Raw genomic sequence first — 53,435 nt, 5'->3', positions numbered from 1 at the left:
GGGCGGCCTCCATCTTGTCGAAAATCGCTTGGATCACCTTCAGGTCGCTGTCCGAGCCCAGACGCGCGGCGCGTTCGGCCGCCAAACCTTCCATGTCGCGCCGGAAGGAAAGGTAATCGAACACGGCCTCGTCATGGCTGCTGAACAGACGGATCAGCGCCGGAGAAAAGGCCGAGCCCAGAACCTCGGCCACATAGATGCCCGACCCGGCCTTGGCAGACAGCAGGCCCTGATCCTGCAGTTGCGAGATCGCCTCGCGCAGCGACGGGCGCGATACGCCCAGTCGGTCGGCCAGTTCGCGCTCGGGCGGCAGGCGTTCACCGGGGCGCAGGATCCCGCGCAGGATCAGCAGCTCGATCTGTTTGACGACGGCCAGGGACAGTTTCTCGGTCTGGACTTTCTGAAAGGGCATCGGAACATCGCTGGAAATTGGTCAAATCATATGACCACACAAGCCCGGCCTGCGCAAGAACGGGCCGCGATCACATTGCCTGAAACAATAGGTCAGTATTATTGACTTTAAGCGCGGAGGTCATAGCGTCGGTCCGACCCAGCGGAGGAGGCTCGGCCCATGCATCAGCTATTTGCCACGCGCGCCGCGCGAATGAAGGCGTCTGAAATCCGAGAGCTGCTGAAACTGCTGGATCAACCCGGCATCATTTCTTTTGCCGGCGGTATCCCCGACCCGGCGCTGTTTCCGGCCGAGGCCTTTGCCCAGGCATTCCAACAGGCGTTTAGGGCCGACAGCCGGGCGCAGGCGCTGCAGTATTCCGTGTCCGAAGGGTACCTGCCGTTGCGGGAATGGATCGCCGACCACATGCGTCAGATCTGCATCGACTGCGGCCCCGATGATGTTCTGATCACCTCGGGCTCGCAACAGGCGCTGGACTATCTGGGCAAGCTGTTCCTGTCGCCCGGCGACACGGCGCTGGTCGGATGGCCGACATATCTGGGAGCCTTGGCGGCCTTTAACGCCTATGAGCCTCGCTTTGACCGGTTGCGCGCAGGCGGCAACGCGGGCGCGGCGCAATATCGGGCCGCGGCGGGGCCGGGGGCGATCAAATACGCCTATCTGTCGCCCGACTTTGCCAACCCGACCGGCGAGACCGTCGATCGGCTGGGGCGTGAGGCCCTTTTGGATTTGGCCGAGGAGTTGGACTGCGCCCTGATCGAGGACGGCGCCTATCAGGCCCTGCGCTATGACGGGCAGGCGATTCCGCCGATCCTTGCGCTGGAACTGGCGCGAAAGGGCGATCTGCAAGCGTGCCGAACCATCTATTGCGGCAGTTTTTCCAAGACTCTGTCGCCCGGGTTGCGAGTTGGCTGGGTCGTGGCGGCGCGGCCCGTCATCTCGCAGCTTGTGTTGATGAAACAGGCCGCCGACCTGCATTCGGCCACCATCAACCAGATGGCCGTGCACCAAGTTGCCCAAACCTGTTTCGACAGCCACATCCCGAAAGTGCGCGCAACCTACCGCGCGCGCCGCGACGCGATGCTGGCGGCGTTGGAACGGCACATGCCCGAAGGCGTGCAATGGACCCGGCCCGAGGGTGGCATGTTCATCTGGCTGACCCTGCCGCCCGGCTCGGATGGCGCACAGCTACTGGCCCGCGCGCTTGAGACGGTCAAGGTCGCCTTTGTGCCCGGACAGGCCTTTCACCCAGATGGCAGCGGCGCCAATACGATCCGGCTGAGTTTCTCCAACTCGGACGAGGCCAGGATTGCCGAGGGCATTGCCCGGTTGGGCACGGTCATGCGCGGGTAAGTTCGGGAAAGCTTTCGTTAACCATTTTGCCGCAAAGCTGCGGCATGATCCGGTTCCTCGCCTTGCTGTTGCTGGCCGGCTGCTCGGCCGGCACGCCCCATTTCCGCGACCTGCCCGCAACCCGCGTGGCCATAAACGGCAGCGTGTTCGACGTGCGCCGGCGCGGAGACCTCGCCGAGGCGGTCCGCGTCAACAGCCAATATGCCCCGTGGCTGGGGTCGATCCGGGATCGGGCCGCGTTGGCCATGGCGCAGGTCTCGGGCTGTCCGGTCGCCGACGTGCTCGGCGATGCGGCAGTGACCGTGGGCATTCTCGCCTGTGACCGCAGGGCGTCGAACCGGCTGTTGCTGGCTGCGGTCACGCCGACCAACTATGAATGCATCGACTTCGGCACCCATGACAGCGGATCGGACACCGGATACCAGGTGTTCGAGTGTTCGCCTTATTGACTCCGCGCAATTCCGCCCAAATCAGCAAGATATTGTGGATAACTTGGCCCAATATCCCATATCCTGCGCAACTTCGTTGACTCACGGCCATTCCCTTGTCCAGACTTTGAAGGAACGGGAATCATGGAAACCGGCCTTTGCGCTTTACCAAACTCAAACTCACCGGCTTCAAAAGCTTTGTCGATCCGACCGATCTGATCATCGCCGACGGGTTGACCGGTGTTGTGGGGCCCAACGGCTGCGGCAAGTCCAACCTGCTCGAGGCGCTGCGTTGGGTGATGGGCGAGAACCGCCCCAAATCGATGCGCGGCGGTGCGATGGAGGACGTGATCTTTGCCGGTGCCGCCACCCGTCCGGCGCGCAACTTCGCCGAGGTCGTCCTGACCATGGACAACTCGGAACGTCTGGCTCCGGCCGGGTTCAACGACAGCGATCAGATCGAAATCGTGCGCCGCATCACCCGCGACGTGGGCAGCGCCTACAAGGCCAACGGCAAAGACGTGCGCGCCCGCGACGTGCAGATGCTGTTCGCCGATGCTTCGACCGGCGCGCATTCGCCCGCGCTGGTGGGGCAGAACCGGATCGCCGAGCTGATCAACGCCAAACCCCGCGCTCGCCGCCGCATTCTGGAAGAGGCCGCCGGTATCTCGGGCCTATACCAGCGCCGGCATGAGGCCGAACTGAAGCTCAAGGGCACCGAGGCCAACCTGACCCGCGTCGATGACGTTCTGGAACAGTTGGGCACGCAGCTGGCGCAGCTGGCGCGCCAGGCCCGTCAGGCCGCGCGGTATCGCGAGATCGGCGAGCAATTGCGCCAAGCCGAAGGTATGTTGCTGTATCGCCGTTGGAAAGAGGCCGACATGGCCCGCCAGCAGGCCGAAGAGCGTCTGCGTGACCGCATCACCGAAGCCGCGCGCGCCGAGGCCGAGGCCCGCGCCGCCAGCGCGAAACGCGCCGAGATCGAAGAAACCCTGCCGCCGCTGCGCGAGGAGGAGGCCATCGCCGCCGCCGTCCTGCAGCGCCAGCAGGTGCAGCGCGATCAGCTGTCCGATCAGGAAACCCGCGCGCGCCAGACCATCGAAACCCTGACTGCCCGCATCCAGCAACTGGGCCGCGACATTGAGCGTGAAACCGGTTTGAACCGCGACGCCGGCGAGATGATCGAACGGCTGGAATGGGAAGCCCGCGAACTGGCCAAGGCCGCCGAGGGCCATGACGACAAGCTGGCCGAAGCCGCCGAAATTGCCCGAGAGGCCGCCGCGGTTCTGCAGGAGCGCGAGGATCTGCTGGCGCAGGAGACCGAGGACACCGCTCGTCTGGTCGCGCGTCACCAATCGGCGCAGCGCCTGGTCGAGGACAGCCGCAAGACGCTGGCACGCTCAGAGGCCGAAGAGGAAAAGGCCCGCGCGGCCGTTGCCGAGGCCCGCGCCGCGCTGACCCGCGCCGACGAAGCGTTCGAGGCCGCGCAAGCCGCTGAGGAAGAGGCGCGCGAGGCCGCCGAAGCCGCCGAAGAAGCGCTGGCCGCCGCCGACGAACTGCGCGGCGAGACCCAGGCGCGCGAGGCCGAGGCCCGCGCCCAACGGTCTGAGGCCGAGGGCGAGCTGGGGGCGATCCGGGCCGAGACCACTGCGCTGGCCAAGCTGGTCGAGCGCGACACCGCCGAGGGCGGACAGGTGCTGGACTTGCTTCGGGTCGAGCCGGGCTTTGAAAAGGCGCTGGGGGCCGCGCTGGCGGATGACCTCCGCGCCCCGCTGGTCGAAGGCGATGGGCCGTCGGGTTGGGTGCAGGTGCCGGGCTATGACGCCGATCAGCCTTTGCCGGACGGGGCCGTGCCTCTGGCGCTGCACGTATCGGGGCCGGACCGTCTCAGCCGTCGCATCGCACAGATCGGCCTGATCGACGCGGATCAGGGCGCGCGGCTGCAACCTTTGTTGAAACCCGGCCAGCGGCTGGTGTCGCGCTCGGGCGATCTATGGCGCTGGGACGGGTTCCGCGCCTGGGCCGAGGATGCCCCCAGCGCCGCGGCGCTGCGGCTGGAGCAGCTCAACAAGCTCGAGGTGCTGAAACAGCAGCTGGCGCAGGTCGAAGCGCAGGCCGACGGTGCCCGCGCCGCGCACGAGGCCCTGTCGCGACAACTGGCCGAGGTGACAGAGGCCGACCGCCGCGCACGCGAGGCCCGCCGCGCCGCCGACCAACGCATGGCCGAAGCGGCCCGCGCGCTCAGCCGGGCCGAGGCCGACCGCAACCTGGCGCAGGGCAAACTGGAGAACCTGACGCTTGCGGTCGACCGTCACAAGCAGGATGCGATGGCGGCCCGCGCCCAGCTGCGCGAGGCCGAGGCCGCGCTGGCCGCGCTGGGCGATCTGGACACTGCCCGCGCACGGGTCGAGGATATCAAGCAGACGGTCGAGGCCGCGCGGATCACCATGCTGACGCACCGCTCGACCCATGACGAGCTGCGCCGCGAAGGCGAGGCCCGCACCCGCCGCGCGCAGGAGGTGGCCAAGGACCTGAGCGGCTGGAAACACCGCTTGGAAACCGCCGAGAAGCGCATCGCCGAGCTGGCCGAGCGCAAAACCAGCTCGGAAGAAGAACTGACCGAGGCGATGGCCGCGCCCGCCGAGATCGCCGAGGCGCGCGAAGAGCTGAACGAGATGATCGAGGCCGCCGAGGCCCGCCGCGCCGAGGCCACAGACAAGCTGGTCCAGGCCGAAACCCTGCAACGCGAGGCCGTGCTGGCTGAGCGCGAGGCCGAGCGCAAGGCCTCGGAGGCGCGCGAAGCCCGCGCCGCGGCCGAGGCGCGGTTCGAGGCGGCCAAGGAAAGTGTCGCCGCCGCCGCCGAGCGCATCGCCGAGGATCAACAACTGACACCGAACCAGCTGTTGAACCAGCTGGACGTGAACCCTGAGGACATGCCCGCCGCCGATGCCCTGGAAGCAGAGGTGAACCGCCACAAGCGCCAGCGCGACGCGATGGGTGCGGTGAACCTGCGCGCCGAGGAGGATGCCAAGGAGGTTCAGGAGGAGTTCGACACGCTCAACAGCGAGAAATCCGATCTTGAAGAAGCGATCAAGGCGCTGCGCAGCGGTATCGCCAGCCTCAACCGTGAGGGCCGCGAGCGCCTGCTGACCGCATTCGAGCAGGTCAACGCGAACTTCGCCATGCTGTTCAAGCATCTGTTCGGTGGCGGCGAGGCCAACCTAGTGATGGTCGAGAGCGACGACCCGCTGGATGCGGGGCTCGAGATCATGTGCCAACCGCCCGGCAAGAAGCTGTCGACGCTCAGCCTGCTGTCGGGCGGGGAACAGACCCTGACCGCCACCGCACTGATCTTCGGGGTGTTTCTGGCCAACCCGGCGCCGATCTGCGTGCTGGACGAGGTCGACGCGCCGCTGGACGATGCCAACGTGACCCGGTTCTGCGATCTGCTGGACGAGATGTGCCGCCAGACCGACACGCGGTTCCTAATCATCACCCACCACGCGGTGACCATGGCCAGGATGGACCGTCTCTTCGGCGTGACCATGCAGGAACAGGGCGTCAGCCAGCTGGTCTCGGTCGATCTGAAGAAGGCCGAGCAGATGGTCGCCTGACCGCTCACCGCAACGTTATTCCGCGATCGTGCCGGGCCGGGCTAGGCTGGCCGCATGAAACATCTGTTGCTGATCGGCGCGGCTTGCGCCGCCTCGCCTCTCTGGGCTGCCGAATGGGCCACCCGCCCCGGCGACGTCCCCTTAAGCCCCGCTGAACTGGATGCGTTGGCAGGCCGCACGCTGACCTTCCATGACGACGGTCAGTCGAAATACTCGGCCGGTGGGTCTTATTCCTATACCTATTCAGCGGCCAATGGCGGCGGAACGGCCTTCGGGACCTACAGCATCGCCGCTGATGGCAGCATCTGTGTGCAGTATCGAAATGGGTTCGACCGCTGCGATCTGTATGTGCGCAACAAAGACCGGCTGATCCTGATCACCGAAAAAGGCGAACGATTTCCGGTGCGGCCTTGATGTCATGGCATTCAGATCCATCGGGCTCGGCCCCGATGCGTGGAGCCTGGCAGTGCATGGCTTTGGCCGGATGCTAGCGGCACAGCGCCCCATTGCGGCGCTGTGCCGTGTCGAAGTGGAAGTGATCACGGTGGTACTTGTCCGCCGCCGGGCCGAGCACGGTACCGAACAGCCCGCAGGCTTCGCGATGTAGGCGGCGTAGAATGGGGCCGAATTCCAGTGTATTCCACCCATCCCGCACGGACACGATCGTGCCATCCCTGAGTTGAAACGCCGAAACGTCGACGGCCCGACCGCGCGCATGTTCGGACAAAGGCGCATAGCGGTGGTTGTTCTGCGTCCGGCAGGAATAGTGTCCGACAAGCCGGACCTCGTCCAATCCGCCGCCCAGATCTGCAAAGGCCGGTTTGGCCATGGTCTCGATCCATGTATTGAGGGTGATTGCCGTTCGGCAATCCATCAACGCCTTCTGGCTCAGTCGGATGTCCGACATGCTGTGGACCTGAACCGGGCGACCGATGCCGCAGCCCCGGTACGTTCCGGCGAAGCGTCTCCGAGGTTCGCCAACGATGGTCCAGTCATCGCACAAGGCGCCACGTTCGCGCATGCGCTGGCGGCCCTCTCCGATCTTGGAAAACTTGCACGGTCGTAAGGCAGGGCGGGGCGAGACGGCGACGGGCGTGCGGACAATGTCAGCGGGTACAACGACTGCTGCAGGCTGCGCGGTGTCGCCGGGATCAGGCGGCGCGGGAATGTCAAATCCTTGCAAGTTGGGTACCGGACTCTCGGCGCAGTTGGGGGCGGCAAATGCCGGCCCGACACCGAGACACAGCAGAACACTCAGAACACGGATCACACCAACCTCCAGACAGCCGGGCAGGGTGCTTGCCCGATTGCAGCCGGACCGCACCGGGCGCGGATCGCCGCGTCCGCCCCTGCGATCCGGCCCGGGAAACTTTTCACCTCTGGAAGTTAAGCGGATGCCGCGCCGTCGGATCAACCGTTTTCTGCCGTCGGTCATCGGGCCGCCGGTTCGAGCGGTTGGCTTCGCACTGGCCTTTCCTGTGCCGCGCCCGCTCAGAGCTGGTTCAGCAGATCCACCGTTGGCCAAGCATCTGCGGGCAGGCCCAGCCGGGCCTGCTCGGCCTGAACTGCGGCCCGCGTACCGGCGCCAAGAATACCGTCGATCTTGCCTACGTCGTGCCCGCGCGCCTGCAGCTTGGCCTGCAGCTGCTTCATCTGAGCGCCGGTCAGGCCCGGTTCGGGGTTGCCCGCAGCATAGACTTGTGCGCCCTCGAGACGCGTTCCGAAATAGGCCGCGGTCAGGACATAGACAAAGCTCTGGTTCCACTCGAAATAGACATCGAAATTTGGATAGGCCAGAAAGGCCGGCCCCTTGCGCCCCTGCGGCAGGATCAGCGAGGCCGGCAGGTTGGCCAGCGACCCGCTACGCGCCTGCACACCCACCGCCTGCCAGTCCGAGACCGGGCGCGGTTTGCCCGGCCCGCTTAGCGACCAGTCCATCTGCGCAGGCACGGTGACCTCCTGCAGCCAGGGCTGACCCGGCTGCCAACCCAGATGCGACAACATCTTGCCCCCGGACATCAGCGCGTCGGGGGCCGACGTTTTCAACCGCACATGCCCGTCGCCATCACCGTCCACGCCGTTTTCCAGAATGTCACGGGGCAGCATCTGCACCATGCCGATCTCGCCCGCCCAGGCGCCGGTGGTGCGGTTCGGGTCGAAATCGCCGTTCCGGAACAGCTCGATCGCGGCGAAGATCTGCGGCCGGAACAGCTCGGGGCGGCGGCAATCATGGGCCAGCGTCACCAACGCATTGCGGGTGTTGAAATCGCCCTGGAAGGCGCCGTAATCCGTCTCGAACGCCCAGAAGGCCAGCAGGACCCCACGCGACACGCCGTATTCGGCCTCGATCCGGTCGAACACGGCGTCGTATTTCTGCGCCATCGCCTGGCCGCGCCTGATCCGGTCCTGCGAGATCAGGCGGCGCGAGAATTCGATGAACGGTTTCTGGAACACGCCCTGTGCCCGGTCGGCCTTCAGCACCTTGGGGTCCTGTTGCACACCGTTGAAGAACGCATCGACCGTGGCCGTATCGAACCCCTGCTGCACCGCTTCGGCCTTCAGCCCGCGAACGAAGGCGCTGAAGCCGCCGCCGCATTGTGCAAGGGCCGGGGCAGCGAACAGGCAAGCGGCCACAAGGCCCGAGACAATGCGCATGACGAAAACCATCCTCAGAAAACCGTGTTCAGAACAACCCACACCGTCAGCCCCGCCAACGCAAGCCCCCAAACCTGCCAAAGCATTCCGCATGCGCGGAAAACCTCCGTTGCGCCGATTGAGCGCCGGGCTTCGCCGTTGACCCAGGCCAGATCGCGCATCTGCCCGTCATAGCTGCGCGGCCCGGCCAGTGCCACGTCCAGCGCGCGGGCCATTGCGGCCTCTGGCCAGCCGGCATTGGGCGAGATGTGGCGCCGCGCGTCCGCCAAGATGGCCCGCCATTGGCGCCACTGCCCCGACAGGGCCACGATCATCAGGCAAGTCAGCCGCGCCGGGATCAGGTTCAGCAGATCGTCCAGCCGGGCGGCGGCCCAGCCGAAGTCTCGGTACGTGTCGTTGCGGTACCCGATCATGCTGTCGGCGGTGTTCACCGCCTTGTAGACCAGCAACCCCGGCAGGCCGCCCAGCAAGAACCAGAAGGCGGGGGCGATCACCCCATCACCCAGGTTCTCGGCGGCGCTTTCGATGGCCGAGCGCGCCACCTGTGCCTCGGTCATCTGCGAGGTGTCGCGCGACACGATCATCGCAACCGTGGCGCGGCCCTCGGGCAGGGACTGCCGCAGTGCGACGCCCACGGCGCGGACATGCGCCACCAGAGAGTTCTGCGCCAACAGGATCGCACAGACCACGACCTCGACCACCCAGCCAAGCCACGTCAGCGCCGCACCGACCACCCAGCCGCTCAAGAGCAGCAGAAGGGCGACGAACACGCCCTTGGCCCGTCGATGCGTGCCGTGATTCAGGCGGCGGTCCAACCAGCCGATGGCGTTGCCCATCAGCACCGCCGGGTGCCGCAGACGCGACCACAGCCAATCGGGTTCGCCCAATGCGGCGTCCAGCAGCATCGCCAGGGCCAGCGTCAGAGCGGTGCTCACAGCGCCGCCTCGAGCCGCGACCAGCCATGATCGGGCGGCAGGCCCAGCCGCAGGAATCGATCGGAATAGGGAAAGATGCGGCTCCAGATATGGGCCTGTGCCAGCCGGTCCTGCCAGGCGGCGGCATCGTCCACGTCATACAGGCGGAACAGGGTCGTGCCGCCGACCAAATGCGCGCCCTTACCGGTCATCAGCGTATCTAGCCGATCCGCATCACGGACCAGCCGGGCGCGTGTGGCCTCGGCCCAGGCCGTGTCATTCAAGGCCTGCCCGCCGATACGCAGGGCCGGGCCGGACACCGCCCAGGGGCCGGTCAGAGCGTTCAGACGCGCGATCAGGTTGGGGTCCCCGATGGCAAAGCCCAGTCGCAGGCCCGCTAGACCCCAGAACTTGCCAAAGCTTTTCAGAACGATCACGCCGGAGCGTTTCGACAGGCGGATCAGAGATGCCTCGGGCGTCACGTCGCAAAAGCTTTCGTCGATCACGGTCAGTGGCGCGTCGGCATCCTCGGCTTGCCAAATCCTGCCGTCGGGATTGTTGGGATGCACGATCACCCGTGCCGGCGCCGGACCGTCAGGCTGCACCCTCCAGCCCTGCGCGGCAAAGGCGGCAGCATGTTCGTTGTAGGTAGGCGTGGTGATCTGGACCGCACCAACGGGGGCCAGCGCCGGGATCCGCGCGATCAGGGCCGAGGCGCCCGGAGCGGGCAGGATTGCCGCGCCCTCCGGCACGCCCCAGAAGCGACGGGCCGCATCGCTGAGCCGGGCAAAGGCCCCGTGATCCGGTAGGGCGGTCCAGTCTTCAGGCATGAGGTCCGCCATAGGATAAGGATGCGGGTTGATCCCGGTCGACAGGTCGATCCATTCCGCTCGCGCGCCGCCATGGCTAGCGATGGCTTGGTCCAGGCCGCCGCCATGGTCGCGCTGGTTGCGCGGGTTCAAATCCTGGATGCTGTCCGTCATGCGTTTTCTTGCCTGTTCGCGCGATTTACCCAGGTTCAAGCGGATTCACGCCGAATTTACAAGGGAATCCGCCCGTTCTGGAAATGTGGAAGTGGCCGTTAACACTTTGTTAACGAAATCGCGGGATCAGGGGCGTAGGGGATGGCACTTCGGACTGTATCAAGTGCCAAGGTTGTTGCAAATGAAAGTTTTGATTGTTGAGAGTAACCCTGACCTCGGTCGGGTGTGGCAGCGGCACCTGGAGCGCCAGGGTGCCGAGGTAACGCTGGTTGACAGCCAGGAGACCGCGATCCTGGCGCTGTATGCGACGCCGTTCGAAGTCATCATTCTGGATTTGGTGCTGGAGTCCGGCAGCGCGCTAGCCGTGGCGGATTTTGCCAACTATCGCCGGCCGGACGCGCGGGTGATCTTTGTCACCAATACCACCTTCTTCTCGGACGGGTCGATCTTTGCGCACAGTTCGAACGCCTGTGCCTATGTCCAGAGCAACACGCCGCCCGAGGATCTGGCGGCCATGGTCGAACACTACGCAGCGGGGCGCTGATCGCGTCCGTGCGGCTGCCAATAGTCCAGAACCGGGTTGATCGGGATGATCCGGTGCGGATTGATGCTGTCGTGGCTGTAGTGATAGTGCCGCACGATGTGATGCAGGTTCACTGTGCTTTCCACCCCCGGCCACTGATACAGCTCGCGCGTGTAGGCCCACAGGTTGGGATAGTCGATCAGCCGTCTGCGGTTGCATTTGAAATGCAGGTGATAGACCGGGTCAAACCGGATCAGGGTCGTGAACAGGCGCCAGTCGGCCTCGGTCAGGCGATCCCCCATCAGATAACGGTTCGTGGACAGCCGGTCCTCCAGCCAGTCCAGCGTGTCGAACAGGGGGTGCACGGCCGTGTCATAGGCCTCTTGCGTGGTTGCAAAGCCCGACTTGTAGACACCGTTGTTCACGTTTGAATAGACCCGCGCGTTGACCTCTTCGATCGCGTCGCGCATTTCGGCGGGCCAGTAGTCGTCGGTGTTGCCGGTGATTTCGTCGAAGGCCGCATTGAACATGCGGATGATCTCGGAGCTTTCGTTCGACACGATGGTCTGTTGCGCCTTGTCCCAAAGGATCGGTACCGTCACCCGGCCCGAATACTGCGGATCGGCGCGGGTATAGACCTGATAGGCATAGTCCAGGCCATAGAGCGTGTCTCCGGTGGCGCCGTGGTCGTCCGTCTGGAAGGTCCAGCCGTGCTCCAGCATATCGGGATGAACGACCGATACTGTGATCAGGTCCTGCAGCCCCTTAAGCTGACGAAAGATCAGCGTGCGATGCGCCCAGGGGCAGGCCAGACTGACATAAAGGTGATACCGGTCGGCTTCGGCCTTGAACCCGCCCTTGCCCGACGGGCCGGGGCGGCCGTCGGCTGTGATCCAGTTGCGGAACTGGGCGGCCGAGCGTTTGAAGGCCCCACCGGTGGATTTTGTGTCATACCATTTGTCGTGCCACACGCCGTCGATCAAAAGGCCCATCCCGGCTCCTCCACTTTGCGTCTGGCCACAATGATAAGACGCATAGTCCTTCGTTCCTATGAGGTTCAGCGCGCAAGGTCCCTGCGCGGATGCACAACGCCGCCCGCGCTCATGCGACCAAGTTCACTGGATTTTTACGAAAATGAGGTCAGAATGGAATCGGCAACCGGGGGAGTTTTTCATGAGTACCTATGTTTCCAAGGAAATCAGCGCGGAATTGGACGCCGCCCGAATCGCCGCCCTGAAGAAGGCCAGCCGTTTGCGGGTGGAAGTGGGCGACAAAACCTACAGAGTCCTCAGATTGTGGAAGGACGGGTTCACGGTCGAATCTGATACCACGCCGCGCCTGCGCGGGCTGGTCGACATCTATGACGGAGCGCGGCATCTGTATCAGTGCCTGATCATTGCGGCAGATACCGAAGGCCCGGAAATGCGGTATGAGTTCAAACGCAGCACGGCCCATGTCGACACTGCGCCACTGGACTATGCGCGTGACCCCGACGCCCCGATTGCCCTGCTCGGGCCGGCGGAGTAGGCCTGCCAAGTCTACTGCAAATCGCTGAAGGCCGCCTTCAACCGCGTGCAGGCCTCTTCGACCCGCGTGCGTTGGGTGGCCAGGTTGAAGCGTTCGAACGTCTCGCCCCCAGTGCCAAAACCTGGCCCGGGTGAGGTGGCGATTCGTGCGTCCTGCCGCAGACGTCGCACGAATTCGGCATGGTCCATTCCGGTGCCCGAGAAATCGACCCAGGCCAAGTAGGTCGCCTGCAGGGGCATCGACCACAGGCCGGGGATCTCGGAAATCGTCTCATCGAACAGCGCACGGTTGCCCTTCAGATGGTCGATCTGGGCATCCACCCATTCGGCGCCTTCCGGCGTGTAGGCCGCGGTGATCATGGCCACGCCAAGTGCGCTGGGGTCATAGTCCAAAGTGTTCAGCCGGTGGCGCATCTGCGCCCTCAGCGTGTCGTCTGGAATGATCATGTTGCCGGTGCGCTGGCCTGCGATGTTGAAGGTCTTGGACGCCGCTGTCAGCGTCACCGTCCAGGGCCGCGCATCCGGCGCGGCCACGTCCATCGGCACGAATTTGTGGCCCGGATAGACCAGATCGTGATGGATCTCGTCCGAGATCAGGATCAGCCCGTTGCGTTCGGCAAAGGCCGCCACCGCACGCAGCTCTTCCACTGTCCAAACCCGCCCGGACGGGTTCTGCGGCGAACACCAGATCAACATCCGTTCGGACCCGTCCAGCCGCGACTGTGCGTCGTCCAGGTCGATCTCATAGGTATCGCCGGCCCGCACCAGCGGGCATTCCACCACCCGGCGGCCGGTCTTGTTCACCTTGTGCGCAAACTCGTGGTAGACCGGCGTGAAGATCACCACTCCGTCCCCCGGTTCGCTCCACACATCGAGGCTCAGCGCGATGGCGTTGCCCAGACCCTGTGTTGTCAGAACCCAATCGGTCTCGATCGCCCAGTCGTGGCGGTTCTGCATCCACCACTGCACCGCCTGCAGATAGGCCGGGTGCTGCCAGGAATAGCCGAACACCCCGTGATCGGCCGCGCGGCGCACCGCGTCGATCACGCAGGGCGCGGTGGCATAGTCGGAATCGGCGGTCCACATGGCCAGCCCGTCCTCGGGCGAGACGCCGAACAGCTGCTCCATCTTGTCCCATTTCGAGCTGAAGGTGCCCCGGCGGTCGATCAGGTCGTTGAAAGTCATGTCTGCTCCATTTGTTGGCTTGAAAGCTATCGGGAAATTCGCCCGGTGCAAGGGGGGCGTTGCGGCCGCGCCCGCGATGACCTAAATCAGCCCCATGAAACGCAACATCCTGATCCATCCCGATCCCCGCCTGAAAAAGGTCTGTGCGCCCGTGGACGACCTGTCGGACGAGCTGCGCGCGCTGGCCGACGACATGCTGGAAACCATGTATGACGCGCCGGGCATTGGGCTGGCCGCGCCCCAGATCGGCGTGCTGGAACGGTTGATCGTGCTGGATTGCGTCAAGGAGGAAGGCGCCACCCCCCGCCCGCTGGTGATGTTCAATCCCGAGATCATCTCGGCCTCGGACGAAACCAGCGTCTACGAGGAAGGCTGCCTGTCGATCCCCGATCAGTTCGCCGAGGTTACCCGCCCGGCCGAGGTTGAGGTCGCCTGGATGGACCAGAACGGCAAGGCGCAGCGGGAAACCTTCGACGGGCTCTGGGCCACCTGCGTGCAGCACGAGATCGACCACCTGAACGGCAAGTTGTTCATCGACTATCTGAAGCCGCTGAAACGGCAGATGATCACGCGCAAGATGGTCAAGCTCAAGCGTGAGCTGGCCCGCGCATGAGCGTCCGTCCCTGCCTGCCATGGCCCGACAAGCGCCTGCGCACCAAGGCCGAACCGGTGACTGAAATCACCGACGAGATCCGCGCCATCTGGGACGACATGATCGACACGATGGAGGCGATGCCCGGCGTCGGCCTGGCGGCGCCCCAGATCGGCGTGATGCTGCGGCTTGCGGTCGTGGACGGCTCGGCCGAGCGTGGCCGCGCGGTGCGCCTGGCCAACCCCGAAATTCTGCACAGCTCGGTCGAGCTGCGCGAGCATGACGAGGCCAGCCCGAACCTGCCGGGCGTGTCGGCCAAAATCAAACGTCCGCGTGCGGTGACAGTCCGATTCCTCAATGAAAACGGCGAGATCGACCAGCGCGAGTTCGTCGGCATCGAAGCCACCAGCGTGCAGCACCAGATCGACCATCTGAACGGTCGGATGTATTTCGACCGTCTCAGCAAGGTCAAACGCGACATGCTGCTGCGCAAGGCGAAAAAGGCGGGGTAGGTCGGCATGCGCGTCATCTTCATGGGAACGCCCGAGTTTTCAGTGCCGGTGCTGGACGCGCTGGTGCGGGCCGGGCACGAGATCGCCGCCGTCTATTGCCAGCCGCCGCGCCCGGCCGGTCGCGGCAAGAAGGACCGACCCACGCCGGTGCATGCCCGCGCCGAGGCGCTGGGCCTGCCGGTGCGCCATCCCACCTCGCTGAAATCGCCCGAGGAACAGGCCGCCTTAGCCGCGCTGAAGGCCGATGTGGCGGTGGTCGTGGCCTATGGGCTGATCCTGCCGCAGCCGATTCTGGACGCGCCCCGGCATGGCTGCCTGAACATCCACGCCAGCCTGCTGCCCCGCTGGCGCGGGGCCGCGCCGATCCACCGGGCGATCATGGCGGGGGATGCCGAGACCGGCATCTGCATCATGCAGATGGAGGCCGGTCTGGACACCGGCCCCGTCCTGCTGCGTCAGGCCACCCCGATCGGGGCCGAGGAAACCACCGCCCAGTTGCATGACCGCCTGTCGGCGATGGGCGCCGATCTGATCGTGCAGGCTCTGGACCGCCTGCCCGAGCTGACCCCCGAACCGCAGCCCGAGGTCGGTGTGACCTATGCCGCCAAGATCGACAAGGCTGAGGCCCGCGTGGACTGGTCGCGCCCCGCCGTCGAGGTCGATCGCCAGATCCGCGGCCTGTCGCCCTTTCCCGGTGCCTGGACTCAGATCGAGGGCGAGCGCGTCAAGCTCCTCGCCTCGCGCCTGTCGGACGGGCAGGGCCGGCCGGGCGAGGTGCTGGACGACGCGCTGCGCGTGGCCTGCGGTACCGGTGCGGTCGAACTGCTGCGCTTGCAACGGGCGGGCAAGGCGGCGCAGGATAGGGAAACCTTCCTGCGGGGCTGGCCGATCCCGGCCGGAACCCGCCTCGGCTCGGAGACGTCCTGATGTTCATGGTGATGATGGGTACCGTCGTGATTGCCGGCATCGTCGGCTATCTGTCCGAAGTGACGGGCTTTACGCACAACGGGTATCTGCAATCCATCATCATCTGCGTGGGCGGAGCGTTCCTGTTCTATTTCATCCGCATCATGTTCGGCATCAGCTTTGGACCGCCGGGGCTGGATGCGGTGATCTCGTCGGTGGGGGCCTTGATCATCGTGCCCACGCATTGGAGGAAATGAGATGCCCGTCCTTGCCCTGATCGTCATTGGCGCCGCGGCCGGATTTCTGGCCACCCGCCTGATGCGGATCGAGGCGGACATCCCCACCACCCTGCTGATCGGTATCGCCGGGGCAGTGGTGGGCGGGCTGATCATGCGTGCCTTGCTGACGGTCATGGGTTGGATGCCCGGATTCGTCGGCGCGGTGCTGGGCGCGCTGCTGCTGATCTGGATCTGGAAGACCTATTTCCGGCGCTGACCCGAGGCCCTAGCGCGCGTCATAGATGTCCGCGGATCCAAGGCGCTGAACGGGCTGGGTTGTCATGTCGAACCGGTTCGCTTCGCCCGCAGTCATCCAGTGCATGTCCTCAGCCGAAGCCGCATCCAGAGTGAACCAGTAGAAATCCTCGTCCACGTCGATATCGCGGAAATAGTCCAGATACCTGTCATGCTCGGGGTGATCTTCCGGCAGCTCTGCGGCTTTGAACCCACCGCCCGCCCAGCTGTGGACCCCGACACAGGCGCCCGGTTGCAGGGTCCTTCGATTGCCCGCCAGAAACAGATCGGTTCCGCCCGATGCCACCAGACCGTTTGACGGAGCGACGGTATCGAACCCTTCGGCCCGTACGACGCGGCCGAAGATCACGTTGGCGTCGTCATCCACCGACCCTTCGATGTTCTGCAACACCAGCGTCCTGCAACCCCGGATTATGGGCGATGACCTCCTCGAAGGCGCTGAGCGAGGTGTGGTCGATCGTTCCCGTCACAATGATCTTGTCCCCGCGCTCAACGAAACTCAGCGGCGTGTAGTCCTCGGCGCATCCAGCCAGCAGGGGCAGGCAGATCAGCAACCGTGTCATCGGATGAATCCTTGCGCCTTTTGCCCTTGTCCGGCGGGCGGTTATTGCCGCGGCGGGCGTGCCTTGTAGACCGGCAACTGCCAGCCGAACAGCAGCGATCCGGCCCGCAACGCCCAGCAGGACAGCGCGCACAGGCCCAGCGCCGGCAGTGTCTCCAGCCCCAGACGGGTGGCCACCACGGCCACCAGCGCCCCCGTGAAGGCGCACGAGACATAAAGCTCGCCCTGTTTCAGCACCAGCGGCACCTCGTTGCAGACCACGTCGCGCATCAGCCCGCCCAGGCACCCGGTGGTCACTCCCATCAGCACCACGATCACGCCCGACTGACCCAGCGCCAGCGCCGCGCCCGTTCCTGCCGCCACGGCGATCGACAGTGCGAAACTGTCCAGCCAGACCAGCCAGTTGTAGCGGCTTTCGACCAGGTGCGCGGTGAAGAACACGACCACCGCCGCCGCCACCGCGATCAGGATATAGTCAGGTTGGCCCACCCAGAAGACCGGGTGCCTATCCAGCAGCAGATCGCGCACCGTCCCGCCGCCTACCGCCGTCAGGCAGGCGATGAAGGCGAACCCCACAAGGTCCAGCTGCGCCCGGCTGGCCACCAGCGCCCCGGTCAGCGCAAAGACCAGAACCGAGGCATAGTCCAGCAGGGCCAGACCGGTCATGTGCGGGCCTTTTTCGGCTTGAACGGGGCCATGCCCGCGCGCGCCAATTCGTCGGCGCGTTCGTTTTCGGGGTGGCCGGCATGGCCCTTGACCCATTCCCAGGTCACGTCATGGCGCTGTTGGGCTTCGTCCAACCGCTGCCACAGGTCCACGTTCTTGACGGGCTTCTTGCTGGCGGTCTTCCAGCCGTTGCGCTTCCAACCGTGGATCCAGCCCGTCACCCCGTTTTTCACATAGGCGCTGTCGGTCACGATGGTAATTTTCGAGGGCCGCTCCAGTGTTTCGAGCGCGCTGATCGCGGCCAGCAGCTCCATCCGGTTGTTGGTGGTCTCGGCCTCGCCGCCGTTCAACTCGCGCTCTTTCAAGACGGTTTCTCCATCCATCGCCCGCAGCAGCACGCCCCAGCCCCCCGGGCCGGGATTGCCCGAACAGGCACCATCGGTATAGGCAAACAGATCAGGCATGGGCCAGCACCAGAATGAAACCGTCATACGATCCGGACAGCCCCTTTCCCATACCGGTTGTGACACGGTCAATGACGAACCCCGCCTCGACCAACGCGGTCTCGATCTCGGGGCGCGTGAAATAGGTGTAGTAGCGGTCCAGTTCGTCGCGATGCTCTCCGGTGCCCAGTTTGAGGCCCAGACAGAACACACCGCCCGGCTTCAGGGCCCGGTGGATGGCGGCCAGGTGTCGCGGGAAATCGGCGCGCGGGGCGTGCAGCAGGGAAAAGCTGGCATAGACCCCATCGTATTCGGCCGTTTCAGTCACGTCATCGAACGTGCCCAGATGCGCGTCCACGCCATTTGCGCGGGCGTGTTCGACAAAGGCCGGTGTGGCGTCCAGCGCCCGAACCCGCAGCCCCTGGCGCAGAAAGAAACCGCTGTCCAAACCCGGGCCCGACCCCAGATCCAGCACCAGCCCGTCGCCGACCGCCTGCGCAAATGCTGCGCGCGATTCGATCTGTTCGGGTGGCAGCGGCACTGCCAGATAGTCGTCCACACGGGTTGTGTAGGCATCGATGGTTCGTTTGTCGCTCACAGGAATACTCCAACGGCCAGGCAGGCCAGTACGATGGCGCTCAGCAGCAGCCGCAGTTTCATCCACCAGCGCGGGGTCAGGCCCCAGGACCAGAACAATGCGTCCAGCACCAGCAGCCCGGCAAAGCCGATCATCAGGTTGGTGCCCGCGTCGACCGGCCCGCCGCCGGTGGTGAAGAACGCCCACAGCGCCGGCAGGACCGACAGTACATAGCACAGCGCCGCCCGACTGCCCGAGGTCTTGGTGGCAAAACCCCACAGAACGCCGGACATGAAGCTGAGGATCACAGCGCCATAGAACAGCTGCACATAGGGCCCCACGAACCGGGGGCCCAGCGCGCGGCTGCCCCAATCATTCAGGTCTCCGCTCAGGTAGGTCAGCGCGCCCCATACAAAGGGGATCAGACCGGCCAGGCCCAGAACTAACGGTGCGCGGGGGATGCCGCTCATGCGGGCACGCGCAGAATGCGAGGCACCTTGAACTCGACATTCTCGGTGGCGGTTTCGACGGTTTCGACGGTCACGTCATAGCGGTCGCGGAAGGCGTCGATCACCTCGTTCACAAGGACTTCGGGCGCCGAGGCGCCGGCGGTGATGGCGATGCTGGAAATCCCTTCCAGCGCGCGCCAGTCGATGTCGGTGGCCCGCTGCACCAACTGGGCATAGGTGCAGCCCGCTTTGGACGCCACTTCGACCAGACGGCGCGAGTTTGAGGAGTTGGGCGCACCCACCACCAGCAGCGCATCCGACTTGGGTGCGACGGTCTTCACCGCCTCCTGACGGTTGGTGGTGGCATAGCAGATGTCTTCCTTGTGCGGGCCGACGATGGCCGGGAAGCGGTCCTGCAGCGCGGCCACGATGTCGCGCGTGTCGTCCACCGAGAGGGTAGTCTGGGTGACAAAGGCCAGTTTTTCGGGGTCGCGGACCTGCACCTTGGCCACATCGTCAACCGTTTCCACCAGCAGAACCTCGCCCTCGGGCAGCTGGCCCATGGTGCCGACGGTTTCGGGGTGGCCCTTGTGCCCGATCATGATCATCTGCAACCCGGCCTCGGCGTGGCGCTGGGCCTCGATATGGACCTTGGATACCAGCGGGCAGGTGGCGTCGACAAAAAGCATCTCGCGCGCGGCTGCGGCGGCGGGCACCGACTTGGGCACGCCATGGGCGGAAAAGATCACCGGCCGGTCATCGGGGCATTCGTCCAGCTCTTCGACAAAGACGGCACCCTTGGCGCGCAAGCCGTCCACGACGAACTTGTTGTGCACGATCTCGTGCCGGACATAGACCGGGGCGCCCCATTTCTGCAGGGCCATTTCCACGATCTTGATCGCGCGGTCCACACCAGCGCAGAACCCGCGCGGGGCGGCCAGATACAGGGTCAGGGGGGGCTTGGTCATGCGTCTGTCTCCTTGACAGGGACAGGTAAGGCTTTTCCGCCCTCGGGTCCAGACGGGACGGGTGTCATTTCGCTGACACAAACACATGCCAAGGTGCCGGTGTTTGAGCACAGGTTCTTTTTTGAAGACGCGCGGCTGGGGCTTTCCGTCCCGGCCGCGCCATTGATCCGCAGGAGTGGGCCGTGGGAGACGTTACTTCCCGGCCACCGCCACATTGCGCGGCTCGTCCGACGCCTCGCGCGGCGGGCGCCCGATCACGTCGCGCAGATCGTCCAGTTCGATGAAGTTGTCGGCCTGGCGCCGCAGTTCGTCCGAGATCATCGGCGGCTGGCTGCGGATGGTCGAAACCACCGACACGCGCACGCCCTGACGTTGCAGGCTGGCAATCAGCGGGCGGAAATCCCCATCGCCCGAGAACAGCACGATATGATCCACCCGTGGCGCCAGTTCCATGGCATCGACTGTCAGTTCGATATCCATGTTCCCCTTGACCTTACGGCGCCCCATGCTGTCGGTGTATTCCTTGGCCGGTTTGGTCACCATGGTGAAACCGTTGTAGTTCAGCCAGTCGACCAAGGGGCGGATCGGCGAATATTCGTCGTTTTCCAGCAGCGCTGTGTAGTAAAAGGCCCTCAGAAGCTTGCCGCGACGCATGAACTCCTGACGCAGCAACTTGTAATCAATATCAAATCCCAGGGCTTTCGCGGCGGCGTACAGATTCGAGCCGTCGATGAACAGCGCCAGCCGTTCGTCCTTGTAAAACATAAAATCGTCCTTCCGGTATTGACCAGCGCGCGGTGGTGTAAGTGAGTGAGTGATGAGAAATCACGCGCCGGTCGCTTTAAAATAAGAGATTCCGCATGTATCGCAAGTGCGCTCAGGTCTGAACATAGGGTTATTTATGGTCAACTCCACGTCAAAAGCGGTCATCGCGCTGGGGGCAAATCTCAAACTGAGATCATATGAACCCAAGGTGACAGTTCGCAGGGCTGTCGACGCATTGGCCGGTGAGGGCTTGGTGATTCGCGCTGTCAGCCGGTTCTTTTCGACCCCGTGTTTTCCGGCGGGCGCCGGACCAGATTATGTCAATGCCGCCGCGCTGGTCGAGACCGAGGCGGCCCCGCAGGAGGTTCTGACCCTTCTGCACAGGGTCGAGGCCGATTTCGGCCGTGCCCGCCAGCAGCGCTGGGGGATGCGCACACTTGACCTGGACCTCGTCTGCTGGGGCGATCGCGTTCTGCCCGATGCTGCCGCGTTCGACCATTGGCTGAACCTGCCGCTCGACCGGCAGCGAGAGGCGGCTCCCGAGCAGTTGATCCTACCGCATCCGCGCCTGCAGGACCGCGCCTTCGTTCTGGTTCCGATGGCGGAGGTGGCGCCGGGCTGGCGGCACCCGGTGCTGGGCCTGACGGTTAATGAAATGATCGAACGCCTGCCGCCGGACGATGTCGCCGCGGTCACGCCGCTGGATGCCACGTGAAAAAGGGCATTTCCCGCTTGTCATGGCGGGGATTCGCGCTTAGATAAGCGTCTTCCTGACATGGATTCATTAGTGGAGAGCGCCTCATGGCCCGCGTGACGGTCGAAGATTGCGTAGACAAGGTTCCGAACCGGTTCGAACTGGTGATGCTCGCTGCCCACCGCGCGCGCGAAATTTCCGCCGGCGCGCCGATCACGATCGACCGCGACAACGACAAAAACCCGGTCGTAGCCCTGCGCGAGATTGCCGAGGAAACCCAGACCTCGGACGAACTGCGCGAGCGTCTGATAGAGGCCAACCAGACCCAGATCGAGGTCGACGAGCCTGAAGAGGATCAGATGGCGTTGCTGATGGGGGCCGAATCGGACAAGCCCGCAGATGACGACATGTCGGAAGAAAAACTCCTGCGCGCCCTGATGGAGGCTCAGGGCCAGGGGTAAGCCCTGAACACGAAGGTGCGGACCGGATGATTTCAGCTGAAGACCTGGTTGCGCTGGTCCGCAACTACAACCCCAAGACAAATGCCGATCGCATCATCCGGGCCTACGAGTTTGGCAAGAAGATGCACGAAGGCCAGTTCCGGCACTCGGGCGAGCCCTATTTCTCGCACCCAGTCGCGGTGGCGGCCATTCTGACCGAACAGCGTCTGGACGATGCGACCATCATCACGGCGCTGCTGCACGACACGATCGAGGACACCAAGGCGAGCTACTCCAAGATCGCCGAGTTGTTCGGTGACGAGGTGGCGATGCTGGTCGACGGTGTCACCAAGCTGACCAATCTCCAGCTTTCCAGCCGCGAAACCAAGCAGGCCGAGAATTTTCGCAAGCTGTTCATGGCCATGTCCAAGGACCTGCGGGTCATTCTGGTCAAGCTGGCCGACCGTCTGCACAATATGCGCACGATCAAGGCGATGCGCCCTGAAAAGCAGGTGCAGAAAGCGCGCGAGACGATGGACATCTTCGCGCCTCTGGCCGGCCGGATGGGCATGCAGTGGATGCGTGAAGAGCTTGAGGATCTGGCCTTCCGTGTCCTCAACCCCGAAGGCCGCCAGTCGATCATCCGTCGTTTCATCACGCTGCAGCGCGAAACCGGTGACGTGATCCACCGCATCACCGGGGACATGCGGCACGAGTTGGAGAAAGCGGGGATCGAGGCCGAGGTGTTCGGCCGCGCCAAGAAACCCTATTCGATCTGGCGCAAGATGCAGGAAAAGGATCAGGGCTTCTCGCGCCTGTCCGACATCTATGGCTTCCGCATCATCACCCAGACCGAGGAAGACTGCTATCGCGCGCTGGGCGCGATCCATCAACGCTGGCGTGCGGTGCCGGGGCGGTTCAAGGATTACATCAGTCAGCCCAAATCGAACGGCTATCGCTCGATCCACACGACCGTTTCCGGGCGTGACGGCAAGCGGGTCGAGGTGCAGATCCGAACCCGGCAGATGCACGATGTTGCCGAGTCCGGTGTGGCGGCGCATTGGTCCTACCGGGACGGGGTGCGGACCGAGAACCCCTTTGCGGTGGACCCTGCCAAGTGGATCGCGAGCCTGACCGAACAGTTCAACGCCGAGGAAGACCACGAGGATTTTCTCGAAGCGGTCAAGCTCGAGATGTATTCCGACCAGGTGTTCTGCTTCACGCCCAAGGGCGATGTGGTCAAGTTGCCGCGTGGGGCAACGCCGATCGATTTCGCCTATGCGATCCACACCCGCATCGGCCATGCCTGCGTGGGGGCCAAGGTCGACGGCATCCGGGTGCCGCTGTGGACCCGGCTCAAGAACGGCCAATCGGTCGACATCATCACCGCAGACGGCCAGACGCCGCAGGTGACATGGCTTGAGATTGCCGTGACCGGCAAGGCCCGCACCGCCATCCGCCGCGCCCTGCGCGAGGTCGACCGCGAAAGATTCATCAAGCTGGGCCGCGAATTGGTGCGCGCGGGGTTCGAGCACGTGGGCCGCAAGGCGACCGACAAGGCGCTGGAGACCGCTGCCAAGCAACTGCGGATCAAGGACAGCGACGAGTTGCTGGCCCGGGTCGGCAGTGCCGAACTGACAGCCCATGACGTGGTCGCCGTGGTCTATCCCGAGCTGACCAAGGATGAGGGCGAGGCGATCCCGCTGCGCCGCGCGGTGATTGGCCTGGAACCGGGCCAGAAATTCGAGCGTGCGCCCTGTTGTCAGCCGCTTCCGGGGGAAAGGATCGTGGGCATCACTTCGCGCGGGAAAGGTGTAGTGGTGCATGCCATCGACTGCGGTCGCCTGACCGAATTCGAAGACCAACCGCAGCGCTGGGTTGATCTGCACTGGCATTCGGGTACGCACCCGGCGGCGTACGGCGCCACGCTGGATCTGACCATCGGCAACGATGCCGGGGTGCTGGGGCGTATTTGCACATTGATCGGCGAGAAAAAGGCCAATATCTCGAACTTGGAATTCGTGGACCGCAAACCGGATTTTTACCGCCTTTTACTCAGCGTCGAGGTGCGCGACCTGCAACAGCTGCATTCGCTGATGCTGATGCTCGAGGCCGAAAGCGATGTCGCGGCGGTCGAACGGTATCGAAACACGCGGGACGCTGCGGTCGCAGCAAGCTGAGAGGGGACACGCAGGAGTGGTATTCAAGCGCCGTGATCGCCGCTCTGCTCTTCAGGCCGCCTCGGAGTTCGTTTATCCGCGCGGCGGTTGGACCCGGGCCTTTCACTATGTCAAACACCGCGTCCGGCGTCTGCCCGATACGCCCGAGCGTATCGCGCGCGGCATTGGCGCCGGAGTGTTCGCCTCGTTCACGCCGTTCTACGGGTTGCATTTCGTGGTGGCTGCGGTGCTGGCCCGGCTGATCAACGGCAACATTCTGGCCGCGCTCAGCGGCACGTTTTTCGGCAACCCGCTGACCTATGTGCCGATCGGGGTGATCTGCCTGCAGACCGGGCATTTCCTGCTGGGCACAAAATATGATGAGGGCGACACCCAGGGGCTGATGCGCAAATTCGCCGATGCGCTTGGGGATCTGAAGAACAATTTCGTGGCTCTGTTCACCGACCGCGTCGCCGACTGGCATGGCTGGGCGCAGTTCTATGACGGCGTATTCTACCCTTACATGATCGGCGGTATCATCCCGGGTATCGTGGCCGGAGTGATCTGCGGCTATATCAGCCTGCCGCTGATCCGCACCTATCAACAGCGCCGCCGGGCCAAGATCAAAGCCAAGTTCGAGGAAATCAAACGCCGCGCCGAAGCAGCCCCTGCCGTTTCGCAAACAAACCCTCTAGGCTCGGCGCGGGCGACCAGAAAGGAATCGAAAGATGTCTGACACTCACCTGCGTCTGGGCGTGAACATCGACCACGTGGCCACCGTGCGCAACGCGCGCGGCGGGGCATATCCCGACCCGCTGCGCGCGGCCAAACTGGCCGAAGAGGCCGGTGCCGATGGCATCACCGCGCATCTGCGCGAAGACCGCCGCCACATTTCCGACGCTGACATCGAAGGCTTGATGCAGGTGCTGTCTGTGCCGCTGAACTTTGAAATGGCTGCCACCCCCGAGATGCAGGCGATTGCCCTGCGCCACAAGCCGCACGCGGTCTGCATCGTCCCCGAAAAGCGCGAGGAGCGCACCACAGAGGGCGGGTTGGAAGTCGCGCGCGAGGAAAATCGCCTTGCCCATTTCATCGCGCCACTGCGTGACGCGGGCTGCCGCGTATCGATCTTCATCGCCGCCGACCGCAAGCAGATCGAGGCCGCCCACCGCATCGGCGCGCAGGTGATCGAGCTGCACACTGGCGCCTATTGCGACGCCCATGCCGAAGGCCGGATGGACGACGCGCGACGAGAACTGGACGCGTTGCGTGAGATGTCCTCCTTTGCTCATGCGCTGGGGCTCGAAGTACACGCCGGCCACGGTCTGACCTATGACACGGTGCAGCCCGTGGCAGCCTTCCCCGAACTGCGCGAACTCAACATCGGCCATTTCCTGATCGGTGAGGCCATCTTCCGCGGTCTGGGTCCGGCCATCCATGAAATGCGCCGCCTGATTGACGAGGCGCGAGCGCCGTCGCATTCAGGAAAGGTCGACGCCTGACATGATCCTCGGCATCGGCACCGATCTGGCGAATATCGACCGTATCCAGGGCACGCTTGACCGGTTCGGCGACCGGTTCCGCAATCGTGTCTTCACCGAGACCGAGCAGCGCAAGGCCGAGCGGCGCGCCGACACCGCCGGCACCTATGCCAAGCGCTGGGCCGCGAAAGAGGCCTGCTCCAAGGCGCTGGGCACCGGCTTGCGCATGGGCATCGCCTGGAAGGACATGGCCGTGACCAACCTGCACACCGGGCAACCCGTGATGCACGTCACCGGCTGGGCGGCTGAGCGGCTGCGCGAGATGACGCCCGATGGGCACGAGGCCATCATCCACGTCACCCTGACTGATGACCACCCCTGGGCCCAGGCTTTCGTTGTGATCGAGGCCCGCCCCGTGGCCGATTCGGACGTGGCCTTGACTTGGCCTCGATCGCCCCGCATGTAGCCCCAACGACGCAAGGACTGGAGAGCAGTATGGCCGAGCAAGCCAAATCCGGAAACGCCATCTGGGAGACGATCAAGACCATCGTCTATGCCCTGCTGATCGCGGGCGTTTTCCGCACTCTGTTCTTTCAGCCTTTCTGGATTCCGTCGGGATCGATGAAACCCACGCTGCTGATCGGCGACTTCCTGTTCGTCAACAAGATGGCCTATGGCTACTCCTACGCCTCGTGCCCCAGCCTGATCATCCCCAGTGTCGGACTCAACATCGATGCCGAAGACATCTGCGGCTGGATGGGTGGAGACAACACCCGTCTGCTGGGCGGAGAGCCGGAACGCGGCGATGTGATCGTGTTCCGCCACCCGGTCACCGGCCGCGACTACATCAAACGGCTGATCGGCCTGCCGGGCGACCGCATCCAGGTGCGCGGTGGGGTGGTCTACATCAACGGGGTCGAGGTCAAGCAGACCCCCGACGGCACCTTCACCGAGATCGCCGAGCCGCAAGGCCCGCAGCGCCTGCGCCCGCGCTGCGAAAACGGCCCGGTCGGTGTCGGCGGCACCTGCGAGAAGTCACGCTTCATCGAAACCCTGCCCAACGGCGTTCAGCACGAAATCCTGAACATCGGCAACCAGGGATCGGACAACACCGGTATCTACCTCGTACCCGAGGGCCACTATTTCTTCATGGGTGACAACCGCGACAACTCGGCCGACTCGCGCCTGCCGCAATCGGCTGGCGGGGTCGGTTACGTGCCTTATGAAAACCTGATCGGTCGCGCCGATCGCATCATGTTCTCGTCTGCGGGCCGGTCGATGCTGTTCTTCTGGACCTGGCGGGGCGACAGGTTCTTCAAGGCAATCCATTGAAGCTGTCGGCTGACATGAAGGCGTTCCAGAAACGCCTCGGGCACCAGTTCGCCAATCCCGAACTGCTGGTGCGGGCGCTGACGCACGGGTCGGTCTCTTCGGCCACACGGCCTGACAACCAGCGGCTCGAATTCCTCGGTGACCGGGTGTTAGGCCTGGTGATGGCCAGCGCACTGCTCGAGGCCGACAAGACCGCCACCGAAGGCCAGTTGGCGCCGCGGTTCAACGCGCTTGTGCGCAAGGAGACCTGTGCCGAGGTCGCCCGTCAGATCGACCTGGGCGCAGTGCTGAAGCTGGGGCGGTCCGAGATGATGTCGGGCGGCCGCCGCAAACAGGCGTTGCTGGGCGACGCGATGGAGGCGGTGATTGCCGCCGTCTATCGCGATGCCGGGTTCGAGGCTGCACGTGACGTGATCCTCAAGCTCTGGGGAGATCGGATCCATACGGTCAAGGCTGATGCCCGCGACGCCAAGACCGCGCTTCAGGAATGGGCCCAGGCCCGCGGTCAGAAACCGCCCAGCTATGTCGAGCTGTCGCGCACAGGGCCTGATCACGCTCCGGTCTTCACCATCGCCGCCCGGCTGGAATCCGGCCCCGAGGCTCAGGCCACTGCGCCCTCCAAGCGTCAGGCCGAACAGGCCGCCGCACGTGCCTTGCTGGACAGTCTGCCCAAGTAATCGGCCCGCCTTCATCTGGCTGAAAATATCCCGGGGGGCCCGGGGGCTGGCCTCCCGGCTCACGACGCAGTCCAGGGCTGGCCCCCGACGCCGTTCTGCGGTAGGGAAACAGACTTGCAACCAGGACCAACGACACCATGACGACACGCGCCGGATTCATCGCCCTGATCGGAGAGCCCAACGCAGGCAAATCCACCCTTCTGAACCGCATGGTCGGGGCCAAGGTCTCTATCGTGACGCACAAGGTGCAGACCACGCGCGCCCGTATCCGCGGCGTTGCGATGGAGGGTGATGCGCAACTGGTCTTCGTCGACACGCCGGGTCTGTTCAAACCCCGCCGCCGACTTGACCGCGCGATGGTCGCGGCGGCCTGGGGCGGGGCGGCCGATGCTGACATCATCGTTCTGATGGTCGAGGCGCATCGCGGTATCACCGAAGGCGTTGAGCGTATCCTGGATGGCCTGTCCGAGATCGCGCAAGGCCGCAAGGTGGCGCTGGCGATCAACAAGATCGACCGGGTCGAGGCCCCCGCGCTGCTGTCACTGACCCGCGAACTGAATGACCGCTTCCCCTTTGCCGAAACCTTCATGATTTCGGCTGAAAAAGGCCACGGCGTCGATGACCTGCGCAAATGGCTGGCGCAGCAATTGCCCGAAGGCCCCTGGCTCTACCCTGAAGACCAGATCGCCGATCTGCCGCTGCGCATGATCGCGGCCGAAATTACGCGCGAGAAGCTGACCCTGCGCCTGCATCAGGAATTGCCCTATCAGCTGACTGTCGAGACCGAGAACTGGGAAGAACGCAAGGATGGTTCGGCCAGGATCGACCAGGTGATCTATGTTGTGCGCGACGGCCACAAGGGCATCGTGCTGGGCAAGCGCGGCGAGACGATCAAGGCCATCAGCCAGACTGCTCGGGCCGAGTTGGAGGATTTCCTTGATCGCAAAGTCCACCTGTTCCTGCAGGTGAAGGTCCGGCCCAACTGGCTGGAAGAGGCCGAGCGCTACTCGGAGATGGGTCTGGATTTCAAAGACGGCAACACATGACCCGCCTGACGGCCGAGTTCTGGGTCCACGCCTACCTGGCCCGGCTGCGCCTGCACGAGATCCCCGCCTTTGTCGTAGCCCATGGCGACGACACTGCCGGCGCGGTTCTGGTCAAGCTCAACACGCTCGACGGCAAGGCCACCGCCTTTCAGCGCAGCTTTGACCTGCTCAGCGGCGCACGAAAATGGATCGAGCTGGCCAAAGGTCCCGAGGCTGAGGTGGACGAGGCGATCGCCCGCCAGCGCAGCTTTGACCCCGACCTCTGGGTAATCGAGGTCGAAGACCGGCAAAGCCGGCATCTTTTGAACGAGGAAGGGCTGGACTGAGACCTGGACCTTTCAGGTCAGCCGATACAGCGCGTTGCGCCCGAATTTACCGCGTAATTCATATCCGTTTTGCTCCAAAAGACCCGCAATATCGACCGACCAGAAGCGTTCGTGCTGGAGTTCGAAGAAGATCGATTTGGGTTTCTGGGTGGCCGAAGCTTCGGTGATCAGCGGGGCAAGCACCCGGTCTTCCTGGCCCTCGACATCCACCTTGACTAGGTCGATCGGCGTATCCGGGTCGGATGGCAGAAACTCGGTCAGCGTCCGCACCTGAACCGATATGCCGTTGGCGCCGCGCATCGGTTCGCCCAGTCTGGCCAGCCCCAGGTTTCCCTGCGCCGGCACAAACAGCTCCATCTCGCCGCTATTGTCCGAAATCGCGCAATCATGGACCCGGATGCAGTCAAATGCGTTCAGGTGGATGTTTTCTTCCAGCCGCGCCCGCATGACAGGGTTGGGTTCGAATGCATGGATCACTGATCCGGGTGCCGCGACCGCTGCCAGGCGCAGGGTGTGAGCCCCGGCATTGGCGCCAACGTCATAGGCCACGATCGGGCGGTCTTTGGGCAGGTCTTTCAGAATATGCCGCAAAGCACGTTCTTCCTGGGTGCGCCCCATGCGCCAGATCTGAAATTCCGTGTTGTTGTCGGCGGGATGAATGCGCATTCGGCACCCGCGATAGTCGACCTCGGTGGGTTTCAATTCGCGGCGGATGCGTTTTCTGATCTTGTTGGGGGTGTCCGGGTCATTGAAGATGTCGCGTAGAAGGTCATTCGGCCAGTCCATGGCGGTAGATCCCGTTTTAGTTCCCCGTTCCGAGTGCTTTCTATCAGTGGGATCTGCGCTGAAAAACACTTATTCCTGATCGGGCCTTTCCGCGCCCGTCAGGATGCTCCGGGCACCCACAGGGGCGACAGTGCCAGCCAGACGCCCGCGAACATGGCGACCCCGCCCAGGTTCACCCAGACGTGCCAGATCGCATAGCGGTAGGGCAGCGTCTTGCGGGCATAGAACGCGGTTCCGACTACATAGCAGCCCGACCCGGCCAGAATGCACCAAAGTGTCGCTACGGGTACGCTCCGCAGGTCGGGCAGGGCCAGCAGCCCCAGCGCTCCCAGTCCTAGGTAGGACGCGGTCGACCAGCGCGATTTCACGGTTTCATTGGTTGTCTTGTTCCAGACCGCCACCGCCGTCAGAGCCCAGGACACCACCAGCAGACCCATCGTCCAAGGCGTGCCAGCCAGAACGAAGAACGGCGTGAAGGTGCCGGCGATGCTGGGATAGATCGCCGCGTGGTCGATGCGCCGCAGCAGCGTCCGCCGCTCGTGCAGCGGCAGAAAGTGATAGGCCCAGGACGCCATGTTCGACGCCAGCGCGCACGCCACATAGACCAAGACCGCAGCCACCAGCGCACCTTGCAGATGGGCCATCGCTTTTGACAGCAGCGTGCCGCCCGCGCCCAAGATCAACGCCAGCCCCAGCGCATGCACCGCCATGTCCGCGCGGCGGAAGGCGGGGGAAATGCTGGGAAAGGTTGCGTCGGTCATGTCTGGCCTCGTGGCTGCCCGTTCCGGGTAATGCCGCTGCGAATTCAAGTCCACAATTCCGGCGCGTCAGTTGGAGTTCTTCGATTGAATTTGCTTCTTTTTGCGCCGCGCCGTACCGTCACGGTTCGACGCGACCTCAAGGCAAACCAAAGGCCCCGCATGGACTGGCGCGACCATGGCATTCTTCTGACCACCCGCCGCCACGGCGAAACTGCGGCCATCATCGAGGTGTTCACCGAAACCCATGGCCGCCATGCGGGCGTGGTGCGCGGGGGTGCCAGCCGCAAGATTGCGCCCATCCTGCAACCCGGCGCGCAGTTGGACGTGCTATGGCGGGCGCGATTGCAGGAACATATCGGCACCTTCCAGGTCGAGCCGCTGCGCTCGCGCGCGGCGGCGGCGTTTTCGGGGCGGTTGGCGTTGTCAGGGCTGAACGTGGTCGTGGCGCTGCTGTCCTTCTGCCTGCCCGAACGCGAACCACACCCCGGCCTCTACCGGCAGACGGAACAGCTGATGGATCTGCTGGGCCAGGATGAGATCTGGCCGCTGGCCTATCTGCGCTGGGAACTGGCCTTGCTTGAAGAGTTGGGCTTTGGGCTGGACCTGACACGCTGCGCCGTGACCGGCACGACCGAGGGGCTGGCCTATGTCTCGCCCAAGACAGGTCGGGCGGTCAGTGCCGAAGGCGCCGGGGATTGGGCCGAACGGCTGTTGCCTCTGCCGCCGGTGTTGCGCGGGCAGGGGGCCGCCCCGGATGACGAGGTCGCCGCCGGGCTGCGCACAACCGGCTATTTTCTGGCGCATCGCGTGGCGCCATCGCTGGGTCACACGCCGTTGCCCGAAGCCCGCGCCCGCTTTGTCGATCAGTTCACTCGGCGGCTTTGAACACCATCTCGTGCCCGTCCTCGTTGCGCAGGATCAGCACGTCGCCCGATACCTCGGACTGCGTCATCGCCAGCAGCGCGGCGAAATAGAACCCTTCGGCCTCAAGTCCGGCGCAAGCGGCGCGGGTGGCGGTCAGGTCGGCGATTTCGAACCACGGATAGGGCGCGCTCAATGTGCCCGAGTAGCTGTTGCAGGGCGCGTTGCCGGCAATCTTGCCTTCTTCGGGAAAGCGCAGCAAGGCGCTCGCGTCATAGGACTGGCCGTTAACTTCCTGCAGCACCCAGGTGCGGTCGGCCGCGCCATAGGCGGCGACGCTTTCGTCGCGATCACATTGCAACAGGGCAAGGGCGGGCAGGATCAGGCTCAGGCGCAGCATGAGGGCTTTCTATCCCGACTTGGCGTCATTGCGCCAGCAGTTCGGTGCGCACCTCCATCCGTGGACGCCAGTTGTAGCGCGTGTCCTCGCGCACCGGCGCCCAGAACAGGTCACCCCCGTTGCGCCAACCGTCCAGCACGATCGCGTCATAGGGCCCGCCGCCCTTGGCGCTGATCGCGGCGGAGTGGTGGATGATGCGGAACGAGGTCGGCGGCGAGGTGATCCAGTGCAGGTCCAGCGTGCGGAAGTTCTCTTGCCGCAGCCGCTTCAGGATATCCTCGGCCCAGTCATTGCACAGCCCGCGTTCGCGAAAACCGTTGATGACCTTGGCGTTGTGAATGATCGCCGGATCGGTGACCCGATACTCGGCCCTCAGCTGCAGCGCATAGTCATGAGCGATTTGTGCCGCGCGGGCGGCTTCCTGCGGATGGACATCGGGGCCGAGGTTCTGAATGGCGCGGGTCAGACCGGCAACATCGCCCGAGGGTGTGCCGGACGGCGTGCTGCATCCCGCAAGCAGGAAGCCAAGAACAAGGATCAGAAGGCGCGCCATGGTCACTCCGCAAAGATCAGGTCGGCATCTGCGTAGCCGCGGCGCAGCATGATGCGGTTCGATAGCTACTTAGCTGAAACCTGTACCGGGGCCCAAGCGGGAATTTAGCGCGCCATCGTGTCTGGTGGGTCGAGTTGGGTGAATTGAATACGGCAGATCTGGTCATTCGGCACTACTGGATTGCCGCAAAAGAAAAGACCCGGCACCGGTCCGGGTCAAGTTGGGGAATCCGCGACGTACTGGCGCTCAGGCCAGCAGACGCCGCGCGATGACTTGCGCCTGGATCTCGGCGGCGCCTTCAAAGATGTTCAGAATGCGGGCATCGCACAGAACGCGGCTGATCTTATATTCCAGCGCGAAACCGTTGCCGCCGTGGATCTGCAACCCGTTGTCGGCCGCCGCCCAGGCAACACGCGCGCCCAGCAGCTTGGCCATCCCGGCCTCCAGGTCGCAGCGGTGGCCGTTGTCCTTCTCCCAGGCGCTGAAATAGGTCAGCTGACGGGCGATCATGATCTCGACCGCCATCATCGCCAGCTTGCCCGACACGCGCGGGAAGTTGATCAGGGCCTTGCCGAACTGCTTGCGCTCCTGCGCGTATTGCATGGCGATGTCCAGCGCGCTTTGGGCCACGCCGATGGCGCGGGCGGCGGTTTGGATGCGCGCGGATTCGAAGGTTTCCATGAGCTGCTTGAAGCCCTTGCCTTCCTCGCCGCCCAGCAGGTTCTCGCCCTTGACGTGGAAGCCGTCGAAGGCCAGCTCGTATTCCTTCATGCCGCGATAGCCCAGCACCTCGATCTCGCCGCCGGTCATACCGGGGGTCGGGAATGGGTTGTCGTCGGTGCCGGGCGTCTTTTCGGCCAGGAACATCGACAATCCGCGATGGTCGGTGGTTTCGGGATCGGTGCGTGCCAGCAGCGTCATCACATGGGTGCGCGCGGCATGGGTGATCCAGGTCTTGTTGCCGGTGATCTTGTAGTCGCCGTTCTCGTCCTTGACCGCGCGGGTGCGCAGGCTGCCGAGGTCCGAGCCGGTGTTCGGTTCGGTGAAGACGGCGGTGGGCAGGATCTCCGCGCTCGCGATCTTGGGCAGCCATTGGGCCTTTTGTGCATCGGTGCCGCCCGCCAGGATCAGTTCGGCCGCGATCTCGGACCGGGTGCCCAAGCTGCCGACGCCGATGTACCCGCGGGACAGTTCCTCGGAAACCACGCACATCGACGCTTTGGACAGGCCGAACCCGCCATATTCCTCGGGGATGGTCAGGCCAAAGACGCCCATCTCGGCCAGTTCCTCGATGATTTCCATCGGGATCAGTTCGTCCTTCAGGTGCCACTCGTGCGCGTTGGGCTCGACCCGATCCAGCGCATAGCGGCGGAACTGCTCGCGGATCATCTCAAGCTCTTCATCCAGGCCCGAGGCGCCGAACATCGTGGCCCCGGACTGGTCTTGCATCAGCTGAACCAGACGGCTGCGCGCGGCCTGGCTGTTGGCCTGTGCCATCAGCGTCTGCACCTCGGCGCATTGGAAGCCCGACAGCGCATCCCAGCCCAGCCCCAGATCCTGCAGGCGCACGACCTCGCCCTGGTTCATCGGGATGCCGCCGGCGACTTGGTGCAGGTATTCACCAAACGCGATTTGGTGCAGCAACTGCTCCATCTCGCCAAACTTGCCCTGGGCGTCCAGCGCCTCGGCCCATTTCTGCATCTGCTGCAGCGACTGGTTGTAGGTGGCCAGCCAGGCCAGCCCATGCGCGGCGGTCTGGTTCGCTTCGACCAAGGCGCCCGAGACGCGACCCTCGGCCGTGACCATCTCGCGCACTGCATCGCGCGCCCGGTCAAAGACGGACTGAACCGCCGGCAGCGCGGCCCCCGTCAGGGTCAGAAGATCGGGCAGAACCGGCTGAGAAGTCATGTTCGTCATATCTTGTCCGTCATGGGCCATGAATCACGTCCTTTGCTGGGTTGTCTGGTCATATCATGCTGCAAGTGCAGCGCAACAAAAATTCACAAAATGCGTCGAAAAGGTCCAAAAATTACGCAACGATTTTTGCGATGCAGAAGAAATGCAGGGTGTTATTTAAGGGCATGACACTGTTTTCGATGCTGAGTTGGCCCGAGCTCTGCCTTGCCTTCGCGGTGGCCTTTCTGGCCGGTGCGGTCAAAGGCATGGTCGGGTTTGCCATGCCGATGGTTCTTGTTTCGGGGCTGAGCATGATGCTGCCGCCGCAACTGGCCCTGGCCGGGCTCATCCTGCCCACGTTGGTCACGAACGGGTTTCAGGCCCTGCGCGAAGGGCGTGCGGCGGCGGTGTCGGCCATTCGGCAGTTCCGGGTGTTCCTGATGGTGGGGCTGGTGTTCCTGCTTGCCAGCGCGCAGTTGGTCAGCCTTGTGCCGGCGCGGGCGTTCTTGTTGCTGGTCGGTCTTCCCGTCACGTTTTTTGCCGCGATGCAGTTGCTGGGGTTCGGGCTGAGCCTGTCCCGGCCTTCGGCGCGGATCGAAGCTGCGATTGGCGCGATGGCCGGGTTCGTCGGGGGCATTTCCGGGGTTTGGGGGCCGCCAACCGTGGCTTATCTGACCGCGCTGAACACGCCCAAGTCCGAGCAGCTGCGGATACAGGGGGTGATTTACGGATTGGGTGCCGTGGCGCTGGCCGTGGCGCATGTGGGATCGGGGGTGCTGCGCGCCGATACGGTGCCGTTTTCCATGGCGCTGACAGTTCCCGCGGTGGCAGGCATGTGGTTGGGGCTGCGCTTGCACGACCGGATCGATCAGGCCACATTTCGCAAGGCAACGCTGCTGGTGCTGATGGTCGCCGGTGCAAACCTGTTGCGGCGCGGTCTGGTCGGGTGATCGGTCAGGTCTGGCGGTCGACTACGCGAAAGGCGAAATACAAGCCGAACATCAAAAACAGCAGCCCTGACATGTCACCAATAAGAAACGCAACATATTCCGAGGTCGAACTGCCGAAGGCCAAGTTGGTCAAGATGGACACCAGAATCGATGTGATCACACCGACCCCCATAATGCAGGCCCAGCACGGGCTGCGGCCAGGGGCGGGAAACAGATCCCACCCCGCCCATTTCAGCAGGTAGAACACCGCCGGTGCCGTCGTGACCGCGATGGCAATCGCCAGCAGTCGGTTTGCCAGAAACACATCCGCGCCGCCCAGCAGTGCGAATACGATGAACACTCCGGGAAACAGCGCCGGAATGGCCCGCCATCCAAGCAGCCAGGCCGCCAGAACCCGCACGCCATGTGGCAGAAACAGCAGGCTGGCGCGGCTTGGGTATTCCGGGAAGAAAACGTTCTGCAGAGGCATCAGAACCGAAAACGTCAGAAATGACGCTCCGACATATGCCAGCGAGGCGAAAAACGTGTCAGTGATCCACGATCGCATGAGGTTCAGCTGAACGAGCGCAGCAGCAGGTCAACGCGGCGCATTGACGATATAGCGGCCCCTGTTTGCGTTTCCGCTGTGCGCCAGATAGCCTTTCTGCACCAGCGATTTCAGTGCGCGGAAAAAAGTCGGTCTGGATATGCTTTGCACCAGGGTGTGTTCGATCAATCCATAGGTGCGGATCTCGGAACCGTTCTTGGACAATTCTTCGGCCGCATAATAAATGTCGCGTTCAACCGGAGATAGTTCCTCGAGACCCAGTGTACGCTCCATGCTGTGTACCAGTTTGCGCAATTCGGCCAGTTTCGAGATTTCGGTCATGTTCATTCCTGATATTCTTGCTGCCAACATAACGCCCCGTTTGGGTGGAACAGTTTCGGTGGAACACTTGGCGCGCCCCGAAGCGGCATTCCGCTGTCACGTTGACACTAGCCCCCTACTAGTCCACTATACTCTTGATTAGACGGTCTGTTCTTGTGGTGAGTGAACAGATGCAGGTCGCCCTCAAGGTATTTTCAGTGTGTCTTCAGTCCCGGCCCGGTGCGCAAGCGCCGGGCTATTTGCGAGTTGAGAAGTTTCTCTATCGCAAGTTCGCATGCCAAGCAACGCATTTGTATGCGCAACATCGGAACTGCAACCATAGGGATAGTGAGGTTCCGTTGGGTTCCGCCACACGAAGAACGGGGGCCGCGTGGCCCCCGTCTGCTGAAGTGGTCTGCGCGGTATCAGCCGATCGCCACGGCCCGGATATCTTCGTCGATGAAAGGCAAGTACTGCTCGAAATTCTCAGCGAACATCTGCACCAGCTTTTCGGCCTGTTTGTCGAAGGCGGCCTGATCATCCCATGTCCGGCGCGGATCCAGCAGCACTTCGGGGACGCCCGGTACCGCCACCGGTACATCAAAACCGAAATTGGCATCCTTGCGGTATTCCGCGTCGGCCAGCGAGCCGTCCAGAGCTGCGGTCAGCAGGGCGCGGGTGGCCTTGATCGGCATCCGGCTGCCTACACCGTAGGCGCCGCCGGTCCAGCCGGTGTTCACCAGCCAGCAGGTGGCGCCGTGCTGGGCGATCTTGTCGCGAAGCAACTTACCGTATTCCTCGGGGCGGCGCGGCATGAACGGGGCGCCGAAGCAGGTCGAGAAGGTGGGTTGCGGCTCGGTCACGCCGCGCTCGGTTCCGGCGACCTTCGAGGTGAAGCCCGACAGGAAGTGGTACATTGCCTGCGCCGGGGTCAGCCGCGCGATGGGAGGCAGCACGCCGAAGGCATCGCAGGTCAGCATGATAATGTTCTTCGGATGGCCGCCCAAAGCGGTTTTCGACGCGTTCGAGATGTATTCCAGCGGATAGGCGCAGCGCATGTTCGCGGTCAGGCTGTCATCGTCGAAATCAAGTTCCCGGGTCTCGGGGTCAAAAACCATGTTCTCGACCACGGTGCCGAATTTCGAGGTGGTCGCGTAGATCTCGGGTTCGGCCTCGGGGTTTAGGTTGATGGTCTTGGCATAGCAGCCGCCTTCGAAGTTGAAGGTGCCGCGGTCGGACCAGCCGTGTTCGTCATCACCGATCAGAACGCGCGCCGGGTCCGCCGACAAAGTGGTCTTTCCGGTGCCCGACAAGCCAAAGAACACGGCTGTGTCGACCGGGTTGCCGACAGCGTGGTTGGCCGAGCAGTGCATCGGCATCACACCTTTTTCCGGCAGCAGGTAGTTGAGCAGCGTGAACACGGATTTCTTGTTCTCGCCGGCGTATTCGGTGCCGCCGATCAGAATCAGTTTGCGGTCGAAGTTCAACGCGATCACGGTTTCGCTGCGGCAGTCGTGCCGGGCCGGATCCGCCTTGAAGCTGGGGCAATTGATGACGGTGAAATCGGCGACGAACTCATCCAGGTCCTCGCGGTCGGGGCGGCGCAGCATGTGGCGGATGAACAGGCTGTGCCAGGCCAGCTCGGTGACCATGCGCACGTTGATCGCATAGGTGGGATCGGCCCCACCGACCAGATCCTGCACGAAGTAATCCTTGCCCCGCATGTGCGCCAGCATGTCGTCGTAAAGGGCGTCAAAGCCCTCGGAGCTCATGGCGGCGTTGTTTTCCCACCAGATGCTGTCGGCCACGCTGTCGGTCTTGACCACATGCTTGTCCTTTGGTGAGCGGCCGGTGAACTTGCCGGTCGAGACCAGGAAGGCCCCGCCGTTGCCCAGCGTGCCTTCGCCCCGTTTGAGGGCCTCTTCGATCAGCGCCGGTTCGATGAAGTTGTAATAGACATTGCCCAGACCCCCGATGCCCTGATCTTCGAGGCGAAATTGCGGGTTAACCCGTCCAGATGTCATGCGTGTCTTCTCCTGTGGCGGCGCCGGAAAAATCCTTCAGCGCACTTTGGGCATTTTTGCCGGGAAACCGGCGGATGCTCGTGTCTTAACATGGGCGCCAAAGGCATGAACAGGACGGTTTGGCACAGTTAGCGCCATCACATCCAAGTTTAGCGCAACCACGAATTTCCTGTCGGAAAGCGCGACCACTTTCGGCCATCCGTTACGACCTTTTTGTCTCAGCTTCGTGAACAATGTGGCGCGATTCGTACATCCGGATTGATTCGCGGCCTTAAAAAAGCCAAGAATGCCCTACAAAAGCACAAGATAACTTCAGTGAGCAGGTAGAGGGCAGCCCTATGTCTAAGATTGCACTGGTGGACGACGATCGGAATATCCTTACGTCCGTGTCCATGACGCTCGAGGCCGAGGGATTCGAGGTCGAAACCTACAATGACGGGCAGGCCGCCCTGGATGCGTTCAACAAGAAACTGCCCGACATGGCGGTTCTGGACATCAAGATGCCCCGGATGGACGGCATGGACCTGTTACAGCGTCTGCGTCAGAAAACCCAGATGCCGGTCATCTTCCTGACCTCGAAGGACGACGAGATCGACGAGGTTCTGGGTCTGCGCATGGGGGCGGATGACTATGTGAAAAAGCCGTTCTCGCAACGTCTTCTAGTCGAACGGATCCGCGCCTTGCTGCGCCGGCAGGAAGCGATCTCGGGCGATGCGTCGGCGTCGGCGCCCGGCGAGACCAAGGTCATGGAACGGGGCCACCTGCGGATGGACCCGTTGCGCCACGCGGTCAGCTGGAAAGGCACGGACGTGTCCCTGACGGTGACCGAGTTCCTGTTGCTGCAAGCCTTGGCCCAGCGGCCGGGTTTCGTCAAAAGCCGCGATCAGCTGATGGATGTGGCCTATGACGATCAGGTCTATGTGGACGACCGCACGATCGACAGCCATATCAAGCGTCTGCGCAAGAAAATGCGCGCGGCCGATCCAGAATTTTCGGCCATCGAGACGCTTTATGGCATAGGATACCGGTACAACGAAGAATAAGCCGGACTGGCTTTAGCAAAGGTGATTGGGTTTCGTGAGGGACACCCAGCAGGGCAGCGAAATGCGCGACGGTGGCGTCGTATTGGGGGATGACTGGGTCATCCCACAGGACCCCGAATCGGCCGAATTGCGCGCGCGTCGCTCGCGCCGGACGCTGTTCACGTTGCGCAACTCGCCGCTGGCCCGCAAGATCATCACGTTCAACCTGATCGCCCTGGTGACCCTCGTCGCCGGTCTTTTGTATCTGGATGACTCCCGGGCCGAGCGGGTCCAGCAGACGGCACGCGACCTGATCGGCGACGCTAAGTTGGTGTCGAATGTCTTTGAAGCCCAACTGCGGCGGACCGAGGGCGCTCGGGCGACGGCGGATTTGAACATCAAGGACACGCTGTCGTTGCTCAGCATACCCGAAGGCGGCGAGGTATTCGTCTATGATGACACAGGTACGCTGATCGGATGGACGCGGGGCGAATCATCCGTGGCCAGGGTGCCGGGGCTGATCCCGACCGAGGCCGATGCGCCCACGGGCAGCACTCTGATCAGTGACGCCCTGAACGCGGTTTGGAACGGGTTGTACAAGGTCTTCACCGGTGCGGCGCAGGATCAGGCCCCGACGCTGGCCCAGCGCGTTCAGGAAATCGTGCCTGGCGCACTGAACGGCCAGTTGCAGGTGCAGGCGGTTAGCGACGTCATGGGCGACACGGTGATCGTCGCGGCTTCGCCGATCCTGCAGGCCGGGGATCCGATCGGTGCCGTTGCCATCACCGGTCCGCCCGGCGAGATCGACGCGCTGGCCCGCAAGGAGCAGGAGCGCATCCTCCAGATGTTCGTCGTCGCATTGCTGGTTTCGATCGGCCTCAGTCTTGTTCTGGCTTCGACCATCGCCAACCCGCTGGCCGATCTGGCTGCGGCGGCCGAGATGGGCAAGGATCGGGGCACGGGTGTCAATCCGGGGCGCATCCGCATGCCCGACCTCAGCGCCCGCCCGGACGAGATCGGACGCCTGAGCCGGGCTCTGCGTGGCATGGTGACGGCGCTGTACAATCGCATCGACGCCAACGAGCAGTTCGCGGCCGACGTCGCCCACGAGATCAAGAACCCGCTGGCCAGCCTGCAATCGGCCGTCGGCACCCTGCGGATGGTCAAGCGCGACGACCAGCGCGAGAAACTGCTGGGCGTGATCGAACATGACGTTCGGCGGCTGGACCGGCTGGTCAGCGACATTTCGAACGCTTCGCGTCTGGATGCCGAACTGGTCAAGGAAGAGGAGCAGCCCTTCGATCTGCTCAAGCTGCTGGGCAACATCGGACAATATCTGGGTGAGGACGCCCGGTCGAAGGGGATCGACTACATCACCGATCTGCCGGCGAAGCCGATCATCGTCAACGGGCTCGAGGCGCGTCTGGCCCAGGTGTTCGTCAACCTGATCACCAACGCCATTTCGTTCTGCGACAAGGGGGACGCGATCCGTGTCTGGGTGCGGCAGCGCGAAAACCGGGTGTTGGTCGTGGTCGAGGATACCGGGCCCGGCATTCCCGATCAGGCGCTGACAAAGGTGTTCAAGCGTTTCTATTCGCAACGCCCGCCCGAGCATTTCGGCAACAACTCGGGGCTGGGACTGGCGATTTCCAAGCAGATCGTCGAAGCCCATGGCGGCGTAATCTGGGCCGAGAACATCCGGCCGACCGACGCCGACCCGACATCGGATCCGTTGGGCGCGCGCTTTGTCGTGGGCCTGCCCGTCTGACCCATGGGCATCGGAGATCTTCCGCAGGACCCGGTCGCAGGCAGGGTGGTCGTGCATGGCTCGTGCGTCGCGGTCGGCGGGTACGGGGCTCTGATCCTAGGGCGTTCGGGCGCGGGGAAATCCGCGCTGGCTTTGCAGATGATGGCCCATGGCGCCTGGCTGGTCGGCGATGACCGGATCGCCCTGTGGCTGCACGGGCACCACGTGATGGCCGATGGGGTTGACCCAGTACGCGGCCTGATCGAGGCGCGCGGCATCGGGCTGCTGCGCGCCGAGGTAGCCAAGACCACGCCCGTGCGCTGGTTGGTCGATCTGGACCGTCCCGAACCCAAGCGCCTGCCCGAACCGATGCGGTTTCCTCTGTTGGGGCAGTCCTTGCCCTTGCTTCGGGCCGCCGACACGCCCAATCTGGCGGCAGCCTTGATGCAACTGATGAAGATGGGACGAGTCGACCCGCAATGGCCCAGCAAATGAACACGCAGCGCCGCGTTGTCCTGGTGACCGGCCCCTCCGGAGCCGGGCGTTCGACCGCCATCCACGTGCTTGAGGACCTGGGCTATGAGGCCATCGACAACCTGCCCATGGGTCTGCTCATGCGGTTGATGGAGGGGCCCGGCCCCACCCGCCCCCTTGCGCTGGGCATCGATGCGCGCAACCGTGATTTCTCGACCATCGGCTTCATCGAACTGGTCGCCAAGCTGGGTCGTATGGCGCAGGTGGATCTGACCACGCTGTACTTGGATTGCAGCGACGAGGTGCTGCTGCGGCGGTTTTCGGAAACCCGGCGACGCCACCCGGTCGCGGCGGATGCCAGCCCCGAAACCGGCATCCACCAGGAAAAAGAGCTGTTGGCCCCCATCCGAGAGGTCGCGGATACACTGATCGATACCAGCACGCTGAACATCCATCAGCTGCGCGAAGAGGTCGAACGCTGGTTCGCCCCGGAAGGGGGGCGACACCTTGCGGTTTCGATCGAGTCGTTCTCATACAAGCGGGGGCTGCCCCGGGGACTCGATATGGTGTTCGACTGCCGGTTTCTGGCCAACCCCTACTGGCGCCCCGAACTTCGCTCGGCGGATGGTCGAAATCCGGACGTGGCAGCCTATGTACAGTCTGACATGAACTATGCTCCGTTTTTCGAGCGGGTCGTCGACCTGCTGCAGGTTCTGCTGCCGGCCTTTCGGGCCGAGGGAAAAGCCCATCTGTCGGTCGCCTTCGGATGCACCGGAGGACAGCATCGGTCGGTCGCGGTGGCCGAGGCCGTTGCAAAGGCCCTTGCGGACAGGGGCCAGCCGGTGGCAACTAGGCACCGGGAAATGGAACGTCGATCGTTGAATGTGAGGCCGGATTGATCGGAATTGTAATCGTGGCGCATGGCGGATTGGCACAGGAATACCTGGCGGCCATGCAGCATGTCGTAGGCCGGCAACCCGGGCTGGTGGCGATCGCGATCGAGCCGGATCATGACCGCGAGGAAAAACAGGCCGAGATCTGCCGCGCTGCCGATGCGGTGGATGTCGGCGATGGCGTGGTCGTCGTGACCGATCTGTTCGGGGGCAGTCCATCGAATCTCAGCCTGCGGGCCTGTGCGCCGCAGGACCGGCGAATCCTCTACGGAGCCAACCTCCCGATGCTGATCAAGCTGGCCAAAAGCCGCCACCTGCCCGTAGGCGATGCCGTTCGCCAGGCGATGGAGGCTGGACGAAAGTACATCAATACGCAAAATGTGACGCTGGACTGAGACCGGATCGAATGGACATGGCCACCAGAACTTTGAAAATCATCAATGAAAAAGGGCTGCACGCGCGCGCGTCGGCCAAGCTGGTCGAGGTGGTCGAAGGCTTTGACGCCCGCGCCGAGGTGTCGAAGGACGGTTTGTCCGCTTCGGGCGACAGCATCATGGGGCTTTTGATGTTGGCAGCCTCGCGCGGAACCACTATTGACGTCGAAACCTCCGGGCCGGATGCTGAGGCGTTGGCGGATGCGTTGGAAGCCCTGGTGAACGACAAGTTCGGCGAAGGGTACTGAGCCCGGCACCGCGACACAGGAACGGGAAGACCAGGAATTGGCGGAAACCACGCACGAAACCAAGACAAGCCCGGTTGCGGATGGGGCGTCGCAACAGGGCGAAGTCTACGACCGCAGAACGCTGACCTACGCAAATTCTTTCGACGATCCCTGGACCGCGACCGCGATCAAGGCGATCGAGTGGTGCACGGGCAAGCTCACCATCCTGCGGATGGTCAACAAGTTCGAAAAGCAGAACGAGAACTACCGTGGCCAGAAGTTCTGGGGCGGCGCGCTCAGGACCATGGGCATCGACCTGACCACGCCCGAGGACCAGATCGCGCGCATTCCCAAGGAAGGTCCGGTCGTGGTTGTCGCCAACCACCCGCACGGGATGGTGGATGGCATGATCCTAGCAGAACTTATCGGTCGCGTTCGCCAGGACTATCGTATCCTGACCCGCTCAGTCTTGACCGGGCTCGACGAGGCGGCGACCTCCTTCATGATCCCGGTGCCGTTCCCGCATGACCCTGAAGCCCAGCCCAAGATGCTCGAGATGCGCGCCAAGGCGATGGAACATCTGAAGAACGGGGGAGTCGTCGCCCTGTTTCCGTCGGGGGTAGTGATGTCATCTGACACCTGGTTCGGACCTGCGCAGGAACGTGAATGGAACGTGTTCACCGCCAAGATGATCCGCCGGTCCGGGGCCAGGATCCTGCCGATCTTCTTCCCGGGAAGCAACTCCCGCTGGTACCAGATCGCCAACAAACTGTCGCCGATTCTGCGTCAGGGCCTCTTGCTGCACGAAATCGTCCGCTCCTGCAACAAGCCGCAATCGCCGGTAATCGGAGAGCCGATTTCCGATGCTGACATGGAGCTGCTTGAACGAGACCCCCGTGGCTTCATGGCCTGGCTGCGCCAGCACACCTTGGCGCTCGGCCAATCGCGCACTTCGTGACCCTCGAGTTCATCTGGCCATAAATATCCCGGGGGTGAGCCCGGATGAAATCCGGGCGAGGGGGCTGGCCCCCTTGTTCCGTCAGCGTGTGGGAACGGGCACCTCGCCGCGATAGTCATAGAACCCGCGGTCGGTCTTGCGCCCCAACCATCCTGCCTCGACATATTTCGTCAGCAACGGGCATGGGCGGTATTTGGTGTCCGCCAGCCCGTCATGCAAAACGTTCATGATGGCCAGGCAGGTGTCCAGCCCGATGAAATCGGCCAGTTCCAATGGCCCCATCGGATGGTTGGCACCCAGTTTCATCGACTGGTCGATCGACTGCACGCTGCCCACCCCTTCATACAGCGTATAAACCGCCTCGTTGATCATCGGCATCAGGATGCGGTTTACGATGAAGGCCGGAAAATCCTCGGCGCTGGCGGCGGTCTTTCCCAACCGGTCCACCACCGTCTTGCAGGTGGCAAAGGTCTCTTCGTCGGTGGCGATCCCCCGAATCAGCTCGACCAGTTGCATCACCGGGACCGGGTTCATGAAATGGAAGCCCATGAAACGTTCCGGCCGGTCTGTCCGGCTGGCCAGCCGCGTGATCGAAATCGACGAGGTGTTCGACGTCAGAATTGTGTGCGGCAGAAGGTGCGGTTGCAGGTCTTCAAATATGGCCTGTTTGATCGTCTCGCGCTCGGTCGCGGCCTCGATCACCAGGTCGGTTTTGCCGATGTCGGGCAGGTTCAGCGTGGTTTTGATCTTGGACAGTGCCGCCTGCATGTCGTCTTCGGTGATTTTCCCACGCGAAACCTGCCGGGCCATGTTGCCGCTGATCGTTTCAAGCGCCGAATCCAGCGCCTCTTTGCTGATGTCGTTCAACAGAACGTCATACCCAGCCAACGCCATGACATGAGCGATTCCATTGCCCATCTGACCAGCGCCGATCACTCCGACTGATTTCACGTCCATGCTGAGCTGCCTTTTGCGTTGAGGTTCAGGGGCGACCTTATCGGCAGTCCGGGCAGGGCGGCAAGGGGCAGTGACCTGTAGAATTCGCGTAAAAGTCGACCATTGAGATTTTCTTAGTACCTGTGGCCCGACAATGGCATCCGGGTGAAGAAAATGGGTGGATGACATGAGTTATCACGAATCCGGCGCGCTGAGCGCCGAAGAGCCGCTGTGCCGCTATGCAGGCTCGGAGCGATGGTATCGCGGGCCAAAACTGGCACTGGACCGACCATATCTGGCCTGCGTTGGCGCCGATGAAACCTTTGGCCGTTTCGTTGCGCGCCCATTTCCGTCTGTCCTCGACGACAAGCTCGACATGCCATGCATCAACCTAGGCAGCCTGTTTTGCGGAGTCGACGGGCTGACGCTGGACACCTGTCTACTGGACCTAATGAACAACGCCAAGACATGTGTTTTGCAGCTGCCGGGGATTCTGGGCCAAACCAACCCTTTCTATAGGGTGCACGTCCGGCGCAATGACAGGGTGCTTGAAGCGACTGCGGATCTGCGCGCGCTCTACCCCGAGGTGGATTTCGCCGAAATCCACTTCGTCCGACATCTGATTTTGCGACTGGCCGAGTTTCAGGATGCCCGCTTCGAAATGGTGGCAGACTCGCTGAGGCGGGGCTGGCTGACCAAGCTGAGCGATTTTCTGACCGAGGTAAAACCGCCGGTCGTCCTGTTGTGGTTGGACATGGTGCACAGCCCCGACGCGCAGCACCTCAGCCTGCCGGAAACGGTGAAGGTCTCCGCCTCGATGGTCTCGGAACTGGCGCGGCACTGTGCTGGGAAGATCGAGATGGAGGTGCGCCCATCGGGTGAGTCTGACGATCTCGAGGATATGCTTTTCGGCACGATGCAGCAGCCGATGGCGGAGTACATGATCGGACCGGCCACGCATCGCGCTATTGCCGAGCGGTTGCTGTCCGCGATCCGGGATCTGGACTGAGAAAGGCCCGCCAATCGGCGGGCCTTGATCGTTTCGAAGTCGGGCTTTTTCAGGCCAGCTTTTCGGTAAGCTCCGGCACGGCCTGGAACAGGTCGGCGACCAGGCCGTAATCGGCCACCTGGAAGATAGGAGCCTCTTCGTCCTTGTTGATCGCGACGATGATCTTCGAATCCTTCATGCCAGCCAGGTGCTGGATCGCGCCCGAGATGCCAACCGCGATGTACAGATCCGGTGCCACGACCTTGCCGGTCTGACCCACCTGCCAGTCGTTGGGGGCATAACCCGAGTCAACTGCGGCACGCGAGGCACCAACCGCCGCGCCCAGCTTGTCGGCCAGGGCTTCGATCAGTTTGAAGTCTTCTTCCGAGCCGACGCCGCGGCCGCCCGACACCACGGCCTTGGCCGAGGTCAGCTCGGGGCGGTCGCTTTCGGCGACCTTGTCTTCGACCCATTCCGACAGGCCGGGGTTTTCACCGACCGATACGGTCTCGACCGGGGCCGAGCCGCCTTCGCCGGCCGCATCAAAGCTGGCGGTGCGGAAGGTGATGACCTTCTTGGGATCGTTCGACTTGACGGTCTGGATCGCGTTGCCCGCGTAGATCGGGCGCTCGAAGGTCGAGCCATCCACCACGCCCGACGCGTCCGAGATCACCATCACGTCCAGCAGCGCGGCCACGCGCGGCATGACGTTCTTGGCGTCGGTGGTTGCCGGCGCCACGATATGCTCATAGCCGTCGGCCAGGCTGACGATCAGCGCGGCGGTCGATTCGGCCAGACGGTGGCCCAGCGACGGGTCTTCGGCGACCAGCACCTTGGACACGCCGTCGATCTTGGCGGCGGCTTCGCCGGCAGCGGCGGCCGAGCCGCCCGCGGCCAGAACGGTCACGTCACCCAGCTTCTTGGCAGCGGTGACCGCCTTGGCGGTTGCGTCCATAGCCAGTTCGCCATTGTTGACTTCGGCAAGCAGAAGTACAGACATTACACAGCCCCCGCTTCTTTGAGTTTCCCGACCAGCTCGTCGACCGAGCCCACGATGATGCCAGCGGCGCGTGCCGGCGGCTCTTCGGTCTTGACGACTTCGAGGCGCGGCGTGACGTCGACGCCGTAATCGGCGGCGGTTTTTTCATCCAGCGGCTTTTTCTTAGCCTTCATGATATTCGGCAGCGACGCATAGCGCGGCTCGTTCAGGCGCAGGTCGACGGTGACGATGGCGGGCATCTTCACGCTGATGGTCTGCAGACCGCCGTCAACTTCACGCGTGACCTTGGCGGTGTCGCCTTCGATGTCCAGCTCAGACGCGAAGGTGCCCTGGCTCCAGCCCAGCAGTGCCGCCAGCATCTGGCCGGTGGCGTTCATGTCGTTGTCGATCGCCTGCTTGCCGCACAGCACCAGGCCCGGCTGCTCTTCCTCGACTACCTTGGCCAGGATCTTGGCGACGGCCAGCGGTTCGATGTCCTGGTGGACGTCATCCGCGGCGACCACCAGAATGGCGCGGTCTGCACCCATCGCCAGCGCGGTGCGCAGCGTTTCCTGCGCCTGCTTGACGCCGATCGAAACGGCCACAACCTCGTCGGCCTTGCCGGCTTCTTTCAGGCGGATCGCCTCTTCGACGGCAATCTCGTCGAACGGGTTCATCGACATTTTGACATTGGCGAGATCAACACCGCTGCCGTCCGCCTTGACGCGAACTTTCACGTTGTAGTCGATCACGCGCTTGACAGGCACAAGTACCTTCATTTTTGCGTACGCTCCTTACAAAAACGGCAAGCCGCAATGCGACTCCACCAATGCTCTCGTCGGCCTAGATAGCGCCTTGCGGGGCGTCGGGACAGGGCAAAATCGTCACGTCATGTCGTGGGGACGTCGCGTTTCACGCTTTTTGACGTGAAGGAACGAAATATTGTTACCCGGCCGATGGGCGGTTTTGCCGCGCCGGATGGTGCGAAAACGCATTCAAGAGTCTAGGGTTCCAGCGGTTTGCGCCCGCCCTCCGGGCCGGCGCTTCGCTATTCCGGTCGCCACACCGTCCACTGGACGTTGTGGCGCTTTCAGCGGTTCGCGCCCGGAACCCACAAGACGTCATCGTGGCCGCCGTTGTTGGCGCAGCGGGCTGCCACGAAGAACCAGTCGCTGAGGCGGTTGAGGTATTTCACCGCGGCCTCGTTCACCGGCTCCATGTTGGTGAGTTCGACGGCCAGGCGCTCGGCGCGCCGCGAGACGGTGCGGCAGACATGCAGATGCGCCGCCAGCTTTGATCCGCCCGGCAGGATGAAGCTGCGCAACGGTTCGAGGTCGGCATTCATCGCGTCAATTTCCGTTTCCAGACGGTCGATCTGGGCCGGGGCGATCCGCAGGGGCGGGTAATCGGCCTCGGCGTCTTTTTCCATGTCGGGGCGGCACAGGTCAGCGCCCAGGTCGAACAAATCGTTCTGGATGCGGGCGAGCGCCGCATCGACCTCGCCCTCGGCCTCGGTGCGAGCCACGCCGACAAAGGCATTCAGCTCGTCCACAGTGCCATAGGCCGCCACGCGGCCCGAGTATTTCGCAACCCGTTCGCCATTGCCCAGCGCGGTTTTGCCATCGTCCCCGGTGCGGGTATAAATCTTGTTCAGAACGACCATCTACTGCACTCCCTGTCCACGCAAATAGACGTAGAGCACGATCAGCACCACGGCAATGAATTGAAACAGGATGCGCAGCCGCATCATCTTGTTGCTTTTCTTGGCGGCCTCCATGCCGCCCTTGCCGAAATTGGCCACACCAAGCGCCAGCACGACGACGACCGCCGCCATCGCCAAAAGCAGCACACCCATCAAGATATCCATTTCGCCCTCATTCGCGCCTTTGTTCCGTTGCCGAACCATCTAGCCGGACAGGCGGTAAAAGCGAACGGGTAATTTCGCCTCAGATGCGGGACAGGATCCGGTCGATGGCGCCGGTCGGCAGCACGCGCCGCAGATAGCCGGCAATGTAAGTGGGTGTCGTGACATAGTAGCGCGCCTTGGGCGATTTCGCCTCGAGCGCGCGCGCCAGCTTGTTCGTTACGGCCGAGGCGGGCAACTCGAACCGGTCGGGGCCGCTGTCCTCGTAGAGCCGTTTGAGCAGCGCGCCCTCGTATTTCTCACGTAGGGCCGAGTTTTCCCAGTCGATGAACCGTTCGAAGATCGGAATGGCCTTCTCGCGCAGCTTCGAGGTGACCGGGCCGGGTTCGATCAGAATGACCTTGATGCCGGTGTCGCGCAGTTCCAGCCGCAGCGTGTCGGTCAGGCCTTCGATGGCGTATTTCGTGGCCACATAGGCACCGCGCCACGGAAAGGCGACCAGCCCCAGAACCGACGAGTTCTGGACGATGCGGCCATGCCCCTGCGCACGCATGACGGGAATCACCTGACGCGTCAGTTCGTGCCAGCCGAATACATTGGTTTCGAAGATATGGCGCATGCCTTCGGTCGGTACGTCCTCGACGGCGCCGGGAAGCCCATGTGCTCCGTTGTTGAACAGCGCATCCAGCGCGCCGCCCGTGGCCTCCAAAACCTCGGCAAGGCCAGCCGTGATGCTGGCGGTGTCGGTATAGTCGATGCGTGGGCTGTCAAAGCCTTGGGCACGCAGGCGGTCGCAATCGCGCTGCTGCCGACACGCGGCAAAAACGCGCCAGCCGCGTGCACGCATTCCGTGTGCCGCGTCCAGCCCAATACCCGAGGAGCACCCGGTAATGAGGATGGATTTCTGCATGTCGCTCCCGTGGCTTTCCGTCAGCAACAGCTATTGCGGGGAACATGGCAGGGCAATGACGGCATCGCGTCAATTCGCGGTTTTGCGGATCAATGAGGCGGAAATCCATCCGACCTGTTGCGCGGGCAACACGCGCAGGCGCAGCCAGCCGGTGCCCGAGTCGCTCAGCACTTCGACCTTCTGGCCCATCCGGGCCTTGCCGATGATCGGATAGATCGTGCCCGGGCCGTCGCGCATATTTACTCGTGTGCCGGACACTTCGCGAATGTCCTTGGGTGCGGGTGCCACTTGGGTTGGTGTGGCCTCGGGGCCGACGGGCGTCTCGCGCAGCGCCGGGGGTGGGGTCTCATCAAGCGATGCCAGCGAGAAGGTCTGGCCCTGGCTTTCCAGGCCCGCAAGGGACGCGCCCATTCCGGCGGCGACCTGCGCCAACACGGCGCTTGCATCGGGTGTCTGCGCGACGGGCAGCGGCTCCGGCCTTGGCTCGACCGGTTTTGCAGGGCGCTCAACGGCGCGGGTTACAAGCTCCGTCGGCTTCGCGGCGACCAAGCGGTCAGCGGTTCGGGCTTGGGTAACCAGACTGTGCGTGGCAGCGCGTGTGCCGCGCGGCTCGAAATCGGGGCCTCCGCTCATCACGTAGAAGGCCCAGCCCAAGGCGGCGAAGGTAACAACAATCAGGCGCGTCATGGCGCATCCCCCGGCAATCGCATCAACAAAGAAATCGGCAGCATTCAATGGTTGAGATACTACCATAATCGCGCGCCCGAGTCGAAAGTCGGGGGAAATCGCGGGGTTGGGTCCCCCTGTTGCAAAAAGCCGGACTTGTCCCCAGCAAAATATGCGCTGATTGCTTTACCAAGGGCGTCGGGCATCGTATCACATCATCTATGAACGACACGATTGACGACCCCAATATGGAGGCCCCCGACGCGGGGGGCGAGGTGGCGGAGCCGCTGCGCCGGGCAATTGGCGAGCGTTATCTGACCTATGCGCTTTCGACCATCATGCACCGGGCCTTGCCCGATGCGCGTGACGGATTGAAGCCGGTTCACCGGCGAATCCTCTACGCGATGCGCGAGTTGCGACTCAGTTCCTCGGGCGGGTTCCGCAAGTCGGCCAAGATCTCGGGGGACGTGATGGGTAACTACCACCCGCATGGTGACGCCGCGATCTATGACGCGATGGCGCGCCTGGCGCAGGATTTCAACGTCCGCTACCCGCTGGTGGATGGGCAGGGCAATTTCGGCAATATCGACGGCGACAACCCGGCGGCCTCGCGCTATACCGAGGCGCGGATGACCATCGTTGCCGAGGCGCTGCTGGAGGGGCTCGACGAGGATGCCGTCGATTTCCGCGACAACTACGACGGCACGCTGCAGGAACCGGTGGTGCTGCCGGCGACCTTCCCAAACCTGCTGGCCAATGGCGCGTCGGGGATCGCCGTAGGCATGGCCACGAACATCCCGCCGCACAACATCGCCGAGCTGTGCGACGCCTGCCTGCATCTGATCAAGACGCCCGACGCACGTGACGACACGCTGCTGAACTATGTGCCGGGGCCGGATTTCCCCACCGGCGGCGTGATCGTCGAGCCGCCCGAGAACATCGCCCAGGCCTATCGCACCGGGCGCGGCTCGTTCCGGCTGCGCTGCAAATATGAAATCGAGGATCTGGGCCGCGGCCAGTGGCAGATCGTGGTCACCGAGATCCCGTATCAGGTCCAGAAATCCAAGCTGATCGAAAAGCTCGCCGAGCTGATCCAGACCAAGAAGATCCCGATCCTGGGCGATGTGCGCGACGAATCCGCCGACGACATCCGCCTGATCCTCGAGCCGCGTTCGAAAAACGTGGACCCCGAGGTGCTGATGAACATGCTCTACCGCAACTCGGATCTCGAGCTGCGGTTCAGCCTGAACATGAACGTGCTGATCGACGGGGTGACGCCCAAGGTCTGCTCGATGAAGGAGGTGCTGCGCGCCTTCCTCGATCACCGGCAAGAGGTGCTGCTGCGCCGCTCGCGTCACCGGATGGCCAAGATCGACCACCGGTTGGAGGTGTTGGAGGGCTTCATCGTCGCCTTCCTGAACCTTGATCGGGTGATCGACATCATCCGCTATGACGACGACCCCAAGGCCGCCCTGATGCGCGAGAACTGGGGCATCGACCATGTCCGCGCCTCCAGCGAGGCCGACTATGTCTCGCCCGCGCCGGGCGAGGGCGAGTTGACCGAGGTTCAGGTCGACGCGATCCTGAACATGCGTCTGCGCAGCCTCCGCCGCCTCGAAGAGATGGAGCTGATCCGCGAGCGCGACAAGCTGATGGAGGAACGTGCCGATCTTGAGGATCTGCTGGCCGACGAGTCCCTGCAATGGGCGCGGATCGCCGAGCAGATCAAGGAGACCAAGAAGAAGTTCGGCAAGGATTACGAGGGCGGTGCCCGCCGCACCCGCTTTGCCGAGGCCGGCGCGGTCGAAGAGGTGCCGCTCGAGGCGATGATCGACCGCGAACCGATCACGGTGGTCTGTTCCCAGATGGGCTGGATCCGCGCGATGACCGGCCATATCGACTTGAACCGCGAACTGAAGTTCAAGGACGGCGACGGGCCGCGTTTCATCTTCCACGCGGAAACCACCGACCGGCTGCTGATCTTTGCCTCGAACGGGCGGGTCTACACGGTCAGCGCCGCGAACCTGCCCGGCGGGCGGGGCATGGGCGAGCCGCTGCGCCTGATGGTCGATCTGCCCAACGAGGCGCAGATCGTCGACATCCTGATCCACAAGCCGGGGCGCAAGCTGCTTGTGGCCTCGGATGCGGGCAACGGATTCATCGTGCCCGAGGATGAGGTTCTGGCCCAGACCCGCAACGGCAAACAAGTGTTGAACGTCAAGGATGACGAGCGCGCGGTGATCTGCAAACCGGTCGCGGGCGACCACGTCGCCGTGGTGTCGCAGAACGGCAAGTTCTTGGTGTTCCCAGTCTCGGAACTGCCCGAGATGACGCGGGGCAAGGGCGTGCGTCTGCAGAAATACAACATGGCGCGGGGCCGGCAGGGCACTCTGGAACTGGATGGCGGCCTGTCCGACCTGACCACCTTCAACTGGGAAGAGGGTCTGAAATGGTCGATGGGCGGCGACAAGACCCGGCACGAGCCTGACATGTCGCCGTGGCTGGCCAAGCGGGCCAGCGTCGGGAAAAAGCCGCCCTACGGCTTCCCGCGCGACTACAAGTTCTCGTGATGCGGTTGCGGCCTGCAGGCGAAAACTGCCGATACGGCTTGGCACAGGCCGCATCGGTGCGCTAGATCAGGAAAAAACAGGCCCTATCGAGACGGAACCCATGCGCAAACTGCTGATACTTTTTGCCGGACTGGCCATGATCGGGGCCTGCACCCAGACGTTGGTTGACGAGGCGCCCGAGGACCTTGGCGCCTTCAAGCTGCGGGTCAACTATGCCTATGCGGAAAAGGCGGTACAAGGACCGGTGAGCCGGGACGCGACCCCGCAGGAATGGGTGGATGCGATCCAGAAGGCCGTGGACATCCGGCTGGGCCGGTATCAGGGCACCCAGGAATATGATATCGGCATCAGCCTCGAAGGGTACATGCTGGCGCCGCCGGGCATCCCGGTGATTTACAACCCCAAGAGCACCGCCATCGTCCTAGTCAATGTCTATGATGTGGGCAAGAAGCAGTTCCTGGCCAAGGGCAAGCAATTCCAAGTGCTGGAAGACACCACCAGTGACAGTGCGGTCGTGGGGTCGGGCAACAGCCGCACCCGCGAAGAGCAGATGAGCGGGTTGGCCCTCAAGATCGCCGACCGGGTCGAGGAATGGCTGGCCGAAGAACACAAAGAAAACGGTTGGTTCGACCCGCGGCCGGGGCTGATCCAGCCGCTTGAGTCGGGCGAGGCCATACAAAATCCGGCCTGACGCCCGTTTTCCTGATGGTTGTGCTTGATTTTCCGTTGTGAACCCAATATCTCGCGCGCGCAGATGCAAACCGGGACCAAGGGTCCCCCAAACCGCAAAGGGCGCCTGAGGAATGGCAAAGGAAAAGTTTGAGCGTACAAAACCGCACGTCAACATCGGCACGATCGGCCACGTTGACCACGGCAAGACGACGCTGACCGCAGCGATCACCAAGTATTTCGGCGACTTCAAGGCGTATGACCAGATTGACGGTGCGCCGGAAGAGAAGGCGCGCGGC

At 63.5% G+C, this 53,435-nt stretch carries 64 protein-coding genes (1 of these 64 running past the window's edge); 34 read left to right on the top strand and 30 right to left on the bottom strand.

The window, feature by feature from the left end; genetic code table 11:
* Positions 1 to 412, bottom strand: the 5' portion of a protein-coding gene (locus AC2FME_RS12485) for an FCD domain-containing protein (protein WP_496711208.1). It extends 359 nt beyond the left edge of the window; only the first 412 of its 771 coding nucleotides appear in the window; its start codon is at positions 410 to 412; its stop codon lies off the left edge, out of view.
* A 159-nt stretch (positions 413 to 571) separates the two neighbouring features.
* Here AC2FME_RS12485 and AC2FME_RS12480 point away from each other — a divergent pair, with 159 nt between their 5' ends.
* The 4 genes from AC2FME_RS12480 to AC2FME_RS12465 all read left to right on the top strand — a co-directional run bounded on the left by AC2FME_RS12480 (position 572) and on the right by AC2FME_RS12465 (position 6,221).
* On the top strand, positions 572 to 1,765 hold the full coding sequence (locus AC2FME_RS12480) for an aminotransferase-like domain-containing protein (protein WP_496800583.1): 1,194 nt from the start codon (positions 572 to 574) through the stop codon (positions 1,763 to 1,765).
* Positions 1,766 to 1,809: 44 nt separating this feature from the next.
* Positions 1,810 to 2,214, top strand: coding sequence for a hypothetical protein (locus AC2FME_RS12475; protein WP_496800582.1), 405 nt, complete (start codon positions 1,810 to 1,812; stop codon positions 2,212 to 2,214).
* Positions 2,215 to 2,351: 137 nt separating this feature from the next.
* Entirely contained in the window at positions 2,352 to 5,807 is a 3,456-nt protein-coding gene (locus tag AC2FME_RS12470; RefSeq protein ID WP_496800581.1) for a chromosome segregation SMC family protein, read from the top strand.
* 54 nt (positions 5,808 to 5,861) lie between these two features.
* Positions 5,862 to 6,221 (top strand): hypothetical protein, encoded by a 360-nt coding sequence (locus AC2FME_RS12465; protein WP_496679328.1) that lies wholly within the window; start codon positions 5,862 to 5,864, stop codon positions 6,219 to 6,221.
* A 73-nt stretch (positions 6,222 to 6,294) separates the two neighbouring features.
* On the opposite strand, the gene AC2FME_RS12460 is transcribed toward AC2FME_RS12465, so the two are convergent.
* The 4 genes from AC2FME_RS12460 to AC2FME_RS12445 form a co-directional block, all read right to left on the bottom strand.
* The gene (locus AC2FME_RS12460) at positions 6,295 to 6,828 is read right to left on the bottom strand and encodes an extensin-like domain-containing protein (protein ID WP_496800580.1); all 534 of its coding nucleotides are present in this window, start codon (positions 6,826 to 6,828) and stop codon (positions 6,295 to 6,297) included.
* Positions 6,829 to 7,298: 470 nt separating this feature from the next.
* Entirely contained in the window at positions 7,299 to 8,462 is a 1,164-nt protein-coding gene (locus AC2FME_RS12455; RefSeq protein WP_496800579.1) for a lytic murein transglycosylase, read from the bottom strand.
* A 14-nt stretch (positions 8,463 to 8,476) separates the two neighbouring features.
* Positions 8,477 to 9,397, bottom strand: coding sequence for an adenosylcobinamide-phosphate synthase CbiB (gene cbiB / locus AC2FME_RS12450; protein ID WP_496800578.1), 921 nt, complete (start codon positions 9,395 to 9,397; stop codon positions 8,477 to 8,479).
* On the bottom strand, positions 9,394 to 10,359 hold the full coding sequence (locus tag AC2FME_RS12445; protein WP_496800577.1) for a threonine-phosphate decarboxylase: 966 nt from the start codon (positions 10,357 to 10,359) through the stop codon (positions 9,394 to 9,396). Before AC2FME_RS12445 ends, cbiB begins: the two co-directional genes overlap by 4 nt.
* A 181-nt stretch (positions 10,360 to 10,540) precedes the next feature.
* Between AC2FME_RS12445 and AC2FME_RS12440 the strand changes: the two genes are divergently transcribed.
* The gene (locus AC2FME_RS12440) at positions 10,541 to 10,903 is read left to right on the top strand and encodes a response regulator (protein WP_490359939.1); all 363 of its coding nucleotides are present in this window, start codon (positions 10,541 to 10,543) and stop codon (positions 10,901 to 10,903) included.
* Here the strand turns inward: AC2FME_RS12440 and AC2FME_RS12435 are convergent.
* Positions 10,885 to 11,874 carry a glutathione S-transferase family protein gene (locus AC2FME_RS12435; RefSeq protein WP_496688782.1) on the bottom strand — a complete coding sequence of 330 codons (990 nt, stop codon included), beginning with the start codon at positions 11,872 to 11,874 and terminating at the stop codon, positions 10,885 to 10,887. The genes AC2FME_RS12440 and AC2FME_RS12435 overlap by 19 nt on opposite strands.
* Positions 11,875 to 12,055: 181 nt before the next feature.
* Here AC2FME_RS12435 and AC2FME_RS12430 point away from each other — a divergent pair, with 181 nt between their 5' ends.
* Positions 12,056 to 12,409 (top strand): hypothetical protein, encoded by a 354-nt coding sequence (locus tag AC2FME_RS12430; RefSeq protein ID WP_496679319.1) that lies wholly within the window; start codon positions 12,056 to 12,058, stop codon positions 12,407 to 12,409.
* 11 nt (positions 12,410 to 12,420) lie between these two features.
* Here AC2FME_RS12430 and AC2FME_RS12425 read toward each other — a convergent pair whose 3' ends face one another.
* A complete protein-coding gene (locus AC2FME_RS12425; protein ID WP_496800576.1) occupies positions 12,421 to 13,593 on the bottom strand; it encodes a MalY/PatB family protein in 1,173 nt (390 codons plus the stop codon).
* A gap of 94 nt (positions 13,594 to 13,687) precedes the next feature.
* Here AC2FME_RS12425 and def (AC2FME_RS12420) point away from each other — a divergent pair, with 94 nt between their 5' ends.
* From def (AC2FME_RS12420) to AC2FME_RS12400, 5 genes are read left to right on the top strand one after another with little or no spacing between them, the layout of a single operon-like run.
* Complete coding sequence (gene def / locus AC2FME_RS12420) at positions 13,688 to 14,206, top strand: peptide deformylase (protein ID WP_005981311.1); 519 nt, start codon at positions 13,688 to 13,690, stop codon at positions 14,204 to 14,206.
* Complete coding sequence (gene def / locus AC2FME_RS12415) at positions 14,203 to 14,697, top strand: peptide deformylase (protein WP_496800575.1); 495 nt, start codon at positions 14,203 to 14,205, stop codon at positions 14,695 to 14,697. Before def (AC2FME_RS12420) ends, def (AC2FME_RS12415) begins: the two co-directional genes overlap by 4 nt.
* A 6-nt stretch (positions 14,698 to 14,703) precedes the next feature.
* Positions 14,704 to 15,624: a methionyl-tRNA formyltransferase gene (fmt, locus tag AC2FME_RS12410; RefSeq protein ID WP_496800574.1), complete on the top strand. Its 921-nt coding sequence runs from the start codon at positions 14,704 to 14,706 to the stop codon at positions 15,622 to 15,624.
* Entirely contained in the window at positions 15,624 to 15,860 is a 237-nt protein-coding gene (locus tag AC2FME_RS12405; RefSeq protein WP_005981317.1) for a hypothetical protein, read from the top strand. The genes fmt and AC2FME_RS12405 overlap by 1 nt, the downstream gene beginning before the upstream one ends.
* Before the next feature lies 1 nt (position 15,861).
* The gene (locus AC2FME_RS12400) at positions 15,862 to 16,098 is read left to right on the top strand and encodes a GlsB/YeaQ/YmgE family stress response membrane protein (protein WP_149776373.1); all 237 of its coding nucleotides are present in this window, start codon (positions 15,862 to 15,864) and stop codon (positions 16,096 to 16,098) included.
* Positions 16,099 to 16,107: 9 nt separating this feature from the next.
* On the opposite strand, the gene AC2FME_RS12395 is transcribed toward AC2FME_RS12400, so the two are convergent.
* The 8 genes from AC2FME_RS12395 to AC2FME_RS12360 all read right to left on the bottom strand — a co-directional run bounded on the left by AC2FME_RS12395 (position 16,108) and on the right by AC2FME_RS12360 (position 20,566).
* A complete protein-coding gene (locus AC2FME_RS12395; RefSeq protein WP_496800573.1) occupies positions 16,108 to 16,524 on the bottom strand; it encodes a hypothetical protein in 417 nt (138 codons plus the stop codon).
* On the bottom strand, positions 16,496 to 16,699 hold the full coding sequence (locus AC2FME_RS12390; protein ID WP_496741963.1) for a hypothetical protein: 204 nt from the start codon (positions 16,697 to 16,699) through the stop codon (positions 16,496 to 16,498). Before AC2FME_RS12390 ends, AC2FME_RS12395 begins: the two co-directional genes overlap by 29 nt.
* A gap of 41 nt (positions 16,700 to 16,740) precedes the next feature.
* Complete coding sequence (locus AC2FME_RS12385) at positions 16,741 to 17,364, bottom strand: trimeric intracellular cation channel family protein (protein WP_496800572.1); 624 nt, start codon at positions 17,362 to 17,364, stop codon at positions 16,741 to 16,743.
* Entirely contained in the window at positions 17,361 to 17,828 is a 468-nt protein-coding gene (rnhA, locus tag AC2FME_RS12380; protein ID WP_170342684.1) for a ribonuclease HI, read from the bottom strand. Before rnhA ends, AC2FME_RS12385 begins: the two co-directional genes overlap by 4 nt.
* On the bottom strand, positions 17,821 to 18,405 hold the full coding sequence (locus AC2FME_RS12375; RefSeq protein WP_496800571.1) for a class I SAM-dependent DNA methyltransferase: 585 nt from the start codon (positions 18,403 to 18,405) through the stop codon (positions 17,821 to 17,823). The genes rnhA and AC2FME_RS12375 overlap by 8 nt, the downstream gene beginning before the upstream one ends.
* Entirely contained in the window at positions 18,402 to 18,854 is a 453-nt protein-coding gene (locus AC2FME_RS12370) for a DUF3429 family protein (protein WP_490359948.1), read from the bottom strand. The genes AC2FME_RS12375 and AC2FME_RS12370 overlap by 4 nt, the downstream gene beginning before the upstream one ends.
* Positions 18,851 to 19,801: a 4-hydroxy-3-methylbut-2-enyl diphosphate reductase gene (ispH, locus tag AC2FME_RS12365; protein ID WP_496679295.1), complete on the bottom strand. Its 951-nt coding sequence runs from the start codon at positions 19,799 to 19,801 to the stop codon at positions 18,851 to 18,853. The genes AC2FME_RS12370 and ispH overlap by 4 nt, the downstream gene beginning before the upstream one ends.
* Before the next feature lie 192 nt (positions 19,802 to 19,993).
* Positions 19,994 to 20,566, bottom strand: a complete 573-nt coding sequence (locus AC2FME_RS12360) for a LabA-like NYN domain-containing protein (protein WP_496679293.1) — start codon at positions 20,564 to 20,566, stop codon at positions 19,994 to 19,996.
* Positions 20,567 to 20,702: 136 nt separating this feature from the next.
* Between AC2FME_RS12360 and folK the strand changes: the two genes are divergently transcribed.
* The 10 genes from folK (at position 20,703) to AC2FME_RS12310 (ending at position 28,721) form a co-directional block, all read left to right on the top strand.
* On the top strand, positions 20,703 to 21,281 hold the full coding sequence (gene folK / locus AC2FME_RS12355; protein ID WP_496800570.1) for a 2-amino-4-hydroxy-6-hydroxymethyldihydropteridine diphosphokinase: 579 nt from the start codon (positions 20,703 to 20,705) through the stop codon (positions 21,279 to 21,281).
* 86 nt (positions 21,282 to 21,367) lie between these two features.
* Positions 21,368 to 21,721, top strand: a complete 354-nt coding sequence (gene rpoZ / locus AC2FME_RS12350) for a DNA-directed RNA polymerase subunit omega (RefSeq protein WP_496679290.1) — start codon at positions 21,368 to 21,370, stop codon at positions 21,719 to 21,721.
* A 26-nt stretch (positions 21,722 to 21,747) separates the two neighbouring features.
* Positions 21,748 to 23,880, top strand: coding sequence for a RelA/SpoT family protein (locus AC2FME_RS12345; RefSeq protein ID WP_496688800.1), 2,133 nt, complete (start codon positions 21,748 to 21,750; stop codon positions 23,878 to 23,880).
* A gap of 16 nt (positions 23,881 to 23,896) precedes the next feature.
* Positions 23,897 to 24,595: a DUF2062 domain-containing protein gene (locus AC2FME_RS12340; protein WP_496688802.1), complete on the top strand. Its 699-nt coding sequence runs from the start codon at positions 23,897 to 23,899 to the stop codon at positions 24,593 to 24,595.
* Entirely contained in the window at positions 24,588 to 25,361 is a 774-nt protein-coding gene (locus AC2FME_RS12335) for a pyridoxine 5'-phosphate synthase (protein ID WP_496800569.1), read from the top strand. The genes AC2FME_RS12340 and AC2FME_RS12335 overlap by 8 nt, the downstream gene beginning before the upstream one ends.
* 1 nt (position 25,362) lies before the next feature.
* The gene (gene acpS / locus AC2FME_RS12330; protein WP_496800568.1) at positions 25,363 to 25,806 is read left to right on the top strand and encodes a holo-ACP synthase; all 444 of its coding nucleotides are present in this window, start codon (positions 25,363 to 25,365) and stop codon (positions 25,804 to 25,806) included.
* 29 nt (positions 25,807 to 25,835) lie between these two features.
* Positions 25,836 to 26,672 carry a signal peptidase I gene (gene lepB, locus AC2FME_RS12325; protein WP_496679280.1) on the top strand — a complete coding sequence of 279 codons (837 nt, stop codon included), beginning with the start codon at positions 25,836 to 25,838 and terminating at the stop codon, positions 26,670 to 26,672.
* Positions 26,669 to 27,349, top strand: coding sequence for a ribonuclease III (gene rnc, locus AC2FME_RS12320; protein ID WP_496679279.1), 681 nt, complete (start codon positions 26,669 to 26,671; stop codon positions 27,347 to 27,349). Before lepB ends, rnc begins: the two co-directional genes overlap by 4 nt.
* Positions 27,350 to 27,486: 137 nt before the next feature.
* On the top strand, positions 27,487 to 28,395 hold the full coding sequence (era, locus tag AC2FME_RS12315) for a GTPase Era (protein WP_496800567.1): 909 nt from the start codon (positions 27,487 to 27,489) through the stop codon (positions 28,393 to 28,395).
* Positions 28,392 to 28,721: a DUF1491 family protein gene (locus tag AC2FME_RS12310; RefSeq protein ID WP_496800566.1), complete on the top strand. Its 330-nt coding sequence runs from the start codon at positions 28,392 to 28,394 to the stop codon at positions 28,719 to 28,721. The genes era and AC2FME_RS12310 overlap by 4 nt, the downstream gene beginning before the upstream one ends.
* Positions 28,722 to 28,733: 12 nt before the next feature.
* Here AC2FME_RS12310 and AC2FME_RS12305 read toward each other — a convergent pair whose 3' ends face one another.
* Together AC2FME_RS12305 and trhA are read right to left on the bottom strand one after the other, a co-directional pair.
* On the bottom strand, positions 28,734 to 29,507 hold the full coding sequence (locus AC2FME_RS12305; protein ID WP_496688809.1) for an FkbM family methyltransferase: 774 nt from the start codon (positions 29,505 to 29,507) through the stop codon (positions 28,734 to 28,736).
* A 98-nt stretch (positions 29,508 to 29,605) separates the two neighbouring features.
* Entirely contained in the window at positions 29,606 to 30,268 is a 663-nt protein-coding gene (gene trhA / locus AC2FME_RS12300; protein ID WP_496800565.1) for a PAQR family membrane homeostasis protein TrhA, read from the bottom strand.
* 159 nt (positions 30,269 to 30,427) lie between these two features.
* Here trhA and recO point away from each other — a divergent pair, with 159 nt between their 5' ends.
* Entirely contained in the window at positions 30,428 to 31,153 is a 726-nt protein-coding gene (gene recO / locus AC2FME_RS12295; protein WP_496679272.1) for a DNA repair protein RecO, read from the top strand.
* Here the strand turns inward: recO and AC2FME_RS12290 are convergent.
* The 3 genes from AC2FME_RS12290 to AC2FME_RS12280 form a co-directional block, all read right to left on the bottom strand.
* Complete coding sequence (locus AC2FME_RS12290) at positions 31,137 to 31,529, bottom strand: META domain-containing protein (protein WP_496679269.1); 393 nt, start codon at positions 31,527 to 31,529, stop codon at positions 31,137 to 31,139. The two genes, recO and AC2FME_RS12290, sit on opposite strands and share 17 nt — an antisense overlap.
* Before the next feature lie 25 nt (positions 31,530 to 31,554).
* Entirely contained in the window at positions 31,555 to 32,082 is a 528-nt protein-coding gene (locus tag AC2FME_RS12285) for a hypothetical protein (protein WP_496800564.1), read from the bottom strand.
* A gap of 246 nt (positions 32,083 to 32,328) precedes the next feature.
* Positions 32,329 to 34,020, bottom strand: coding sequence for an acyl-CoA dehydrogenase family protein (locus AC2FME_RS12280; RefSeq protein WP_496741949.1), 1,692 nt, complete (start codon positions 34,018 to 34,020; stop codon positions 32,329 to 32,331).
* 143 nt (positions 34,021 to 34,163) lie between these two features.
* Between AC2FME_RS12280 and AC2FME_RS12275 the strand changes: the two genes are divergently transcribed.
* The gene (locus AC2FME_RS12275) at positions 34,164 to 34,928 is read left to right on the top strand and encodes a sulfite exporter TauE/SafE family protein (RefSeq protein WP_496679264.1); all 765 of its coding nucleotides are present in this window, start codon (positions 34,164 to 34,166) and stop codon (positions 34,926 to 34,928) included.
* A 4-nt stretch (positions 34,929 to 34,932) separates the two neighbouring features.
* Here the strand turns inward: AC2FME_RS12275 and AC2FME_RS12270 are convergent, their stop codons facing one another.
* The 3 genes from AC2FME_RS12270 to AC2FME_RS12260 all read right to left on the bottom strand — a co-directional run bounded on the left by AC2FME_RS12270 (position 34,933) and on the right by AC2FME_RS12260 (position 37,799).
* Entirely contained in the window at positions 34,933 to 35,475 is a 543-nt protein-coding gene (locus AC2FME_RS12270) for a hypothetical protein (protein WP_496679263.1), read from the bottom strand.
* A gap of 30 nt (positions 35,476 to 35,505) precedes the next feature.
* A complete protein-coding gene (locus AC2FME_RS12265; RefSeq protein WP_496679261.1) occupies positions 35,506 to 35,796 on the bottom strand; it encodes a hypothetical protein in 291 nt (96 codons plus the stop codon).
* Positions 35,797 to 36,200: 404 nt separating this feature from the next.
* The gene (locus AC2FME_RS12260) at positions 36,201 to 37,799 is read right to left on the bottom strand and encodes a phosphoenolpyruvate carboxykinase (RefSeq protein ID WP_496800563.1); all 1,599 of its coding nucleotides are present in this window, start codon (positions 37,797 to 37,799) and stop codon (positions 36,201 to 36,203) included.
* Positions 37,800 to 38,137: 338 nt separating this feature from the next.
* On the opposite strand from AC2FME_RS12260, the gene AC2FME_RS12255 reads away from it, so the two are divergent.
* From AC2FME_RS12255 to AC2FME_RS12225, 7 genes are all read left to right on the top strand, one after another.
* A complete protein-coding gene (locus AC2FME_RS12255) occupies positions 38,138 to 38,842 on the top strand; it encodes a response regulator (protein WP_496679258.1) in 705 nt (234 codons plus the stop codon).
* A 61-nt stretch (positions 38,843 to 38,903) separates the two neighbouring features.
* Positions 38,904 to 40,589 (top strand): ATP-binding protein, encoded by a 1,686-nt coding sequence (locus AC2FME_RS12250; RefSeq protein WP_496800613.1) that lies wholly within the window; start codon positions 38,904 to 38,906, stop codon positions 40,587 to 40,589.
* Positions 40,590 to 40,592: 3 nt separating this feature from the next.
* Positions 40,593 to 41,063: an HPr kinase/phosphorylase gene (locus tag AC2FME_RS12245; RefSeq protein ID WP_496800562.1), complete on the top strand. Its 471-nt coding sequence runs from the start codon at positions 40,593 to 40,595 to the stop codon at positions 41,061 to 41,063.
* Positions 41,048 to 41,941, top strand: coding sequence for an RNase adapter RapZ (gene rapZ, locus AC2FME_RS12240; RefSeq protein ID WP_496741945.1), 894 nt, complete (start codon positions 41,048 to 41,050; stop codon positions 41,939 to 41,941). Before AC2FME_RS12245 ends, rapZ begins: the two co-directional genes overlap by 16 nt.
* Positions 41,938 to 42,330, top strand: a complete 393-nt coding sequence (locus AC2FME_RS12235) for a PTS sugar transporter subunit IIA (RefSeq protein WP_496679251.1) — start codon at positions 41,938 to 41,940, stop codon at positions 42,328 to 42,330. The genes rapZ and AC2FME_RS12235 overlap by 4 nt, the downstream gene beginning before the upstream one ends.
* 17 nt (positions 42,331 to 42,347) lie before the next feature.
* The gene (locus tag AC2FME_RS12230) at positions 42,348 to 42,617 is read left to right on the top strand and encodes an HPr family phosphocarrier protein (protein WP_040634596.1); all 270 of its coding nucleotides are present in this window, start codon (positions 42,348 to 42,350) and stop codon (positions 42,615 to 42,617) included.
* A 37-nt stretch (positions 42,618 to 42,654) separates the two neighbouring features.
* Positions 42,655 to 43,554, top strand: a complete 900-nt coding sequence (locus tag AC2FME_RS12225; RefSeq protein WP_496688827.1) for a lysophospholipid acyltransferase family protein — start codon at positions 42,655 to 42,657, stop codon at positions 43,552 to 43,554.
* An 81-nt stretch (positions 43,555 to 43,635) separates the two neighbouring features.
* Here the strand turns inward: AC2FME_RS12225 and AC2FME_RS12220 are convergent, their stop codons facing one another.
* Positions 43,636 to 44,511, bottom strand: a complete 876-nt coding sequence (locus AC2FME_RS12220; RefSeq protein WP_496679247.1) for a 3-hydroxybutyryl-CoA dehydrogenase — start codon at positions 44,509 to 44,511, stop codon at positions 43,636 to 43,638.
* Between the two features lie 166 nt (positions 44,512 to 44,677).
* Between AC2FME_RS12220 and AC2FME_RS12215 the strand changes: the two genes are divergently transcribed.
* Complete coding sequence (locus tag AC2FME_RS12215; protein ID WP_496800561.1) at positions 44,678 to 45,499, top strand: DUF6473 family protein; 822 nt, start codon at positions 44,678 to 44,680, stop codon at positions 45,497 to 45,499.
* A gap of 49 nt (positions 45,500 to 45,548) precedes the next feature.
* Here AC2FME_RS12215 and AC2FME_RS12210 read toward each other — a convergent pair whose 3' ends face one another.
* The 6 genes from AC2FME_RS12210 to AC2FME_RS12185 form a co-directional block, all read right to left on the bottom strand.
* Positions 45,549 to 46,478 carry an electron transfer flavoprotein subunit alpha/FixB family protein gene (locus AC2FME_RS12210; RefSeq protein WP_496800560.1) on the bottom strand — a complete coding sequence of 310 codons (930 nt, stop codon included), beginning with the start codon at positions 46,476 to 46,478 and terminating at the stop codon, positions 45,549 to 45,551.
* On the bottom strand, positions 46,478 to 47,236 hold the full coding sequence (locus AC2FME_RS12205) for an electron transfer flavoprotein subunit beta/FixA family protein (protein ID WP_496679244.1): 759 nt from the start codon (positions 47,234 to 47,236) through the stop codon (positions 46,478 to 46,480). Before AC2FME_RS12205 ends, AC2FME_RS12210 begins: the two co-directional genes overlap by 1 nt.
* A 311-nt stretch (positions 47,237 to 47,547) precedes the next feature.
* Positions 47,548 to 48,120 carry a cob(I)yrinic acid a,c-diamide adenosyltransferase gene (locus AC2FME_RS12200; protein ID WP_496688832.1) on the bottom strand — a complete coding sequence of 191 codons (573 nt, stop codon included), beginning with the start codon at positions 48,118 to 48,120 and terminating at the stop codon, positions 47,548 to 47,550.
* The gene (locus AC2FME_RS12195; RefSeq protein WP_040634599.1) at positions 48,121 to 48,324 is read right to left on the bottom strand and encodes a twin transmembrane helix small protein; all 204 of its coding nucleotides are present in this window, start codon (positions 48,322 to 48,324) and stop codon (positions 48,121 to 48,123) included.
* A 79-nt stretch (positions 48,325 to 48,403) separates the two neighbouring features.
* Positions 48,404 to 49,231 (bottom strand): SDR family NAD(P)-dependent oxidoreductase, encoded by an 828-nt coding sequence (locus AC2FME_RS12190; RefSeq protein WP_496800559.1) that lies wholly within the window; start codon positions 49,229 to 49,231, stop codon positions 48,404 to 48,406.
* Positions 49,232 to 49,300: 69 nt separating this feature from the next.
* Complete coding sequence (locus AC2FME_RS12185; protein WP_496800558.1) at positions 49,301 to 49,918, bottom strand: SH3 domain-containing protein; 618 nt, start codon at positions 49,916 to 49,918, stop codon at positions 49,301 to 49,303.
* 200 nt (positions 49,919 to 50,118) lie between these two features.
* Here AC2FME_RS12185 and AC2FME_RS12180 point away from each other — a divergent pair, with 200 nt between their 5' ends.
* The 3 genes from AC2FME_RS12180 to AC2FME_RS12170 form a co-directional block, all read left to right on the top strand.
* Entirely contained in the window at positions 50,119 to 52,467 is a 2,349-nt protein-coding gene (locus AC2FME_RS12180) for a DNA topoisomerase IV subunit A (protein WP_496800557.1), read from the top strand.
* 100 nt (positions 52,468 to 52,567) lie between these two features.
* A complete protein-coding gene (locus AC2FME_RS12175) occupies positions 52,568 to 53,158 on the top strand; it encodes a hypothetical protein (RefSeq protein ID WP_496800556.1) in 591 nt (196 codons plus the stop codon).
* A gap of 112 nt (positions 53,159 to 53,270) precedes the next feature.
* A partial coding sequence (locus tag AC2FME_RS12170) for a GTP-binding protein (protein ID WP_480860237.1) occupies positions 53,271 to 53,435 on the top strand: 165 nt, incomplete at its 3' end.

The organism is Ruegeria sp. BHSC026 (genome assembly GCF_059613065.1).
The sequence above is the reverse complement of the archived record's forward strand: the minus strand, read 5'-3'. Positions and strand labels throughout refer to the sequence as shown.

Bases quoted from the DNA above. Each gene is read 5' to 3' on its own strand.
- AC2FME_RS12480 (WP_496800583.1), top strand. From the start codon at position 572: ATGCATCAGCTATTTGCCACGCGCGCCGCGCGAATGAAGGCGTCTGAA.
- AC2FME_RS12475 (WP_496800582.1), top strand. From the start codon at position 1,810: ATGATCCGGTTCCTCGCCTTGCTGTTGCTGGCCGGCTGCTCGGCCGGC.
- AC2FME_RS12465 (WP_496679328.1), top strand. From the start codon at position 5,862: ATGAAACATCTGTTGCTGATCGGCGCGGCTTGCGCCGCCTCGCCTCTC.
- AC2FME_RS12460 (WP_496800580.1), bottom strand. From the start codon at position 6,828: ATGCGCGAACGTGGCGCCTTGTGCGATGACTGGACCATCGTTGGCGAA.
- AC2FME_RS12455 (WP_496800579.1), bottom strand. From the start codon at position 8,462: ATGCGCATTGTCTCGGGCCTTGTGGCCGCTTGCCTGTTCGCTGCCCCG.
- AC2FME_RS12445 (WP_496800577.1), bottom strand. From the start codon at position 10,359: ATGACGGACAGCATCCAGGATTTGAACCCGCGCAACCAGCGCGACCAT.
- AC2FME_RS12440 (WP_490359939.1), top strand. From the start codon at position 10,541: ATGAAAGTTTTGATTGTTGAGAGTAACCCTGACCTCGGTCGGGTGTGG.
- AC2FME_RS12435 (WP_496688782.1), bottom strand. From the start codon at position 11,874: ATGGGCCTTTTGATCGACGGCGTGTGGCACGACAAATGGTATGACACA.
- AC2FME_RS12430 (WP_496679319.1), top strand. From the start codon at position 12,056: ATGAGTACCTATGTTTCCAAGGAAATCAGCGCGGAATTGGACGCCGCC.
- AC2FME_RS12425 (WP_496800576.1), bottom strand. From the start codon at position 13,593: ATGACTTTCAACGACCTGATCGACCGCCGGGGCACCTTCAGCTCGAAA.
- def (WP_005981311.1), top strand. From the start codon at position 13,688: ATGAAACGCAACATCCTGATCCATCCCGATCCCCGCCTGAAAAAGGTC.
- def (WP_496800575.1), top strand. From the start codon at position 14,203: ATGAGCGTCCGTCCCTGCCTGCCATGGCCCGACAAGCGCCTGCGCACC.
- fmt (WP_496800574.1), top strand. From the start codon at position 14,704: ATGCGCGTCATCTTCATGGGAACGCCCGAGTTTTCAGTGCCGGTGCTG.
- AC2FME_RS12405 (WP_005981317.1), top strand. From the start codon at position 15,624: ATGTTCATGGTGATGATGGGTACCGTCGTGATTGCCGGCATCGTCGGC.
- AC2FME_RS12400 (WP_149776373.1), top strand. From the start codon at position 15,862: ATGCCCGTCCTTGCCCTGATCGTCATTGGCGCCGCGGCCGGATTTCTG.
- AC2FME_RS12390 (WP_496741963.1), bottom strand. From the start codon at position 16,699: ATGACACGGTTGCTGATCTGCCTGCCCCTGCTGGCTGGATGCGCCGAG.
- AC2FME_RS12385 (WP_496800572.1), bottom strand. From the start codon at position 17,364: ATGACCGGTCTGGCCCTGCTGGACTATGCCTCGGTTCTGGTCTTTGCG.
- rnhA (WP_170342684.1), bottom strand. From the start codon at position 17,828: ATGCCTGATCTGTTTGCCTATACCGATGGTGCCTGTTCGGGCAATCCC.
- AC2FME_RS12370 (WP_490359948.1), bottom strand. From the start codon at position 18,854: ATGAGCGGCATCCCCCGCGCACCGTTAGTTCTGGGCCTGGCCGGTCTG.
- ispH (WP_496679295.1), bottom strand. From the start codon at position 19,801: ATGACCAAGCCCCCCCTGACCCTGTATCTGGCCGCCCCGCGCGGGTTC.
- AC2FME_RS12360 (WP_496679293.1), bottom strand. From the start codon at position 20,566: ATGTTTTACAAGGACGAACGGCTGGCGCTGTTCATCGACGGCTCGAAT.
- folK (WP_496800570.1), top strand. From the start codon at position 20,703: ATGGTCAACTCCACGTCAAAAGCGGTCATCGCGCTGGGGGCAAATCTC.
- rpoZ (WP_496679290.1), top strand. From the start codon at position 21,368: ATGGCCCGCGTGACGGTCGAAGATTGCGTAGACAAGGTTCCGAACCGG.
- AC2FME_RS12345 (WP_496688800.1), top strand. From the start codon at position 21,748: ATGATTTCAGCTGAAGACCTGGTTGCGCTGGTCCGCAACTACAACCCC.
- AC2FME_RS12335 (WP_496800569.1), top strand. From the start codon at position 24,588: ATGTCTGACACTCACCTGCGTCTGGGCGTGAACATCGACCACGTGGCC.
- acpS (WP_496800568.1), top strand. From the start codon at position 25,363: ATGATCCTCGGCATCGGCACCGATCTGGCGAATATCGACCGTATCCAG.
- lepB (WP_496679280.1), top strand. From the start codon at position 25,836: ATGGCCGAGCAAGCCAAATCCGGAAACGCCATCTGGGAGACGATCAAG.
- era (WP_496800567.1), top strand. From the start codon at position 27,487: ATGACGACACGCGCCGGATTCATCGCCCTGATCGGAGAGCCCAACGCA.
- AC2FME_RS12310 (WP_496800566.1), top strand. From the start codon at position 28,392: ATGACCCGCCTGACGGCCGAGTTCTGGGTCCACGCCTACCTGGCCCGG.
- AC2FME_RS12305 (WP_496688809.1), bottom strand. From the start codon at position 29,507: ATGGACTGGCCGAATGACCTTCTACGCGACATCTTCAATGACCCGGAC.
- trhA (WP_496800565.1), bottom strand. From the start codon at position 30,268: ATGACCGACGCAACCTTTCCCAGCATTTCCCCCGCCTTCCGCCGCGCG.
- recO (WP_496679272.1), top strand. From the start codon at position 30,428: ATGGACTGGCGCGACCATGGCATTCTTCTGACCACCCGCCGCCACGGC.
- AC2FME_RS12290 (WP_496679269.1), bottom strand. From the start codon at position 31,529: ATGCTGCGCCTGAGCCTGATCCTGCCCGCCCTTGCCCTGTTGCAATGT.
- AC2FME_RS12285 (WP_496800564.1), bottom strand. From the start codon at position 32,082: ATGGCGCGCCTTCTGATCCTTGTTCTTGGCTTCCTGCTTGCGGGATGC.
- AC2FME_RS12280 (WP_496741949.1), bottom strand. From the start codon at position 34,020: ATGGCCCATGACGGACAAGATATGACGAACATGACTTCTCAGCCGGTT.
- AC2FME_RS12275 (WP_496679264.1), top strand. From the start codon at position 34,164: ATGACACTGTTTTCGATGCTGAGTTGGCCCGAGCTCTGCCTTGCCTTC.
- AC2FME_RS12270 (WP_496679263.1), bottom strand. From the start codon at position 35,475: ATGCGATCGTGGATCACTGACACGTTTTTCGCCTCGCTGGCATATGTC.
- AC2FME_RS12265 (WP_496679261.1), bottom strand. From the start codon at position 35,796: ATGACCGAAATCTCGAAACTGGCCGAATTGCGCAAACTGGTACACAGC.
- AC2FME_RS12260 (WP_496800563.1), bottom strand. From the start codon at position 37,799: ATGACATCTGGACGGGTTAACCCGCAATTTCGCCTCGAAGATCAGGGC.
- AC2FME_RS12255 (WP_496679258.1), top strand. From the start codon at position 38,138: ATGTCTAAGATTGCACTGGTGGACGACGATCGGAATATCCTTACGTCC.
- AC2FME_RS12250 (WP_496800613.1), top strand. From the start codon at position 38,904: ATGCGCGACGGTGGCGTCGTATTGGGGGATGACTGGGTCATCCCACAG.
- AC2FME_RS12245 (WP_496800562.1), top strand. From the start codon at position 40,593: ATGGGCATCGGAGATCTTCCGCAGGACCCGGTCGCAGGCAGGGTGGTC.
- rapZ (WP_496741945.1), top strand. From the start codon at position 41,048: ATGGCCCAGCAAATGAACACGCAGCGCCGCGTTGTCCTGGTGACCGGC.
- AC2FME_RS12230 (WP_040634596.1), top strand. From the start codon at position 42,348: ATGGCCACCAGAACTTTGAAAATCATCAATGAAAAAGGGCTGCACGCG.
- AC2FME_RS12220 (WP_496679247.1), bottom strand. From the start codon at position 44,511: ATGGACGTGAAATCAGTCGGAGTGATCGGCGCTGGTCAGATGGGCAAT.
- AC2FME_RS12215 (WP_496800561.1), top strand. From the start codon at position 44,678: ATGAGTTATCACGAATCCGGCGCGCTGAGCGCCGAAGAGCCGCTGTGC.
- AC2FME_RS12210 (WP_496800560.1), bottom strand. From the start codon at position 46,478: ATGTCTGTACTTCTGCTTGCCGAAGTCAACAATGGCGAACTGGCTATG.
- AC2FME_RS12205 (WP_496679244.1), bottom strand. From the start codon at position 47,236: ATGAAGGTACTTGTGCCTGTCAAGCGCGTGATCGACTACAACGTGAAA.
- AC2FME_RS12200 (WP_496688832.1), bottom strand. From the start codon at position 48,120: ATGGTCGTTCTGAACAAGATTTATACCCGCACCGGGGACGATGGCAAA.
- AC2FME_RS12195 (WP_040634599.1), bottom strand. From the start codon at position 48,324: ATGGATATCTTGATGGGTGTGCTGCTTTTGGCGATGGCGGCGGTCGTC.
- AC2FME_RS12190 (WP_496800559.1), bottom strand. From the start codon at position 49,231: ATGCAGAAATCCATCCTCATTACCGGGTGCTCCTCGGGTATTGGGCTG.
- AC2FME_RS12185 (WP_496800558.1), bottom strand. From the start codon at position 49,918: ATGACGCGCCTGATTGTTGTTACCTTCGCCGCCTTGGGCTGGGCCTTC.
- AC2FME_RS12180 (WP_496800557.1), top strand. From the start codon at position 50,119: ATGAACGACACGATTGACGACCCCAATATGGAGGCCCCCGACGCGGGG.
- AC2FME_RS12175 (WP_496800556.1), top strand. From the start codon at position 52,568: ATGCGCAAACTGCTGATACTTTTTGCCGGACTGGCCATGATCGGGGCC.